The following is a 57,671-nucleotide window of genomic DNA, read 5'->3' as shown; positions in this document are numbered from 1 at the left end:
GCCAGCAGCATTCAGGACTATTGGGGGATCAGCGACATCCGTTGTTACGATCCGGGGCATGAGCCGTTCAAGGATCTTCCCGATAGCCAATATGACGGCGTGATCTGCACCGATGTTCTGGAGCATATCACCACACCGGATGTGCCGTGGATCGTGGACGAGATGTTCAGCTATGCGCGCAAGTTCCTCTATGCCAATGTCGCGTGCTACCCGGCGGTCAAGGTGCTGCCCAACGGACAGAATGTGCATTGCACGGTCAAATCACCGGACTGGTGGGCCGGGTTGTTTCATGCCATTGCGATGCGGCATACGGATGTGTCGTTCCGGCTCATCACCTCGACGGCGACCGGGCGGAAGAAGAAGTTCGGCTTCGCCAAGAACCGCAAGAAAGCGTATCAAACGGTCGAACGGATGGTGTGATCTGGCCGGCTGGCCGGGGAACGCGCAGGGATCATGAGTGGTGTTTCAATGAAATACAGACCCGAAGTTGATGGTCTGCGCGCGGTCGCGATTCTGCCGGTGGTGCTCTATCACGCGGGCAGCCCGTGGTTTCCCGGCGGGTTCGTCGGGGTGGATGTGTTCTTTGTCATCTCCGGCTATCTGATCACCTCGATCATCCTGAGCGAGCGTGCCGCGGGCAGCTTTACGTTGGCCGGGTTCTATGGCCGCCGCATCCGGCGTATCTTTCCGGCGCTCTTTGTGATGATGGGGATCAGCTATCCGATCGCCTGGGCGCTGCTCGACCCATCGGCAATGGCCGAGTTTTCCAGCAGTATCGCCGCCTCGACCGTGTTCTTCGCCAATGTCTATTTCCTTGAGGTCAGCGGTTATTTTGCGACGGCGGCAGAATTCAAGCCGCTTTTGCACAATTGGAGCCTGTCGGTCGAAGAGCAGTTCTACCTGCTTTTCCCTATGGCGGTGCTGCTGTCGTGGCGGGCGGGAGCAAAATGGCAGATGCGCATTTTCCTCGGCCTCGCGCTGATGAGCCTTGGCCTTGCGCAATGGCAGATCGAGCGGGGCAATGAAGCGCGCGCGTTTTTCCTGCTCTATGCGCGTCTGTGGGAGCTGATGGTGGGCGTTCTCATCGCCTATTGGCTGGCCACGCCGCAGGGGGCGGCCCTGCGCGAGAGCGGCCGGTGGCGTCACGGCGCGCTCTTGGGCCTGGCGCTCATTCTCTGGGCGGTGTTCACCTTTGACACCGAGACGAAGTTTCCCGGGCTGGCGGCGCTCTTGCCCTGCGTTGGCGCGGCGCTGGTCATCGCCTGTGCCAAAGGGCAGAGCCTGTCGGGCCGCCTGCTTGGCTGGCGTCCGGTCGTCTTTGTCGGTCTGGTCAGCTATTCGCTCTATCTCTGGCATGTGCCTGCGCTGGTCTTTACCCGTATCGGGACGGGGCGCGAGGAGTTGTGGCTCATGCTCGTCGCCTGCGCGCTCGCCTTTGCCCTTGCCTGCCTGAGTTGGCGCTATGTCGAGCGACCGTTCCGGCGCATGCACGCGCTGCCGCCCCTGCGCCTGTTTGGCACGGCGGCCGTGTGCATGGCCGTGCTGGGCGGTCTGGGCCTTTGGGGACAGGAAACCGACGGGTTTCGCGCGCATTACCTTGCCAACAGGCTCGATCCCGTGACGCGCGCCAATTACGAGCGGTTCAGCCCGACCGCCACCCGGTCGCGCGTGGCCGATGACGGATGTCGTTTTCGCGACGAAGAACTGAAAGAGGATTTCGGCGCGCGGTTGCAGGACTGCGCCGCACGGCATGGGCCGGGAATTTTCATCCTTGGGGATTCTCATGCCGAGAATGTCTATAACGCCCTGCGCAGTACCGAGCGGTTCCCGTTCCTGGTGGGCCTGACGCGCGGTGGCTGCAGGCCCTATCAATACAAGGCCAAATGCTCTTATGAGGCGGCGATTCCGTTTCTGAAGGCGCATCGCGACGCCGTGGCACAGGTGGTTTTTCATGTCTCCGGCTCGCATTACATCCTCGATCACCGCAACGAAGGTGACAGTGACGCGGCCTTTGAGCCGGGCACCGAGGCGCGGATTGCTGACGAGAATATTGCCCTCACCTCGGCCTATCTGGCGCGGTTGCCCAAGGGGCTTGATGTGCTCTGGCTTGGTCCCTTTGCCGAGGCGCGGGTGGACCTGAGCAACCCTGGCAATTACAGCCCCGAGAGGCTGCGTTTCAACCCGGTGGCGCTGGCGCATTTTGAGGCGTTGGAGGTGCGGCTCAGGGCCGAGACCGAGGGGCAGAGCGCCTATCGCTATGTCTCGTTGCTGGAGGCGCTCGAGTTTGATCAAAACACGCTGTTGCAGGGCGATTGCCTTACCTTTTGGGACGTGGATCACTTCAGCCCCTGCGGCGAACGCCTGTTCGGTCCGACCATCGCGGATCTGGTGCAGGGCAAGGCCCTGCTCACGCAGTCACGCTTTTGATATGGCAAATCGGACGTAGAATGAGTAAGCGACCCTCGAAACCGGTCACACTGCGACCGCCCGGCGTTAATCCGGCAGAAAAGGCCCAAGCCCATGCGTGACACTCTCCGCCTGCTGCGCGCCTCCTTTCCCGAGGCCAGCAAGGTCGTCTGGCGCAAGGCCAGTCGGCGCCTTCTCAAGCTCAAGATGGATATAAAAGGCGCGGGCCAAGACGAGCGCATCCGCGCCGAGCGCCAGATGCGCGGACGCGAGCAATTCGCCAGCCTGCAACGCGCCGATGCCGTGGTCGTTTCCTTTGGCAAGAGCGGGCGCACATGGCTCCGGGTGATGATCTCTCGGCTCTATCAACAGGTCTATGATCTGCCCGAGGATATCCTTATCGGCTTTGATAATTTTCACAACATGGACCGACGCGCGCCGCGGCTGTTCTTTACGCATGACAATTACATCGGCGATTTCACTGGCCATACCGACAGCAAGGCGGATTTCTACGACAAGAAAGTTCTCTTGATGATGCGCGACCCGCGTGATGTGGCGGTGTCGCAGTTCTTTCAGTGGCAGTTTCGTATGCCCTCTGAAAAAAAACTGCTCAACGAATATCCGGCCCATGGGGATGACACCTCGATCTATGAATTCGTGCTGCATGAGGGTGGTGGGCTGCCCAAGATCATCGACTTCATGAATATCTGGGCGCGGGAAATGGACAAAATGCGCGCGCTGTGCCTCATCCGCTATGAGGATATGCGCGCCAATCCCCATACGGTGCTGACCGAGGTCGCACAGTTTCTGGAGATTCCCGCCGATGCCGCCGCAATCCAAGAGGCGGTGGATTATGCAGATTTCGAGAATATGAAGAAGAAAGAGGCCGACAGCAGTTTCCGCCTCAGTGGAGCGCGCGTTGCCCCCGGCGACAAGAGCAATCCCGACAGCTACAAGACCCGGCGCGCCAAGGTGGGCGGCTATCGCGACTATTTCGACGACGCGCAGGTGGCGGTCATCGACGCGCTGGTCGAGGCGCGGCTGGACCCGGTTTACCGCTATGGCGCGACGACCAAAGCGGGCAAACCGGCGGGATGAGTCAGTCCGAGACACCACCCCGGATCTGGCGGGTTCTGGGGGACAAGCGTGGTGACAATGCTCAGGTCGAGATTGTCGCCGAGGCGTTGGCGCGGGACCGCAGCTGGGTGTCGGAGCTGCGGCATCTGGAGATGTTGCCGCAATTTGTGGTCGGCAAGCCGCGCGTGGGCCCGACGCTCTATCATATCGACCAGAGCCTGAGTGATCCGATCGAGCCGCCCTGGCCCGATCTGATCCTCACACGTGGCCGACGCCCCGCCAATGTGGCGCTCTGGATCAAGCAGCAATCGGGCGGGCGCACGCGGATCGTGCTGGTGGGCAAGCCTGCGGGCTGGTTCTCGCATCAGATGGCGCAGTTCGATCTGATCGTCACGAGTTCCGAGACCCTGCCTGCGCCGTTCGACAACGTCATGCAGATTGATCTGCCGCTGATGAAGATCAGTGAAGAGCGGCTAGAGGCCGGACGCAAGCTCTGGCAAGCGCGGCTGGACACCCTGCCCCGTCCTCTGGTGGTGTTCCTTATCGGCGGGCCGACCAGCCCCTTTATCTATAATGCCGAGATGGAGGCGCGGTTGCGCGCGCGCATGGCGCAGGTGCTGGCAGAGGGCGGCACGCCCTACATCGTTGGCTCTCGCCGCACGCCGAAGGGGTTTCTGGACCGTGTGACGGCGGGCCTGTCTGACGGGGTGCAGCGCTTTGACTGGAGCCAACCGGACAGTGAAAACCCCTATACCGGCCTGCTTGCCCTTGCCGATCGGTTTGTTGTGACCGGCGACAGCATTTCGATGCTGGTCGAGGTGGCGCGTCTGGGCAAAGCGCTGGAAATCGTGGCCCTGCCCTATGGCCGCTTGGGCAAACTTGATGATGTGCGCAGGCGGGCGGCGGCGTGGATGTTTCAGGCGCGCCGCAATGCGGGGCTTGGCGAACGCCTGCGCCTTGCCTCGGCACGCGGGCTCTATCATGTGCGGATGCTCCAGCAGACCCGGCATTTCCCTCGGTTTCATCAAATCCTGATTGATCGCGGTTTGGCCTCATGGATGGGCGAGCCAAGCGCGGGTATCGGCGACCACCCTGCGCTCTCGGCCACGGATGGCGACGTGGCGCGCATCCTTGCGCGGATTGATCCGCTCTTGTCGGGGCCCTGACATGAGCAAGACCAGCGGCGCGACCCGCATTTGCATGATCAGCAACCCAACGAGCGGCAATAACCGCAAATGGCAGGCGCATATCGAGGCGCGGCTGGCGGCCTATCCGCAGGTCGCGCATCACGTCACCCGCTCGCCACAAGAGGCCGAAGCGCTTGTGCCGGACCTTGCCGCAGCACAGCCCGATGTGGTGGTGATCAACGGTGGCGACGGCACGATTGCCGCTGCCTTGGGCATGATCCTGACGCATTGGCCGCGTGACAGCCTGCCGTTGATCATCATCCTGCCCGGTGGCACCGCGAATATGACGGCGGGGGATATTGGCACCGCCTCGTCGCACCGTCGGGCGTTGAAGCGGTTATTTCGCTGGCTGGATCGCGGCGCGCCGCTAACGGGCGACATTCGCGCGCGCCACATCATGCGGGTGACGGGGGCGGCGGATGGCCATATCCGCCACGGCATGTTTCTGGGCACCGGGGCGATCATGCAGGCCACGCGGTTTGCCCATAAGAAAGTGCATTCGCGCGGGTTGGGCGGTGAGATCAGCCTTGGCATTATCCTCATCCGTTCGGTCTGGGGGTTGATCCGCCAAGACCCGCGGTTCTATCAGCCCACGCATGTCGCGATGACGGTGCAGAGCGGGACAGGTGCGGATGTCACGCGCGAGAAAGCCCCGATGCTGATCCTTGTGGCCAGCACGCTGGGGCGGCTTTTCCTCGGCATCCGGCCTTTTTGGGCCAAGCAACAGGCCCCCATTGGCCTGACCGCGATCCGGGGCGGTGCGCGGCGGTTTGCCCGCGCCTTTCCGTCGGTGTTGCGCGGACATCCCAACCGGCATGTGACGGCAGAAAACGGCTATGAGAGCTTTCGCGGCGAGCGGATCGAATTGCGCTTTGACGGCGAGCTGAACCTTGATGGCGAACTTTTCGCCACTGCCGGGGCCGATGTGCCGCTCGTGATCCGCGCCGAAGGGCCAATCCGGTTCTTGCGGCCTCGGTAGGGCGACGCTTGTTTGCTGCCGCGCGGAGGACGTATAACCAGACATGAGATGTCGCATGCAAATCAAGCCAGCTCCATGACAGGCCAGCAGCCCACCGCCGATTACCCGACGCCGGATGGTCCGACGCTGGAGACCTCTGCGCCGCTGCGCGCCTTGATGGTCGCGCTGGAGACCCGGTTTGGCGATGGCCTTCAGGCGGTGATCCTCTACGGCTCGTGCCTGCGCAGCACGGATCTGCTGGATGGGCTGGTTGATTTCTATGTGCTGGTCGAGACCACACCCAAGTCGGAACCGAACCTCTGGCTAAGACTTGGAGGGCGTCTGTTGCCGCCCAATGTCTATTACCTTGAGACCCCCTTGGGCCCTGAGACCGTGCGCTGCAAATATGCCGTTCTCAGCCTTGAACAGTTTGAGCGCGGCACTGGTCCCGGCTGGTTTCAATCCTACCTCTGGGGACGGTTTGCGCAGCCGGTGAAACCGGTCTGGTGCCGCTCGGCCGCGATAGAGCACCGGCTGCATGCGGCGTTCCTGCGCGCGGGGGAAACCCTCTTGCGGCGGGCGATCCCGGCACTGCCGCCGCAAGGACCGCTGGACACCTTGTGGCAAGGCGCTCTGGCGCTCAGCTACGCCACCGAATTGCGGGCGGAGCGGCAAGGGCGTGCGGCGGAGCTGGCAGGACATGGCCGCGCCTTTTTCGAGGCCATGACGCTGGCGTTGGAGCCGCGATTGGCGGACGTGTTACAGGTCGAGGACCGGGGCGGCCGTCTGATCTATCAGAGCCACGCATCGGTGCGGGCGCGCCGTCTGGCCCCATTCCTCTGGGCGGTGCGCCGGGTGCAGGGCAAGGCGCTGTCGGTCGCGCGGTTGATCAAGGGGCTTTTCACCTTTGAGGGCGGGCTGGATTATCTGGCCTGGAAGCTCTCGCGCCATTCCGGGCAGGTGGTCGAGATCCCCGACAAGGTCCGGCGCAGGCCGTTGATCCATATCTGGGGATTCATGCGCCAGCTCTATCGGCGGGGTGTGTTTCGCTAGACCTGCCAATTATGAGCAAAATCCCGCGTATTGACGCGAGCTATGTTTCAAAGGTGTCGGTCCAGAGGGTCAAACCATGATCCAGATCAATACATGACAATTTTAATTGTGTTTCTGGACATGGCGTCTCTGGAAAAAGTCATGTATAGAGCCGCACAGAACAAAAAACCGAGGTTGCGGATCCCCTATCATGAAACACGCAGTATTCATTCAGACGAACCACAAGCAAATCGTCGGCGCGATTGTCGCAGAACACGCGCTACGCCGCTATTCCACCAACAACGACAAGTTTGACGTGCATATCGTCAACAGCCGTGACTACCCGTTCTTCATGGCCCGCGAAGGTCAGGAGTATATGCGCGACGGCGTCAAGCGTGTCTGGCTGAATGAGGATCTTCAGTCCTTTACGCCGACCCGCTTTATGCCGCCCGAGTTGATGGGCTATGAAGGCCGCGCCGTGGTCATCGACCCCGATGTCTTTGCCTGTGCCGATATCTGGGAGTTGCTGAGCCGCGACATGAACGGCAAGGCCGTGATGGCGCGCATGCGTTCGGGCACCAAGGGTCTCATCGACAAGGCCTATGCCAGCTCGGTGATGCTGCTGGATTGTGCAAAACTGAAGCATTGGAAAGTCGAAGAGCAGTTCAACGCGATGTTTGACGGCGACCACGATTATTCCCGTTGGATCGGTCTGCGCAACGAAGACCCCACGACGCTGGAATTCATCGAGAATGAGTGGAACGATTTCGACAAATTCACCACTGACACCAAGATGCTGCATACCACACGCCGCAAGACGCAGCCGTGGAAGACCGGCCTTCCGGTGGATTGGCGCCCCGCTGAGCGGTTCCGTCTGTTCCCGCCAGCCGCCTGGATTTTGCGCCTGCGTCGCAAGATTTTCGGGGAATACGGCCTGATGGGCAATTACAAAGTGCATCCCGACAAGAACCAGGAGAACTTCTTTTGGGGTCTGGTCAAGGAATGCGTCGAGCAAGGCAAGTTGACGGAAGAGTTCCTGCGCAAGGAAATGGAAGACAACCACGTGCGTCACGACGCTCTCGAGGTCATCGCGCGTGTGCCGAGCCTGCCCGCTGCCCCGGCGCATCCGCTGAGCACCGGTGATCTGGCCAAGGCGGCCTGAGCAAAAGTCTGGCGCGGCTTCGGGCTGCGCCTATTAGAAAAGCGCGCGAATTCTAACCGCCGCATCCTGCGCTCCGTCCGAAAGGTCGGAGCGCATTTTCTTTGTCCATGTCTCGCCCTGAGCGATCAGGTCGGGAGCATCGGCAAGCCACCGCGCCTGCCCGTCCCGGACCAGAGCCGCCTGAATGCGCGAGATGTCGCGGCGCATCCGCAAGGGGGCCAAGCGCATCGCAAGCGCATGGCTGAGGGGTTTGGGGCGGAAATTATGCGGTTGCGACCACCAGTGCCCCTGTGGATCACCGGGATCAAAGAGATAGAGGGGCCGTCCGAGGCTTGCGGCCTCTGCCAGCATCGACATGCTCTCGCCTGTGACGACGAAACGGTCCGCGAGCCCGAGATAGGCGGCATAGGGATTGGGAACCTTGGTGTCACGGTCATGCCACCAATAGGTCTGGGCGGGCACGTCGAGGGTGGCGGCGACCGCCTCGGCCACGGCGCGGGGGGTGCGGGGGCTGCCGCTCACCAACGCTGTGCCGCCGGTCTGACGCAGCAGCCGGTTCACGCCCTTGGCCAGATGTCGCCCTTTGTCCGGGGTAAAGACAAACGGGCCGCTGTCGCCGCCGATCAAAACGGCTGTAAAGGGGCGTGGCAGATGCGCGAACTGCGGGGCCACCTCTGCTGCGGCCCGGTCCACCGTCGCACGGGTGAATTGGTGCATGGGCAGCGGATTGATCAGAACATTGGCGCAAGGATCCAGAAAATATTGCGGCGTGCTGACGATAAGATCGTAACACGCCAACGGTGCCCATGGACGACCAATATGCACCAGCCGCGTTCTGCCGCCCGACTGGTGCTTGATCCAGCGTGCCACCGGCTCGTTGCGGCGCCCGGCGCTGATCACCAGATCCGGCCAAGGCGCAGTGAGCGGGCTAGAAGTGCTTCGGTCGATGCCAAGCAGGGTGGATCCCAGCAGAAGATGTGGCAGGAGTTCCCAATTCCGGGCGAGGATCGTCTTGCGCTCAAACGGCCACCCCAAGGCCTCGGCCAGGGCCAGCACTTGCGTGTTGTCGCCCGCCTTGCGCCCCAAGAGACACCAGACCACAGGCTGTAGAGATGCGGTGTTGCGATCCAAAGACATCTTCCTCTCGTGGGTGATGCGGCCCGATCCATGACACAGAATAGCCTCTGGCGCATCTGCGGACAAAATTACCCATACAAAGACCGAGCGATACCCTCTATGAGCAACGCACGAAACCCTGATCCCTGACTAGATTGCCTGAATATGACCAATACATCCTACCGAGAGATATGGGAGGTGGCATCGCGTCACCTGACGCTCACTGCCCTGTTCTTCTTGCCCAAAGCCAAGAAGATCGCCCTGGAACGCCGCCTGCGTGGCAAACAGGAATTTGCCAAGCTGCAAGCGGCGGATTGGGCGCTGGTGTCTTGGGGCAAGAGCGGGCGGACGTGGTTCCGGGTCATGCTGTCGCGGTTCTACCAACTGCATTTCGGTCTCGAGACCGATTACATGCTGGAGTTCGACAATTTCCATCGGCTCAACCCGAACGCACCCAAGGTTCTGTTCAGTCACAACAATTATATCCGGGATTATGTCGGCCAATGGGATAATCTGGATTACTACAAAGGCAAGAAGCTGGTGCTTTTGGTGCGCGATCCGCGGGATGTGGCGGTGTCGCAATATTTCCAGTGGCGGTATCGCATGCTGCCCCGTAAAAAGGTGCTGAACGCCTATCCGCCGCATGGCACGGACGTAGAGATTTTCGATTTCGTCTGCAATCCTGCCTGTGGCATCCCGCGCATTGTCGAGGCGTTCAACGTCTGGGCCCGCTCGGTGCCAGAGTTAGGGGATAACGTGCTGGTCGTGCGCTATGAGGATTTGCGCAGCGATCCGGCGGAGGTGTTGCGCCAAGTGGTTAGCTTTACAGGGATTGATCCCAGCCCCGATGACCTCGAAGCGGCCAAGGACTATGCCGCCTACGAGAACATGAAAAAGCGCGAAGCGACGAGTGATGGCATGCGTGGCAGTGGTCAGCGGGTCAAGCCGGGTGATGAAAGCAACCCCGACTCCTTCAAGGTGCGGCGCGGCAAGGTGGGTGGCTATCGCGACTATTTCACGCCCGAGCAATTGCTGGTGGTGGATGCGATGGTCGAAGACGTCCTTGATCCGGTGTTCGGGTATAACGCGGGCTGACGGGGACGTTGGTCCCAAGCGATGAGCCATGCGGTGCCCGAACGGCGGGGCGGACGGGCGCCGCGCCTTGACTCCGCGCTTTGGACATTGCGGCAAATGTCAGCAACCGGCCCGTCTCACTCTTTGGTCTCGGTTCTCTCGTCGGAATGTTTCGCCGAGGCTTCCTGACTGTAGCGCTGCACCAGAACGTAGTCGGACACGGAATCGACGTCCACCGAGGCATGGGCATAGGGCAGGATCACGACGCCGATGCGCACCCCGACCCGGCGGGACAGTCCAGCGAGCGCCCGGTCAAGGCTGAGCCAGCCCATTCGGTAGCGCAGCAGCGCCCAGAGACCGAGGAGGCGGATCACCACAAGCGGCTTCTTGCGCTCCTGCTCTACCTGTTTCCAAAAGTCGGCCACGCGGCGCCCGTCTTCGGTCATGAAGGCGAAGAGATTGCAACCGCAATAGCCACCGTCACGAAAGCGCAGAACGGTCTTTTTCAGGTCCGGATAGGTCTCGCGCACCAGATCATAGGGGGCCAGACCGATCACCACATCGCAGCCGCTTGTCGCACTGTCGCGGCAGAAGTGATCGACGATTTCATCGGTTAGCAAGGGATGGTCCGCGGTGGTGATCAAGACCGGTTGATCGCCGGGAAAGCGGCCGAGCATCTGGTGGGCGCTGGTGCTGGGTGAAGCCCCGGAGGCCGTCCAGTCCACCTCGCGTCGTTCAATGAGACCGGCCAGCCCGGCATCACTCTGGACACAGGCCTCGGTCGGGCCGCTGAGATGGATCGAGGCGACGTGGGTTGACGCCTCGAGCGCGTTGATCACGCGCCGGATCATAGGGGTTCCGTCGATGTCGAGCAGCGCCTTGCAGGCCACGCCCGTTTCGTCACGCAGGGCGTCACGGTCTGCTCGTTCGCCCGCAAGGATTACGGAAGCAAAATCTTTCACGGTCTTACTTTCTCAGCGACTTGATGTCTTGTTCGGTTCTCGGACCGTCTACAGCGGTTTCTGGTACACGCGATACCGCTTGTAGATCGTGCTGCCGATCGCCTCGATGATGTGTCGCATGCCATGATTATCCTCGAGTATCCAGCCCATCTCGACCGATGTGACGTTTCGTTGCTGCATTGCCTTGCGCACGGCGTCAATCACCAGAAAGGCCAACGTCGGCCCGAGGCGCGCGTTCTGGTATTCCTTGCGCACGCCCATCAGCGCGACGCGCGCGCTCTTGGGGCCGCGCACCTTGAGCCGCCACAGGAGTTTTGCCCAGCCAAACGGCAGGAGCCTGCCACGCAGATCACCGATCAGCTCGTTGAGATTTGGAAAGGCGGTGATAAAGGCCACCGGGCGCCCGTCGATTTCGGCGAACTGGATGTAATCGTCGGACAGCAGGAAGGAGAGAACCTTGGCTGTCTCGGCGAATTCCTCTTTGGTGAAGGGCACGAATCCCCAATTGTCCGACCATGCATCGTTGAAGATGTCACGCATCGCTTCGTAGTCCGCCGCCTTCGCTTTGCTGTTGAGGGGGCGGATCGTCACGGTGCGGCTGGCGCGCGTGGCCAGTTTTGTCATGACCTCGGGAGCCACGAAATCAGGGCGTACCTTGTACGTCAGAAGATCCTTGATCGCTCTGAACCCCTGATCCTCGATCCGGGCTTTGTAATAGGGCCGCGCATGTCCCATCATCACAAAGGGTGGATCGTCGAAATTTTCGACCAGAAGGCCGAGGTCTTCGTTGATCGACAAATTATAAGGGCCGCGCAGAAAGGAGGCTCCCTGCCCGCGCAGCCAGGTTTGCGCAGTCTCAAAGAGCGCATCAAAGACCGCCGCGTCATCAATCGCCTCGAGCATTCCGAAATAGCCGATCTTGCCGCCACCAACCTCTTCGGGCTGAAGTTGGTCAAGCTGTGCGGTGATCCGTCCAACTGGCGCGCCGTCGCGATACGCCACCCAGCAGGCAACCTTGCAATGGGCAAAGAGGGGTTTGTTTTCAAAAACGCGTTGCTTTTGTTCAAAGATCAGCGGCGCAATCCATGCCGGATCATCTGCGTAGATACGTTCGGGTAGATGCAGAAAGTCCCGTACCGTTTGACCGTTCTTGGCCTCGACCAAGCGGATTTGACCGCGATCGGAGGATGCTACTGACATGAAGTGCCTTTCTCGCCGTGACGGGGCCCCGTCGCTGATGCGCGCGGATGGCTGATACCAGATATCGTGAGGCTGTCCACGCACCACAAGGGACACAACCAGAACCTGCGTTGCACAGTCATCCATGTCCCCAGAGGCAAAGCGACTGGACGATCCTTGGAAACTGCTTGCAATTCCGGCACCTAGCCTCAAATAACATCATAAGTATCCACACTGAATAACAAGAAGTCGAGTCTCATTGGCCAAATTCATTCTTGCAAATGCGTATCGTGACAAGGTGTTCAATAATATTGTCGCTCGGAACACGCTGTGGTTCATCGACCTTGTCGTTGTATCCGCTATCATGGGGCTATTCAGAGCGATTCCAGTGGCTTGGGCATCTGCCATTGGCGCAAGGCTTGGCCTGATCTTTGGCAGGATCCTCAATCGGCGCAATCTGGATGTGCGTGCAAACCTGACTATTGCGTTGCCAGACAAGTCGTCGGCAGAGATCGAAAAGATTGCCAATGAGGTCTGGGCGAATGCGGGTGCCGTGCTGGCGGAGTATCCCAATCTGCACAAGATCAGCGACCCCCGGCGGAATCGCATCGAGGTGGAGGTGCTTGAGCAAATTCCCGCCTATGCGCTGCCTGACCAACCCGCCGTTTTTGTCTCCGCGCATTTGGCCAATTGGGAGGTCATGGCGACTGCGATTGCACGTTTGGATATGCGCCCCTGCGCCATGTATGCGCCGCTCTCCAATCCGTGGCTGGACCGCATGATGCTGAGCTATCGCAAGGCGTTGGGCTGTGAATTGGTATCGCGGGACGAGGGGCTGCGGGCCTTCATTGATGCACTGAAAGAGGGCCGCTCGCCGATAATGCTCACGGATCGGCGCGTTGACGGGGGAAAACCAATACCGTTCTTTGGCGAGGAACGAGATACATCGCTTCTGCCGGCGAAGCTTGCTTTGCGCTTTGGCGTGCCTCTGGTGCCGGTTCAGGCCGAACGGTTGCCGGGCGCGCGGTTTCGCGTGCGGTTTCATCCCCCCCTATACCCCAGTGACCCGACCCTTGACCGCGACAATCAGGCTGTTGACCTCGCTCGTCAGATCAACGAAAAGTTCGAGCAGTGGATAACTGCAAAGCCCGGAGAATGGCTTTGCACGAGCAAAATCTGGCCGTCTTCTGTTCTTCGGACAAAAACCGACATATATAGAGACGTATAAAGTCGGCGCATATCAGGAGTGCCCCCATGTTAAATCACCAACCCAGTCGGACTCATCGTGTCGATGAGTCGGTGCGGCTGTTCGAGAACCCGATTCTTGAAAAGTTGAGCCACGTCCATCCAATCGTTCCCCTGCTTGTCTGGGGACCGCTCGCGGTCTGGCTTTTGGTGCGCGCAGTCAGCGTGCATGGAATTGGGCTCAGCGGCATGGTGGTGATTGGCATTGCCGGGCTCGTGACGTGGACGCTGGCCGAATATCTGCTGCATCGCTATCTGTTCCATTTTGAGGCCAAGACCGATATGGGGCGCCGGTTCCTCTATCTCTTTCACGGCGTGCATCACGATACGCCGCAGGACAAGACGCGCCTTTTGATGCCGCCTGCGGGCGCGCTGCCGATCATCGCGGTTCTCTACCTCATGTTCTACATGATCCTGCCCTACCCTTGGGCCGAGCCGTTCACCGGGTTCTTTATCATCGGCTATCTGGTCTATGACTATATCCACTATGCCACGCATCATTTCCCAATGCGGCACCCGGCGCTGAAATTCCTCAAGCATTACCACATGCGGCACCATTTTTCGGATGATGCCGGGCGCTATGGGGTCAGCTCGCCGCTCTGGGATATGATCTTTCGCACCTATCCGACCAAGCCGGAACGCACCGAACGGAACTAGGCACAAGCGAAATCCGCGCCGATAGTCCGGGATCGGATATTGCCATGGCTAAATTCTTTCTGACACCAAAGGGGCTGATCGCGCGGTTTCCGTGGGTTCAGACCCCGGCTTGGATGCTTGAGGCGGGCGTGTTCTACCTCCTGCTCGGCTTTGCGCGGGTGCTGCCCTATCGGTTTGTCGCGGCCAGCTTTTCGCGGGCGTTGGGCTGGTTCGGCTATCGCAACGCGCAAAAGCGCCGCACCGTGGGGCGCAATCTGGCGCATGTTTTGCCAGATGCCAGCGAGGCAGAGCGCGACGCGGTGATGCGCTCGATCTTTCGCTCGACGGGGCTGGCGGCGGCGGAATTGTTCCTGCTGGAACGGTTGTGGCAGCAGCGCACGGAGAGGCTGGAATATGCAATTCACCCCGACGCGCTGGACATAATCGACCGCAAGGAGGCGATTGTGTTTGCAACCGCGCATGTCGGCGCTTGGCAGCTTTGCAATCTGATCGGGCGCGAAAAAGACCTGACCATCTCAGTCATCTACTCGCCCGAGCCGAACCCCTGGCTGCACCGCTTCTTTCTCTCGCTGCGCCGCGCCTTTGGCGGCCCCTTGGTGCCAAGCGCGGGCGGTGCGCGCGAATTGCTGCATGAGTTGGCATCGGGCCGCTCGGTCGGCGCGGCCTTTGACACCCGCATCGACCAAGGCGAGATGGTGCCCTTTTTTGGCACGCCAACGCCCACCAGCACCCTGCCAGCCATGCTGGCGCTGCGCGGCTATCCGCTCTTGCCGATCCGGGTGGTGCGCCTGCCCGATGCCCGCTTTCGGATCGAGGTGCTGGCCCCCCTGCCCCCCGCCGATCCCGAGTTGCCGCGCAAAGAGCGAATTATCGACATGACCCATCGCCTCAACCTGATTTTTGAGGGTTGGATACGCGACTATCCCGGCGAATGGATCTGCATGAAACGTCGCTGGGCCAAGAACCGCGACACGGTCGAACAGGCCACCGATGCCTGAACCGGACGGGATGCAGCGCGTTTGGGTGCTGGATGCCTACCGCTCTGGCGAGAGAACGCAGGTGCGTGCCTTGGCGCAGGGGCTTGGATGGCCCTATGAAATCAAGAGCCTGACGTATCGCAAGTTTGAGATGCGGACCAATCTGTTGCGCGGCAGCGATCTGCGTGGCGTTGATCTGCCCAACTCAGACGCACTTGCGCCGCCTTGGCCCGATCTTGTGATTTCCATGGGCATGCGCAACGAACCTGTCGCGCGCTGGATCAGGGACCAATCGGGCGGGCGCACGCGTCTGGTGTTTCTGGGGCGGCTCTGGGCCGATCCCGCGCTGTTCGATCTGGTGATCACCACGCCACAATACCGGATTCCAGAGCGGCCCAATGTCCTGCGCAACGCGCTGCCCCTGCATTCGCTTGGCCCGGCCCGGCTCGACGCGGCGCGCGCGCAATGGGCACCAAAACTGGCGCATCTGCCCCGACCGTACCTTACGCTGAATATCGGCGGGCCAAGCGGGCCTTATGCCTTTGGGACGCGCGCCGCTGCGCGGCTTTTACGCGATACATTGGCCTTGGCGCAGGCGCGGGGCGGATCGCTCCTTGTCAGTTCCAGTGCGCGCACCCCGCCCGAAGCCATCACTGCCTTTGCCGCGCAAACCGACGTTCCGATGCAGCTCTATCGCTTTCGGGCCAACGATCCGGACAATCCCTATCTTGGTTTTCTCGCCGTGGCGGATGAGATCATCGTGACCGCCGACAGCATTTCGATGCTGTCCGAGGCCTATGCGACGGGCAAGCCCGTGCATATGTTCGATCTGGGGGCTGGCACGCTCAGCATGCGGCATGATGCGTTGGTGGCGATTGGAGAGCCTGCGCAGGCGCGTGCCTTGGCGCGGCAGGACCATGACCGCCCCGACCTGAGCCTTGGCGCGCTGGCCTATCGCGCACTGATGCGATGGGGCTGGAAACATCTGTCGCGCGATATCAGCCAGATGCACCTGCGGCTGGTGCAATCGGGCCGGATGCGTTGGCTGGGTGAACCGCAGGGCGCGGCACAGACGACGCCACCGTCTAGCGACATGGCGCGCGCGGTGGCGCGGGTTAACGCGCTCTTTGGGCGCGATTAGGCGTTCTCAGTCCCGTCTTGTGCCCCCGTCTTGACCACCGCCACAGGCTCCAGCCGGTGCACGATATCGGCGGCATCCGACAGGCTGCTGTTATGGGTGATGGCGAGGATCGTGAGCTGTTCGCGCAGGCCGCGCAAAGTTTCGATGATGGCGGCCTCACTCTCTGGATCAAGCGCGCTCGTGGCCTCGTCAAGGATCAGAAGTTGCGGTTCGTTGATGAGGGCGCGGGCGATGGCAACCCGTTGACGCTGACCGCCCGATAGCCGCCCACCCCGCTCGCCCACGACTGTGTGAACGCCCTCAGGTAATTCGCTGACGAACTCCCAAGCGCCGGCCTTTTTCAACACCTCGTCCACCCGCGCCTCGGAAATCCTCGGGTCTCCGAGCGACACATTGTGGAGGATGCTGTCATGGAGCAGAACAGTCTCTTGGGGAACATATCCGACCATACGCCGCCACGCTTTGAGGTCGATATCCTCAAAGGCCACACCGTCGATGGTGATCTCGCCCCTTTCAGGCCGCAAGAGACCGATGACAAGATCAATGATCGTGGTCTTGCCCGATCCTGACGGGCCCACCAGCGTTGTCATCTGATGCGCGGGAATATCGACATCGAGACCCGAGAGCACGGTGGTGCCGTCATAGGAAAACGCGATGTCGCGCATCACGATACCTTGTGTCAGCGCGGGCATGGCGTGTCCGCCCAGATGCTCTTGTTCGGCCTCGGCGCGTCGGTTGGTGTCGATCAGCGACCAATAGGCGCTCTCGCTCTGCACCATCTTTTGATATTGCTTCTGAACCTTGCCCAGAAAATTGTACCCGCGCCCCAGCGTCACCGCCAGCATCAGCACGATGGCGAAGTCCATCGACAGAACCCCAAGCGCCAGATAGATGCCAAAGGCAATGACCATGATGAACATCAGGTCCTGACCGGAATTGAGCGCGGCGCTGGCCAGAACCTGACGGCGCAGCGCCTTGTTGAGGCGGTTGGTCTCGCGCTTGAGCAATTCATCCGCCAGATGTTCGCGCGCCATCGCCTTGAGCGGTTTCACCGATTGCAGGGTGTCGGTCAGATGCGACATGAGTGAGACCATAAGCTCGGTCTGTTTCTTGCCCGCCTTGCGGGTCATGCGCACTAGAAAATGCGACAAGCCGATGATCACGATCCCGCCAATCAGGCTGAGCAGAGTCGCTTTCCACGAGATCACCACCGCGACCGAGGTATAGACCAGCGCCTGAATGAAAAAGGTGAGCGCCGTTGCGCCATTCATATAGGCATCCGCCGCGCGCTGCGCCTCGGTGGCCAGCGTGTTGGCCAGCTTGCCCGCCGGCTGATGCAGAAAGAAATGCCAACGGCTGCGCATCATGTTGCGCAGGATTTGCAGGCGCAGATCGGTGGCGACACGGGCAGCCGTATAGCCCACCTGCCGCTGTGCGATCAAAAGCAGCACCGCCTTGAACGTGGCCGCCACCACGATCAGGATCAGCAGCGCCCCCAGCGTGACGGGAATCCCGGCCCAAGCGAGCACATCAAGCACGACCTGTTCCAACTGTCCCGGCGGTTCTGTCATGGTGCCCGAGGGATCGGTGTTGAGCACGATCTTGAGCATCGGAAGCATCGCCGACAGGCCCAAACCTTCGGCCAGCCCCGAAAAGAACAGCGCCAGCACCATGAGAAAACTGGCCATCGGATAGGCGCGAAAGAGGTTCAGCATCAGGCGCATAGGAGGTCTTTCATGGTCTTGCAGGACCGTGTGCACCGCAAGGGCGCGCCGGTCTCTTGTCTTGGCGGCGTGCGAACAGGGCGCTTGCCGCATTGGGTTTAAGTGGTGTCATCACGGCGCGCAAGCAACATGGGCGCGCGCCAGTGTCAACCGCATGCCGCGCCCCTCTGTCATCCTTTGGGCGCTTGTCGCTTGCCGTGCCGTAACGTCAATTTTCCAACCGTCCGACATTGGGGCGATCCGGTAGAGGTGATAGGCCGCCGCCTCGGGATAAAGCGATGAGGCCGAGGGCACGCCGATGACGGCTGCCGCCCCATCGCGTGTCTCAAGCGTCTCGTGATGGGTGCGGTGGCTATGACCATGCAGCACCAGCTCCACGCCCTCTGCCTGAAGCACGCGGCGCAACGCGGCCCCATCCCGCAAAGCCTTGCGCGCAGATACCGTCCCATCGAGCGGCGGGTGATGGATCATCAGCACCCGGCAGAGGCCAGCGTCGCGCGCCGCACGCAGCATGGGGGCCAGCCGCGCCAATTGCGCCGGACCGACCGCACCGCTGGCAAAGGCCGGGGGGGTGGCAACGGCGCTCGAAACCCCGATCAGGGCCAGCATCCCCCGCCGCCGCACATACGGAAAGGCGTCGGACACATGGGCCGTCACGGCTGCGGCATCGCCCTGCCAATAGGGGTGCCACTGGGCCGCGCCCGACTCCCATGCGCACCGGATGAGCGCGTCGTGATTGCCCGGGATGACCATGACGCGTGCCGGATCACCCAAGCTCTCCAGCCAGCGGCGCGCGGCGCGATACTCGCTCTCCAGCCCAAGGTTGGTCAGATCCCCCGTCACCGCGATCAGGTCGGGCGCATGACGCTGCATATCCGCGATCAGCGCCGCCAGGATCTCTGGCCGGTGATGATGGCGGCGCTTGCGGTGCCACGACAAGAGGCTCAGCGCCCGCTTGTTCAGCACGGCGCGCCATGGCACCGGCCCTGGCAGCGGCAAATGCGGGTCCGACAGATGCGCCAGCGTGATACCCGCGCCTGTCTCTGGGTCGGATCGCACCTGCCCTGTCATGTGTCCGATGTCCGTCCGGGGTTGGACGCGCCGGGCAGAACCCGGCCCGCCGATTTACTGCGCCGCCGTGCTCTGGGCGGTGCCGGTTGCCGCCTCGGGCGCGACCGTCTTGAACGCCGCGATGATGGCGTCGATCTGATCAAAGCTATGCGCCGCACTCAGGCTGCACCGCAAGAGCGCTGCCCCTTCGGGTGCGGCAGGCGGCAGCACGAGGTTGACGTAAACGCCATGCTCCATCAGCGCGTTCCAGATCCGCGCGCCTTCTTCGCGTGAGGGCACGCGCACCGCGATGACCGGGCTTACGGGTGCTGCCAACTCATAGCCCGCCGCACTCAGCCCGTCATGCAGGCGCGTGGCATTGGCCCAGAGATTGGCCTTGAGTTCGGGTCGTGTGCGGATCGCCTCAAGCGCCGCCGCAGCAGCCCCGATGCTGGCAGGGCTGGGCGAGGCGGTAAAGATATAGGGACGGCTGCCATAGCGCAGCAATTGCAACTCGGGATGGCGGCTCACGCAGAAGCCGCCCAGCGAGGCAAGGCTCTTGGAGAAGGTGCCGGTGATGAAATCCACCTGATCGAGAATTCCCGCCTCTTCGCAGAGGCCCAAGCCACGGTCCCCGTAGACACCAAAGGAATGCGCCTCATCGACCATGAACCACGCGCCATATTCCTTGGCGATAGCGCAAAGCTCGGCCAGAGGGGCGGTATCGCCCAACATGCTGTAGAGCCCTTCGGCAATGACCAGCGCGCCCTTGGCCTCATCCCCCAGACGCCGCAACCGCTTGCGCAGGTCCTCGGGGTCATTGTGGCGGAAAGCGAGGAAATCGGCACCGCTGATGCGGCACCCGTCATAGATGCAGGCATGGCTATGGCTATCCAGCACGACCTTGTCGCCGGGGCGCAGGATGCCCATCAAGAGGCCAAGATTGGTCTGATAGCCGGTGGAAAACACCATGGCCGACGGCACGCCGTAGAAGTCTGCAAACGACTGCTCGAGCGCGGCATGGCAGGCAAAGCTGCCGTTGGCCATGCGCGACCCGGTGGTGCCGCTGCCCTGCTCATGCAGCGCGGCACTGGCGGCCGCCAGAACCGCCGGATCAAAGGTCAGGCCAAGATAGTTGTTGGTGCCCACAAGGATGGTCGGGCGACCCGCAATCATCGCCTCGGTTGAGGACAGGATGCGCTCCATCACAATCCGGGTTGGATCGGCCTCTTCGGCACCCAATGCGTCACGAAGGTGCGCCAGTTCGGTAAAGCGGTCTGAAATGCTCATGATTTTTTCCCGACAAGTAGTTTGATCTGATCGGCAAGGTTCTGGACCGTATCGACATTGGCCATCATGTTTAGAGGGAAACTGATATCAAAGGTGTCTTCCACCTCCATCAGCAATTCCATCATATTGACGGAATCGAGGCTCATGTCGGCAACGAGACTGGTTTGCGCAGTCAACTCACCGGATTTCACGGGAAACTTCGACAGGCGCTCGAACAACACGTCGAGGATTTCCTGTTCTAGGTCTTGGGTCTCATGTGACATTGCTTATGCCTCTATCAGATTTCAACGGCGTCCCGCGCAGGATCGAGGTTAGCCCATTTTCCAGAGAAATCAGCGGTTGCCACCCGGTGTCGCGGCTGATTTCGGTGTTGTCGCACACCCAATCGGGGTGGCGTAACTCGTTGACCTTGCTCGGCGTCAGCATCGGCATATACCCGAACAGGCGCGAGGCAAGTAAATTGATCCCGGCGACGGATCTCAGAACGCGCTCTGGTATCCTCAGACGCCAGCCGGGTCCACGCCCTGCCACCCGTTCGACAATAGCCGCGATCTCGTCCCAGCCATAGCCCGCCTCATGCCCGTCGTGGAGTTCATAGGTACCCTGTGCCGGGCTGTCCAGAAGTTTGACAATCGCGCGCGCAAGGTCATCCACATGCAAGAGCGAGGCGCGCGCGCCGGGCACGCCCGGGAGTGGCACGATGCCGCGCGCCATCGTCTGAAACAGCGGCACAAGTTCGCGATCCTCGGGACCGTAGATCGCAGGCGGGCGCAGAATGGCAGAGGTAAACCCCGCACCCAGTGCCGCTTGCGCCAGCCGCTCTTCGCCCATGCGCTTGCTCGCGGCATAGTGCGACAGATGCGGCGCGCGCGCCGCGAGCGAGGAGATGAGGATAACCCGGCGCAGCCCCGCCATAGTCGCGGCCTCTGCCACATGGGTCACGCCATCGGCATTCACCCCCAGAAAATCCGCCAGATCACGCCCGCGCACCTGCCCGGCCACATGAACGACCGATTGCGCGCCCGTCATCAGCTTGGCCAGTGCCGCCTTGTCCGACAGGCTCCCCGTCACCGTTTCCAGCAGCGGATGGGTGATCCCCATACCCTGACGATGCACCAGCGCGCGCACCGGGCGTTCGGCATCCAGCAATTGTCCGATCAGGGCGCGCCCGACAAAGCCGGAGGCGCCCGTGACGGCCACCGGGCCGGTCATGCGATGTAACGGACCTGCGGCATCGTCTCTTCAACGGGCATGGTCGCGACAGGGTCTGGCGTGGGCTGGACCTTGGCGGCCTGACGTCGACCGAGGTAATCAAGGCGCGCCCGCGCCCGTGCCAGCTTGCCCGAGGACGTGCGCGGCAAGGTGCGGGTCGGCACCAGTTCGATGACGCAATCAATGCCATATTCAGACCGCACCAACGAGGCGATGGTCTTGATCAGGCGCGCACGCTTGATCTCGTCACGCTCACGGCATTGCAGAACGATCACAGCCGTTTCCTGTTGATCTTTCTCCGAGGGCACCGAGAAGGCAGCCGCATCGGTATAGTTGATGCCCGGCTGCGTCTTGGCCAGATATTCCAGATCCTCGGGCCAGATGTTGCGGCCGTGGATGATGATCATGTCTTTCTGGCGCCCGGTCACGAACAACCTGCCATTCGCCAGATAGCCGATGTCGCCCGTATCGAGCCAGCCATCCTCGCTCAGACATTCGCGGGTGATCGCCTCTTCTTGAAAATAGTGGCTCATCACGCTGGGGCCGCGCAGGTGGATCACACCGGCCTGACGCTCGGGCAGGTCGCGGCCATGCTCATCGCGGATCGCAATTTCAAACGTGGGCAGCAGCGCGCCGCAATCCACGTACCGCGCAACGCGGCGTTTGGATTTCTGCGCCTCTTCCAAGTCGAGCGGCTTGGCGATGCTGTCTTCCTGCATGGTTTCGGCATCGACATAGTCGATCTTGAGCTCCTCATCGAGCCCGGCAAAGCTGATGCCCAACGAACATTCAGCCATGCCATAGCAGGGCAGGAACGCGGTCGGTTTAAAGCCCGACGGTGCCAGCGCCTCGGCAAAGCGGTTGAGCGGCTCGGGATTGATCATCTCGGCGCCGACACAGGCCACGCGCAGCGCGCTGAGATCCCATTGCTCGGCATCGCTCTGGCGCACGCGCATCGCGGCAAGATCATAGCCAAAGGGCGGGCCAGAGGTGATCGTGGTGCGGTTGGCCGACATCATTTCCAGCCATTTGCGCGGCCGCATCGCGAAATCCTGCGTGCCAAGGAAATCGACCGAACGTTGGGTCGCCATCGGCATCATGATAAAGGCGACAAGGCCCATGTCATGATAGAACGGCAACCAAGACCCAAAGCGGTCCTGCTCGGTCATCTTGAGACCGTTGGTGGACATATCGTTGATATTGGCGAGCACCGTTGTGTGGTTGATGACCACGCCGCGCGGAAACCGAGTGCTGCCCGACGTATACTGGATATAGGCGATGCTCTCGGGCGAAACGGTCGGCAGCTCGCTTGTCGAGGACGTCAGGCGGTCAAAGTCATCCGGGGTTCCGACAAAGGTGAGGTCAGCGCCGGCGGTGGCTTCTTCGAGAAAGCTCATCCATTCGGTCGGGGCCATCGCCACGGATGCACCGCAATTCTCGATCAGGCCGCGCAACTGTGCGACATAGCCGGCATGACCGCCGATATGCATGGTGGCCGGCAGCGGCACGGGCACCAGCCCGGCATATTGGCAGGCCCAGAAGAAGCGCACGAAATGCGGCGAGGTTTCGGCCACCAGACCAACCCGCGCCCCCGCCTCAAGCCCAAGGCCAATCAGACGACGCGCGAGCGCGATCACTTCGGCCTGCAAATCGGCATAGGTGGAGCTTGCATAAAGTTCGCCACGCGCATTGTAGAAGTTGACGCCCGTGTCGCCCTTGGCGGCATAGTCGAGCGCCGCGATCAACGTCGTGAAGTCTCCGCGCCGCAACGCGAGCCCATGCGAACTGCCTGTCGCCTGCATCTCAATTTTCCTTATTTCGCTTCCGACTGATGTCGGTTTGTCCTCTTTGATACCAGTTATATGGCATCTGGCGGTCTACTGACACAAGCTGGCGTTTCCGGTCAAGAGAGTGACCGAACGCGTGTCAGGCCGGTTTGACCGCGAAAATGGCCTCTTTGCATCTGTCGCGGATCGTCGGAAATACGCGTCTTATGACCCTCTTCCCCAACGGGTTCCCAAAAGGCGCAGGCGGATAGACCGGCCCTGTGGATCAGCGCTTAAGCCCACCGCCAATATCCGTATGATCAGGGTCAAGTTCGGAGCGGATTGTCATGCGGAGGCAAGCCGGAGCAAACAGATCATCCTATGCTGGAACTCTTTCGGCGCGATGGAAAGAGATGTACTATTAAACCTTTTAAAAATAAGTACTTATATTTTTTTCATGCTGAGGCGTCATCGTCATCCGTCTGAGGGCAACAGCCTTGGGGTGGTTCTTACCGAGCATGGAATGTGGGACACTGAACGGACTCAGAACCACTCAGCCTAGTGCCCGTCGCCCTAATCTCTGTTCACAGCCAGTTCTGGAGAGGACCGGACACCCCCTGCAACGACATGCGCGCGGGCCATGATAGAGCCGCTGAAAATGACGCGGGCAGTGGGTAAAACAACATAGGCAACAACTTGCCCCTGATGTCACATTTGGTTTCCAAGCCGTAACATAAACACAAGATACGCGAGGCCTGCGGCGTGGTGCTTGCAATAACACGCTCTGGACGCCGCGAAAAGCGGTGCGAAAGAATCCCGCTCGTCACCTCGGAACTCGCCCCTGACGGCGGTAGAGGAGGAGCGTGCCGCCCTGATCTTCGCGCGACCTTTTAGCGGACCTTTGCATGTAGCGGACCTTTGCATGAAACCGGGTCTCTCTGCATTCCGACAACGGTGGCTTCATGGCTGGTCCGGTACGGGCATGGAATCGCCCGCCTCACCTCAGAGGTCGCTCCGAAAGTGGCAGCTTTGAAGGATGTCGGATCTGCCGAATGCGGACCGAACATCGCGGGCCGTCATCATCGAGACCAACTTTGAACTGTGACTGCCCATGCAATTTTGATGTGGCCACAAATACCCGAGTATTTGGCCAAATGGCGGAGCGGGAGGGATTCGAACCCTCGAGACGGTTCCCCGCCTACACACTTTCCAGGCGTGCGCCTTCGACCACTCGGCCACCGCTCCATCGGGCAGGTTCTAGCCGCAGGGGGGCGGGGTTTGCAAGGGGGAGTTTGCGCAGGCAGGCGGGAAAAATTGGGGTGTCGCCTTGAGGCTGATTGCTGCAAGGTTCTGTCGGAAATTTGTCAGTGCTGCCGCTTTTTGGCATTTCGGGGGCAGATCGCTTTTGTAACCCTGCCCCTCAAGCATAAGGCAAAGGCAGGACAGGCTGTGACGGGTTATGATTATGTTATTGTCGGCGCAGGCTCGGCTGGCTCTGTGCTGGCGGATCGGCTGAGCGCGAGCGGGACGTATTCCGTCTTGATCCTCGAAGCGGGTGGCCGGGGGCGCAGCCCTTGGATCGCCCTGCCCCTTGGCTATGGCAAAACCTTCTTTAACGAGCGCGTGAACTGGAAATACGAGTCCGAGCCAGAAGAGACGCTGGACGGTCGCAGAGGCTATTGGCCACGCGGCAAGACCGTGGGCGGATCAGGCGCGATCAACGCGCTGGTCTACGCCCGAGGCCTGCCGCATGATTTTGATGATTGGGAGGCTGCGGGCGCCACCGGCTGGGGCTGGGAGCAAGTGCGCCAAACCTATGAGGCACTGGAGACCCAAGTGGCTCCTGATGGAGCGCGGCGTGGCAACGGGCCGATCACGGTGCAGGATGTGTCGGATCAGATCCATCCGGTGAACCGGCACTATTTCGCAGCGCTTGACGAACTGGGCCTGCCCCGCACCGAGAACATCAACGATCCTGCGGGCGAAGGGGGCGCGGTCTACCGGATCAACACGGCAGGCGGTTTGCGCAATTCATCGGCGCGTGCCTGCCTCAAACCGGCGCTGAAACGCAGCAATGTCACGCTGGTGACCGGCGCCTTGGTGGAGCGGATCGCGTTTGACGGGACGCAAGCGGTGGCGGTGCACTATCGGCGCGGCACCCAAGCGCATGTGGTGCGGGCCGGACGTGAAATCATTCTGAGTGCCGGGGCTGTCACCTCGCCGCGCCTTTTGCAGCTCTCGGGAATCGGCCCTGCGGACCTCTTGCGGCAGCATGGCATCACACCGCTGCGCGATTGCGCTGATGTCGGCGGCAATCTACAGGATCACCTGGGGATCAACTATTATTTCCGCGCGACAGAACGCACGCTCAACAACGATCTGGCCCCGTTTATGGGCAAGGTGCGGGCCGCCTTGCGTTTTGCGCTGACGCGGCGCGGGCCTCTGGCCCTGTCGGTCAACCAATGCGGTGGCTTCTTTCGCTCAAGGCCCGGCCAGAACCGGCCCGATCAGCAACTCTATTTCAACCCCGTTACTTATACGACCACACCCGCGGGCACCCGGTCTGTGGTGCGGCCTGATCCCTTTCCGGGCTTTATCATCTGCTTTCAACCTTCGCGCCCGACCAGCCGGGGGCGGATTGACATCAGCGGTCCCGATCCCGAGGCCCCGCCCCTGATCCAGCCCAATTCACTGGCGACCCAAGAGGACTGCGCTCAGGTGATAGCCGGGGGCAGGCTCTGTCAGCGGCTGATGTCCACAAAGGCGCTCGGCGGTCTGGTCGAAAGCGCGATGTACGAGGATCTGCGGACCATGGACGATGCCGCGCTCCTTGCGGATTTCCGCAAGCGCAGTGGCACGGTCTTTCATCCGGTGGGCACCTGCCGGATGGGTGCAGATGCCAATCACTCTGTGGTCGATCCTCGTCTCAGGGTGCATGGCGTGACAGGGTTGCGGGTGGTCGATGCCTCGGTGTTTCCCAATGTCACCTCCGGCAATACGAACGCTCCCACGATGATGTTGGCTTGGCGGGCGGCCGATCTGATCCTCGAGGATGCCTGAGCGCCACTTTAAATGGCAGCGGAGCGGTGAAATAGCTGATTTTACCGCTTAAATGCGTCGTTCGGCGATTGTCACCTGCCTGGAAATTCCCGATACTCAGGCGCAACAGCATGCCAAGGACAGGCCAGACCGTGACCGCAAGAGAGCACGACCATCACCCCGGCCCGAGCACGCCGGAATTTCAACGTATTCGCACTGTGGCACAGATCATCATTGCCTTTGCAGTGGTGCTGTTTCTGTTGGTGCAAGCGCGGTTCCTGCTGATCTCGTTGGCCACGGCGATTATCCTCTTCAGCCTGACGTCGGATGCGATCAATTCCATTGCCCGCCTGCGGCTTGGTCCGGTGCGGGTGCCCAACTGGCTGGCCAGCATTGTGGCCTTGCTCCTGATCTCGGCGGCGCTGCTCAGCCTCTCAGCGGTGATCCTGTCACAGCTCAACACGGTGCTCTCGACGACGCTGGCCTATACCGACCGTGCGCCACAAGCGATGTCCGCGATGGTGGCATGGTTGGGACCGGATGCCGAAAAAGCGGTGTTCAACGCGGTGGCGACGCTGGATGTGGCAGGGTATCTGCGCACTCTGGCCGGGCAGGCTGGCGGCCTCATGCAGGCCACGGTTCTGGTGATCCTCTTCGTCGGCTTCCTCTTTGCCGAACGCATCTGGTTCACAACCAAGCTCGAGAGCCTCTTTGGCGATGCCAAACAGGCCGAACGGGTGGGCCGGATCGTCAGCTCCATCATTCACCGCGTGAACTATTACCTTCTGGTCAAAACCCTCGTCAGCGTCGTGACGGGCCTCATGGTTTACGGTGTCGCGCGCTACTTCGCGCTCGATCTGGCCGGGGCCTTGGGGATTCTCACCTTCGTGCTCAATTACATCCCCTCGATCGGCTCGATCGTGGCGACGGTGCTCGTGGCTCTGGTGGCCTATGTGCAATTGGCCGATGGCACTCTCGCGCTGGTGATCTTTCTGATCGTTGGGATTATCCAGTTCTTGAACGGCAACATCATCGACCCGATGCTAATGGGCCGCGCGCTGCGGGTGTCCTCCTTTGGCATCATCATCAGCCTTGCCTTCTGGGCGGCGGTCTGGGGGATACCGGGTATGTTTCTGGCAGTGCCGATCATGGTGGCACTTATGATCGTGTGCAGCCATGTGCCGGGGCTCCGCGCCATCGCTATCCTGCTGTCCCGCGAAGGGCTGCCGGAAACCGATCAGGATCTAGATGCCCCGACCCGCCGACGTGGGTAACACGTAAAGGGCTGACCTGAGGCGATGTTTCTTTTCGGGAAATCCGAAGCAGCCTTTCAGCGCCTGAAAAAACCGGATCACCGCCCCGGCAAATCTCTTGCTCCACGTCGCTGCACGGCCCATTCCTCATAGGAAAGGAGACCCTGCCATGTCGATCACCCCCTTGAAAACCGCCCCCGGAGAGCCGCCACAGACCGCGCATGACGTGGCCGATACCGTCCAGATCATGCTGGCCCGGCTGCGCACCGGCGGCGCTCAGGTGGCGCTGGAATATGCACGGCAACTGGATGGCTGGCGCGGGGCAATCACGGTCACGCGCGCTGAAGTCGACGGGGCAATCGCCCGCATACCGCAATCGCTCAGGGATGATATCGCATGGGCACATGACAATATTTCGTGCTTTGCCGCTGCACAGCGCGCCACGGCACAGGATATGGAGATCGAATTGCGTCCCGGACTGCGCGCGGGTCAGCGCCAGATCCCGCTGCAGGCTGCAGGCTGCTATGTGCCGGGCGGGCGCTATAGCCACATCGCCTCGGCGCTGATGACCATCGCCACGGCACGCGAGGCTGGTGTCGCCGATATCACCGCCTGTTCGCCCCCCTGCGGCGATCAGGGGATCCCCGATGCGATGCTCTATGCGATGGATCTGGCCGGGGCCACGCGCATCCTGACCATCGGCGGGGTGCAGGGCATCGCCGCCATGGCCCTTGGCCTCTTTGGTGCGCCCGCGGCGGATATTCTCGTCGGTCCCGGCAATGCCTATGTGGCCGAGGCGAAGCGGCAACTCTTTGGTCCCATCGGCATCGACATGTTCGCAGGCCCGACTGACAGCCTGATCCTTGCCGATGACACGGCCTGCGCCGAAACCGTCGCCGCCGATCTGGTCGGACAGGCGGAGCATGGCGCGAATTCACCGGTCTGGCTTGCCACCACTCACGAACCCTTGGCCAGATCGGTGATCTCCCGCGTGCCCAGCCTCATCGCCAGCTTGCCGGAGCCAAATCGCAGCGCGGCTGCCGCCGCGTGGCGCGATCTGGCAGAAGTCGTGCTCTGCGACACCCCCGAGGATATGGCGCAATACGCAGATCAAAAGGCGCCCGAACATCTGCATGTGCAGGCGCGCGACCTGCCGTGGTGGCTGGGTCGCCTGCGCGTCTATGGCTCGCTCTTTCTGGGTGAGACCACCACCGTTGCCTTTGGCGACAAGGCGGCTGGGCCCAACCACGTCTTGCCCACCTCTGGGGCCGCGCGGTATACAGGGGGGCTATCTGTGCATAAGTTCCTCAAAACCGTCACATGGCAAGAGGTGGACGACCGCGCGCTGCCTGATCTCGCGCGTGTCACGGCCAGCCTCAGCCGGGCCGAGCGGATGGAAGGGCACGCGCGCAGCGCCGACATCCGTTTGACCCCCGCACCCGCTGCGGCAACCTCCACAGGGTAAAATCCTATCTATGAAAACTGTTGGCATTCTGGGGGGCATGGGCCCCGAAGCGACCATTCTTCTGATGCAGAAACTGCTGGCCGCCGTGCCCGCACGCGACGACAGCGATCACATCCCGTTGATCGTTCACCAGAACCCGCAGGTTCCCAGCCGCATCAAGGCGCTGATCGAGGGCACTGGAGAAGACCCCGGCCCGATCTTGGCGCGCATGGCGCGGGATCTCGAGGCGGCAGGTGCACAGGCACTGGCGATGCCCTGCAACACCGCGCATCACTATGCGCCAGCCGTGGTGGCGGCCACATCCCTGCCGTTTCTCAATATGTTGGACCTCACAGCCGAGGCGCTCGCCGCCCAAGGCGCGCGCCGGATCGGCATGCTCGCCTCGCCTGCGACGCGGCTTGCGGGCGTCTTTGCCGCGCCCTTTGCCGCGTACGGGCTGACACCCGTCTTCTTGCCTGACGACAGCGGCATCCTGGCGCTCATCCGCGCGGTCAAAGCCGGAGAATCGGCAGATTTTCTCAAACCCCGGCTCACCCATGAGGCAGAGGCGCTCTTGGCTGAGGGGGCGGATCACCTGGTGGTGGCCTGTACGGAACTGTCCTTGATGACAGACGCCTTGCCCCGGACGGCACCGCATACGGACAGCTTGGATTGCTTGACAGGTGCAATTGCGAGTTTTGCGCAGAAGGGAGCGCCGCAAGAGCGCCTCTGACGGCTCTCAGCCGTCCAGATGCAGATAGACCCGGCGGTTCTGGCGGCCCTTCTTTTCGAATTTGCCCAGTCTGAGCCGCCCGATCTCGCCGGTGCGCGCCACATGTGTGCCGCCGCAGGGTTGCAGATCAACCTGATCTGCCCCCTGCCCGATCCGCACCAAGCGCACCCGGCCAGAGCCCATGGGCGGAGCCACCGACATGGTCTTGACCAGTCCGGGATTGGCGCGCAATGCGTCATCGGTGATCCAGTCTTCTGTCACTGGCAGATCCCTGTCTACCAGTTGATTGAGATAATCCTCAAGCGTGTCACGGTCGGTCGGCGCCTCGGGCATATCGAAATCAAGACGGCTGCGTTCCTCGGCGACGGCCCCGCCCGAAACGGGCAATGGGATCACCACCGACAAGAGGTGCAGCGCCGTGTGCATCCGCATCAGGCGGTGCCGCCTTGGCCAGTCGATCGTTTGCCGCAGAGCGGTGCCAACGGGCGGCAAAGGCTGCGGCTCTGCCGCGACAAGGGCAATAGCCGCACCGTCGGCCTTGACCGCCGTGGCAATCGGCAGGCTACGCCCCCGCCACTCAAGCCGCCCACTGTCGCCCGGCTGCCCGCCACCAGTGGGATAGAACAGGCAATGGTCCAGCACAATGCCCCCCTCCGGCGTATGGGCGGTCACGACCGCCTCGGCCTCGGTCTGATAGGCATCCTGCCGAAAGAGCGCTCGGGTCATCGCCCATCCCCCCCACCGTCGCCGTCAACATCGCCTTCGGTCAGGCCGGCCGGCGCGCGGCTGGTTTGGCCTTCGGCCTCAACAGGTGGCTCTTGAGGCGTGCTTGTCGGGGTACGAAACCAGATATCCTGTTGCGGGAATGGAATCTCGATCCCCTCCTCGGCAAAGCGGCGCGCGATTTCGTGGTTCATATCGGATTTCACGCTGGCCACCCAATTCACATCGCGCAGGATGGCGCGGATCTCGAAATCCAGCGAACTTGCCCCGAAACTCTGGAACAGCACCGTCGGCGGCGGCTGCATCAGCACCATCGGATGCGCCTCGGCCACGTCGCGCAGGATACTTTCCACCCGGCGCGTGTCAGTGCCATAGGCCACGCCCACCGGCACAATTACCCGGCCCACGGTATTGCCTCGGGTATAATTCGTCACCGTGCCGCTGACGAAATCGGCATTGGGCACAATCACATCTGTGCGGTCAAAGGTCTCGATCCGGGTCGAGCGCACCGAGATCGAGCGCACATAGCCATGCTGGCCGCCCACCTCGATCCAATCCCCTTCTGAAATCGGCCGCTCGATCAACAAGATGATGCCCGAGACAAAGTTGGACACGATGTTTTGCAGACCGAAACCGATGCCCACCGACAGCGCACCAGCCACGATGGCGAGCGAACTGAGATCAATTCCGGCACTGGTGATCGCGATCAGCGAAGCAAGGAAGATCCCGATATATCCGACGCCTGACACAATGGCATTGCGCCCGCCCATATCGAGTTTGGTTTTGGGCAGGATCGAGTTCTTGAGGGTCCCCTGAACCAACCGCGTGAGCAAATAGCCGATCGTAAACACCGCCGCGAGCGTGAGAAACCCGGTGGGCGAAATGGTGATACCGCCAAAGCTGACGCCTTGGGTAAATCGCAACCACGCCTCATGCAGCTGTGCAGGCCGCGCCCCCCAGATGAGGGCAAAGATCGGCACCGACGCCAGCACAAAGACAAAACCTAGCAGCACCGGAAAGAGCGATTCCTCGGCGTTTTGCGAATTGCCGCGCAGCATGATGTAAACTTCGGTCAGGATGCGCTGCAACAGCAGCAGGGCTGCGATCATCATCAGCGACAGCAGCGCCGGCAGCATCATCGCCTCGGCGGCAGCCACATACCCGATGGCGGCCAACACGGGCGCAAGGATTGCCAAGGCCCAGAGCACGCGGGCCAGAATGCGCGCCAGTTTGCTGCGGAACCCGAGCTCGGATTCCGCCTCATCCGCCGTGGCGCGGTTGTGCTGCATCAAGAGCCGTGCCAGTCGCCACAACAGCAGCGACGCCACAACCATGATCGGGAAAATCAGAACGTTTCTGGCCTCTTCGGACCATCCAAATCCATTGGCAAGATCCTGAACATAGGCAAAACCCGCAACCACAAGGCCAAGCATCGCCCCGCATAGCCGTCCGGTATAGCGCTCTGCGGTCTCGAGGTTGAGCAGGGAAATTTGCAGATCATCACGCGGAAAGACGCGCAACGCCAACCAACGCGCCAAAAGGAAAATGAAAATCGCCGACGGGATGGACCCGATCACCAAGAGCCCCTTGGAGCCGAGCAATCCGGTCAAAGCCGCAGCAGCAACCAAAGCGATGGTGCCCAGATAGGGCAGAAGCCAGTCCCCGAGCGATATGGCAAAGGCAGAAAGACGCCGTCCTGCGGTCGGGGTTGATCCCAGAACCCGCGCGTAAAGACGGGTCGTCCAGATGCGTCCCCGGCTGATCAGAAAAATCCCGATCAGACAGAGAACAAAGACCCCCGGCAGACTGCCTTGGAACCGTTCCCGGCGAAAGGCGCTCTGCCAGTTGGTGGCGGTTTCTGCACGCAACGTCTCTACAGTGCGATAGAGCGTCTTGACCGCCTCGGGCCAGTGCAATGGATTGACGGGCGACGGACCAAGACGCAACAGGGCCTCGGTCTGGCGGTTGCTGATCACCCGGTCGATCGCGCTCACCAGCCCCTCGGCACGGCTTCGGGCCAGTTCGGCCAACTTCACCGGAGCCTCGAGTCGCGCAAGGCGGCGCTTCAATTCCTCGCGCTGAGCGGCGATGTCTTCGGGTTCTTCGCCACTTTCAGGCACCGGCCCAAGCGAGTCAATCTGACTGCGCACCGTGGCTATCGCGGCGGCGTTGCTGCCTTGCATGTCAACGAATTGCTGACGCCAGCCATTGACCTGACTGCGCATGCTTTCGAGATCTTCGGTCGAGGCATCGGCATTTGTGATCATCTCGTCGGCGCTGTCCGCGAGATCTTCCCAGGCGACGTAATCCGGGGCGTCAGGGCTATGTTGGCCCTGCGCCAGACCGGATGGAACGTGAACAACCGCCGCGCTGAATGCCAGACAGAGGATCAGGCCAAGTTGCCGCAGCACCCGTGTCACCCTGCGAACACTCCGGGAATGGAGCGCGGCGCCTGATCGAGCCAATTCGGTGTCGGCAGGTTGTTGGCGCGCAGAAACTCAGGATTGAAGAGCTTGGATTGATAGCGTGTGCCGTAATCGCAGAGGATCGTCACGATAGTATGGCCGGGTCCCATCTCGCGGGCCATGCGGATGGCTCCGGCGATATTGACGCCGGTCGAAGCGCCCATGCACAGCCCCTCGTGTTGAAGGAGATCAAAGACGATGGGCAACGCCTCGGCATCGGGAACCTGACAGGCGAAATCGGGGGCGAACCCCTCAAGATTGGCTGTGATGCGGACCTGCCCGATGCCTTCGGCGATCGACGAGCCTTCGCTCTCCAACTCGCCGTTGGTGTACCAGGAATAGAGCTTGGCCCCCATCGGATCGGCGATTCCCACCTTGACGCCCTTGGGCTGCAACGCCATGCCGACCCCCGCCAATGTGCCGCCCGATCCCACCGCGCAGATGAACCCATCGACCTTTCCACCCGTCTGATCCCATATCTCGGGTCCGGTGGTCTCGATATGCGCCTGACGATTGGCCACATTGTCGAACTGGTTGGCCCAAATCACGCCATTGGGTTCGGTTCTGGCAAGCTCGGATGCCAGCCGCTCGGAATAGCGCACAAAGTTGTTGGGGTTGGAATAGGGCGCTGCGGGCACCTGAACCAGATCGGCCCCAGCGAGGCGGAGCATGTCCTTTTTCTCCTGACTTTGCGTTTCAGGGATCACGATCACTGTCTTGAACCCAAGCGAGGCCCCAACCAGCGCCAGACCGATGCCGGTGTTGCCAGCGGTGCCTTCGACAATCGTGCCACCGGGTTTCAGGTCACCGCGCGAAATGGCGTCACGGATGATGAAGAGGGCAGCCCGGTCCTTGACCGATTGACCGGGGTTCAGAAATTCGCATTTGCCGAGGATTTCACAGCCGGTTTCCTCACTGGCGCGACGCAGACGAATAAGGGGAGTATTTCCCACGGCTGCGGCCAGATCCTGTGCGATGCGCATCTCTCATGCTCCTGTGGTCAAAGTGTTGTCTTGGTTTAGGCGCTCGGATGCTGGAACTCAAGCCGATGCGCGCAGGCGCGCGCGTTCGCGCTCCAGCCAGATCAAACTCAGGATCAACGGACCGTTGTTCGCTTCGCCAGTTCGGAGCAGTGCCATTGCACGTTCAAAATCAATGACATGGGTGCGGATGTCTTCATGTTCCGTGGCCAGACCGCCCTGGCCCGTATCGGTATCGGGCAAGTCGCAAACGCCAAGGAAAATATGGAAGAACTCCGTAGAGTAGCCCGGTGTGCAGTAATGCGCGGAAATCTTCTCGAGATGGCGCAGTGTCAGCCCCGCTTCTTCCAGACATTCGCGCCGTGCCGCATCTTCCGGTGACTCGCCGCCATCTATACGGCCTGCGACGGGTTCCAGCATCCAAGGGTGCGGATCGCCGCGCCCATAGGGGCCCATGCGAAACTGTTCAACAAGCAGCACCCGGTCGCGGACTGGATCATAGGGCAGCACCAATGCAGCGTCTGTGGCAACAAAAACCTCACGGCCCAGGGTGGCGCTCATAGTCCCGTCAAAGCGCGGATGGCGCAGCGTATAGGCACGAGACAGAAAGAAACCGACGTGGGTGATCTCGCACGCCATATCCTGAACCTGATCGGCATGGGTTGAGCTGCGCAGGCTGGCCGGGGCCGATTGGCGCGCGGCAACCCTGCCGCCCGCGCGCGACAGGATCATTGGCAGGCGGTCCGCCAGATCAGCGGCGGTCACGCGGTCTTTGACGATCATGATTTCACGCGCAGCCGCTTGCAGGATGGCCCCTGATTTTGCCACCCACTCTTGGGGATGCCACGCGCAGCGCCCCGGTCGACCGGGAAACACCAGCACATCACGCTCTGTCCCATCCTGCACGACCACAAGTCTCTCAACCGGGCCCAACCCCAGCACCTGTGCGAGATAAGAGAGCCGCGCCACGGCGTCAGCACCTGAGATCAAGAGACCTTCGGCATTGCCCTGCCCCGCGCTCAGGCCAGAAACCGGCACGGGTTCGTCACACAGGGTAATCGCTAGTCCCGGCGCTTGGGCTGGACGGACATGCGCATCGCCGATCACGGTCTGAAGCAACATCGGGGTAGCCAGCGGACCATAGATAAAGAGCGGTTCCGTCAGGACCACCTGTGCGACACCCATTCCGAAACGATCCCGACGACAATCCCGCCCGTGACCAGCAGACCGATCAGTGGTCCGTGGATCATCAGGCTGCCATATTCCACAATCAGTTCAAACATCGACATAACGCCCTCGACGACCCCGTCGTACCGATTGTCGAGCGCGCGCTTGAGCATCTCGTTGAGGCTCTGGAGAAAAAGCGCCCAGAACACCAGCGCGCCGACACCCGTCAATCCGGCGCTGAACCCCTCGGCATAGCCAAAGCCCAACCGCTTGCCGGTCACGCGCCAGCCGCAAATCGCGCCAAGGACAACGTTGACCACATTGAACCAACCGAAATTGGTATCTTCGGGCATGAGAGGGCGAAAGATCTCTGATCCGTACCACCCCAATGCGCCCAGACCGATCGCTGCGACCAGCCTCCCGGCAGTTGGCATGTGATCTGTGACGGGCATCTATCCGGGCCTTGTGATGGTGATCTGTGTCACATCGCAACTACCGCCTTTGAAGGCCCCCGCGCAAGAGGTCAGGTAGAAATTCCACATCCGGCGAAAGCGCTCGTCAAAGCCCATTTCGGCAATCGCGTCCCATTTGTCGTTGAAAGTCTGGTGCCACCGGCGCAGGGTCTGGCTGTAACTCTCGCCAAACTCGATGGAGCGCGCGACGTTGAGACCTGCCCGCTCGATTTCTGCGCGCAGCGCGGTGGGGCTGGGCAACATGCCACCGGGAAAGATGTATTTCTGGATGAAATCCACATCGGTGCGGTAGCTTTCCCACCGCTTGTCTTCGACCGTGATGATCTGCAGCGTGGCCAGAGCACCGGGATTGAGGCGCTCGCGCAGGCTGTCAAAGAACACGGGCCAATACCGTTCGCCCACCGCCTCGAACATCTCGATACTGGCGATGCCATCGTAGGTGCCGCGCTCGTCGCGGTAGTCCTGCAACTTGAGCGTGACCCGGTCCGACAGGCCCGCACGCGCCATCCGGTCGCGCGCATATTTCAACTGCTCCGCGCTGATCGTGAGGCCGGTCACGCGCAGCCCGCGTTCCTTGGCGGCATATTCGGCAAAGCCGCCCCAGCCACAACCGATTTCCAGCACATGATCGCCGGGTTTCACCCCCATCTGATCCACCATGCTGGCATATTTGGCGATCTGCGCCTGTTCGAGACTGTTTTGGCCGGGCTGAAAGATCGCGCTGGAATAGGTCATCGTTTCATCCAGCCAGAGGCTGTAGAACTCATTGCCGAGATCGTAGTGATAGCTGATGTTGCGGCGCGCTTGGGTCTTGGAATTGCGCTTGAACCAGAACCGGATGCGCTCGTAGATCTGCGCCACCCGCTGACCGGGATAGCCGTTGTAAATCCCGTCATTGTCATCGTTGAGCAGATCCATGAACGCCTGCAAATCGGGCGTGGACCAATCCCCATCGAGATAAGCCTCGCAAAACCCAAGATAGCCCTCGCGCACAAGGCGCGCAAAGACCTCGGGATCGTGGATGTCCAGCACGGCCACCGGGCCGGGGCGCTGTCCCTCGGCGCGGAACACACGCCCATCCGGCAAGCGGATATCGAGCCTCCCGGCGTCGATCTGACGGGCCACGCCGAAGCAACGGGAAAAATAGCGCGGCAGGCCTGTCTGGCCGGTGGTGTCGGTCAGGATCATGCGCTCGGTCCTCTTGTTATCTGTCAGTGCAACAGCCGTTGGCCCAGCGGTCAAGTCGGTCATGGCTCAGAACTCCCGTGCTTCATAAGCCGCAAGTGCGCGATTTCGGCCTCTGGCAAGATCGACCAACCGGTTGGGATAGGAGGATGTCGACGACAGACCCCAACGGCGGGGAATGGCCTCGAAATAGTCAAGCGCCGTCGCGGGGGGGTGCCCCTGTCCCTCGGCTATCCATCGACGGGTATAGGCACCGTCACGGTCGAATTTTTCCAACTGCGTTTCGGGGTTGAAAACCCGGAAATAAGGGGCGGCATCCGGGCCGCATCCCGCCGCCCATTGCCAGCCCATCGCGTTCGAGGCCGGGTCCCAATCCGTGAGGCAGTCGGCGAACCAGTCCAGACCAACCTTCCAATGCGTCATCAGGTGCTTGGTCAGATAGGACGCCACGATCATCCGCGCGCGGTTGTGCATCTTGCCTGTCACATACATCTCGCGCAGGGCGGCATCGACAAAAGGCTCTCCGGTGCGGCCCTGTTTCCACGCGATGACGTCGGGATGCTCAGCATCGGTAGACCACGGAAAGGCATCCCAATCCGTCCGCCAATTGTCCGTCAGGATATGTGGCGTGTGATACATGAGATGATAGGCAAACTCGCGCCAGACCAACTCCTTGAGCCAATGTTCCGCTCCCTGTGCCCCAGCATGCAAGGCCCGCTGACCGGCATGCCAACATTGCCGGGGCGAAATTTCCCCGTAGGTCAGGTTTTCAGAGAGGCTGGATGTGGCCTCCACCGCCGGAAAATTGCGCGCGTCCTTGTAGTCCGCGATGGCTCCGTCGGTGAAGGCGTGCAGGCGATCCATTGCCGCCGCTTCGCCCACACGCTGATAGGGCAGGCAAACCTTTGCACCACGCACCATCGCCGCCCCCATATTCCAGTCATCCAGGCCATCACTGACGGGCCAAATGTCCGGGGCCAGGATCGTTGACGGCGCCCGAAGAGGCACCACCACCTCGCGATCCTTCACCGCGCGCCACATCGGACTATAGACGCGGTAGAACCCGCCGGTCTTCGTCTCGACAGTCCAAGGCTCGAACATCACATGACCGGCATGGCTCTGCGCGGCTACGCCATCCTCACGCAACGCGGATTTAACCGCCTTGTCGCGTTCGATTGCCTGCGGATCATAGAGCCGGGACCAATGCACAGCCCCTGCCCCGGTCTCAGCCACCAGTGCCCGCAGGATCTCAAGGGCAGAACCGCGACGCAGGATCAGACGGCTGCCTTTGTCCTCCAGATCGCGCGCCAAAGATGCCAGCGACAGACCCAGCCGCCATTTCGGCGCGGCCCCCAGCCCCGCCACGCTCTCATCATGGATAAACACTGGTATGATCGGCCCACCGCCCTCGACCGCGGCACAGAGCGCCGGGTGGTCCGCCAGACGCAAATCGCGTCTGAACCATACAATTGTTGGTGATTTCACCGTCATCCCCTGCCCCGGTCTTTGGTGGGTATACGGTTCGTCTCAGCGGACGGATCAAAGAATATCATCAAGCGCGGTCAAGAGTTTGTCCACCTCGTCGCGGGTCGTGTAATGCACGAAACTCAGCCGCAAAACGCCACGCTCGGGGTCTACACCCATGGCTGTCAGGGGCCGCACAGCATAGAAATCGCCACCCCCCGCCATGATCCCATGCCCCGCCAATTGCGCCGCCGCCTCGGCCCCCGCCCGGTTGAGGGCGACGGCCACAGTCGGTGCCTTTTGCCCGGCCTCCACCGGGCCGATCAACCGCGCCGAATTGCGATCCTTGAGAAAATCCAAGAGCGGCTGCAAAAGCGCTGTTTCATGCGCCCGCATGAGATCATGCACCCCTGCTGCCCGTGTCACCGCAGCGCCTGTGATCCCGTGATGCGCTGCCAGATCGTCGATATAATCCGCCATGCCCGCACTTGCAGCAACCTGCGCATGGTCCGGGCCCGCCGGCGTGAAACGCTTGTAGAGCGTGGCTGCGTTGAAATAATGCGCCTGATTGGGCAAGAGATTGCCCAATTCCCGCCGGATCACCATGATGCCCTGATGCGGCCCATAGGTCTTGTAGGCCGAAAAGAGGTAGATATCCGGCCCCATCCCGCCCACATCAGGCAGGCCATGCGGCGCGTAGCTGACCCCATCGACACAAACAAAGGCCCCGGCGGCATGCGCCAGCGCCGTAATCTCGACCACCGGGTTGATCGCCCCCACTACGTTCGAGCAATGCGGAAAACACACCAGCCGCACCCGGTCATCGAGCAGGTTCTCGAGGTCCGCAGGATCGAGCAAGCCACTCTCGGGATTGATCTTCCACTCGCGCACCTCAAAGCCCGCATCGGCCAACCGCCGCCACGGCCCGGAATTTGCCTCGTGATCCTGATTGGTGACGATGATCGCATCGCCCGGCTCCATCCACTGCCGGAACGCTTGCGCGAGAACATAGGTGTTCTGCGTGGTCGACGGGCCGAAACTCAGCTCATCCGCGGCCACCCCCATCATCGCCGCCAAGCGCGCCCGCGCCTCGTCCATCTCGGCGCCTGCCAGTTGGCTGGCCGCATAGGGCGCATAGGGCTGCACCTTGCGTTGCCGGTAATACCGCTCCAGCCGCGCGATCACCGGGCCGCAGGTATAAGACCCGCCCGCATTCTCGAAAAATGCCTGCCCCGCAAGGCTCGGTTCCGCAAAGGCCGGAAATTGCGCGCGCACGAAATCGGTGTCGAGTGTCATATTTGTCCCCATTGTCCCTTTTGGCCGCCACAAAACAGCAAAGCCCCCCGGCACGCAAGCGCCGGAGGGCCTCAAGATGACAGTCATGGGAAGGTTAGAGGCTTTTCATTTCGCTCTGCAAGCCACGAAAGATCGCCCAGCACATCACCAACAGCACCAAAGTAAAGGGTAGACCCGTCGAAATCACCGCCGATTGCAGCGCCGCAAGGCCACCGCCGATCAAGAGCACAATGGCAACCGCCCCTTCAAAGATGCACCAGAACACCCGCTGCGCGACAGGCGCATCAACCTTGCCACCCGCCGTGATCGTATCAATGACCAGCGAGCCGGAATCCGAGGAGGTGACAAAGAACACCACCACAAGGATGATCCCGATGGTCGAGGTGATCGTCGCCAAAGGCAACGCATCGAGCATCTGAAAGAGCTTGAGCTCCAGCGGCGCATTCATGGCCGCGTCATATCCATCCGCAACAACCTGATTGAGTGCCGTGCCGCCGAACACGCTCATCCAGAGCACGCACACCAGCGATGGGATCAACAGCACGCAGATCAGGAACTCCCGCACCGTACGGCCCCGGCTCACACGGGCGATGAACATTCCCACAAAGGGCGACCAGCTGATCCACCACGCCCAATAAAACGCGGTCCAACCCTGCATGAAATTGGTGTCCTCACGCCCGAACGGATTGGAAAGCGCCAGGAGGTTCTGCAGATAGGCCCAGAGGCTGTCAAAGAAGAACGTCAGCAGAAAGATCGGCCCGCCCACAAGAAACACAAAGATCAGCAGCAGGCCAGCCAGCCCCATATTGATCTCGGACAGCACCTTGACCCCACCATCAAGACCCCGCACCACCGAAATGAGCGCAATCGACGTGATGCCGGTAATCAGCAGCACCAAGAGCAGGCTGGAATCCGGCACGCCACTGTCTTCAGTATTGCCATAGGTGATGCCAAGGAAACTGCGCGTTCCCTCTGCCGCGTCGCCAGATCCAAACAGGAACGTCAGACCCGACGCGGCCTGTTCCGCGCCAAAACCGAGCGATGTCGCGAGGCCAAAGAGCGTAGCAAAGACCGCCAGCGTGTCGATGGCATGTCCCCACCAACCCCAGACCCTCTCGCCCAGAATGGGATAAAACGCCGAGCGGAGCGTGAGCGGCAAGCCCTTGTTATAGCTAAACAGCGCCAACGCGAGAGCAACAACCGCGTAGATCGCCCAAGGATGCAGACCCCAGTGAAAAATTGTCGCCGCCATGCCCAATCGCGTTGCCGCTTGCGGATCCCCTCCTGCGGCACCGAGAGGCGCCCAATCGCTACGCGCCCCGTCCTCCATCGCCGTGCCGCCCAAGGCACTGGAAAAATGGCTCATCGGCTCTGACACCCCAAAGAACATGAGGCCAATACCCATGCCAGCGGCAAACAACATCGCGAACCAGCCGATATAGCTGTAATCCGGTGTCGCCTCATCGCCCCCCAGCCGCACCTTGCCGAACGGGCTGACAATCAGAAACAGACAAAAGATCACAAAGACATTGGCGGCAGTCAGAAAGAACCAGTCAAAGCCCTTGGTAACGGCCGAAAAGAGCCAGTCAAACACGCTCGCCGCCTGATCCGGCAGGGCCAGAGCATAGAAAACGAAGACCACGATCGACATCCCGGAGATGAAAAAGACCGGGTTGTGAATATCAAGGCCGAAAGGCCCGACATTGTCCTGCCCGATCGTATACTCCGTATCGATCACATCCGACTGCCCCTCTGGCGCAGGTATCCCTTGGTTTGTTGTTTCGTCGGCCATCTGGCCTCCTTTTCCTGTTTTCTTGGCTGCCAGCCCTGTTCCGTCACGGAGGATTGTCACCGCTCTGGCGCGGCGTGCGGCAGCGTTTCGGGTTCGGGCGCACAGCATGACCCCTACGCGAGCCGGGCCGCAGAGGCCGGTGTCTATCTCTGGCTTTTAGCAAAAAACCGCCAAGGGTCGCAACCCAATGACGGGAAACATGTAACTTTTCCGCCATCCCAATGTCGCAAACGTCATGCTCTTGGGGATTCGCACGCGGCATTTCAGGTCAATCCCGATGTCACTTTGGCGGCGCGGGGGCTCTGTTCGGCGAAACCCGGCACCCGACCTGCCCCCGATCCATGCCGCGAGGGTCGTATTCTGACCGCAGAGCGCCGGAATACCCGCTCAATATGCAGGCACCGCCATGAGAAAAAGCTCCGATGGGGAAGAGGCCGACTTCAGAGTCATAAAATATCCCCGCTCACGCAAAATGAACCAGGGATGTCACACATGAGTATTAAACCCCCCTTCACCGATCTCGAGATCAAGACCGCCCCACAGGGATTCTACGAGGGCTACAGCCTGCCCATCGCGCTGATCTCCAAAACCTCGATGGCGCTGTTGGTAATCTGGGCGCTGGTCTGGCCACTCAATGCCAATGCCACGCTCTCCAGCCTCAACTGGTATTTGCTGGAAGGGTTCAACACCTTCTATATCCTCGCCACGGGCATGTTCGCCTTTTTTCTCTTTATCGTGGCGCTCTTGCCTGCGACGGGCAAGCGACTGATGGGGCGCCACGGCGAACAGCCGGAGTTCTCCAATTTCTCATGGTTCTCGATGATGTTCGGCGCAGGGCTCGGCGTGGGTCTCATGGTCTTTGCCACGGCGGAACCACTGGGTCTCTGGGGCTCGAACCCCGAGACCGTGACCGGGGCTGTCACCGGCAACACCGCCGATGGCATCACCCCGGCCTACCGCTATACCTTCGCACATTACGGCTTTCACGCTTGGGCGATCTATGTGGTGACGGGGCTCAGCCTCGCCTATTACGCCTATACCCGTGACATGCCGCTCACGATCCGTTCGGCGCTGACCCCGCTTCTGGGACGCGCGGCCAATGGCCTCTTGGGCGATGTCGTGGATATCCTCGGCGTCGTGGCCACCATTCTCGGGGTCTCCGTCACCATCGGCTTTGGCGTGTCGCAATTCGTCGACGGCGTCTATGCGGTCAGCGGCATGGGCTGGCTGATGGACACCACCGGCGAGGCACCGAAACCCACGACAACAGGCCTTATCGCGGCACTTCTGGCGATCATGGGCCTGTCGATCCTTTCGGCGGTTTCGGGCGTCGGACGCGGCATCAAGTATCTGTCGAACATCAACCTCGTGTTGTCGGTCCTCCTCTTGCTGGTGTTCATCGTCTTTGGCTCCTTCGCCTTTGCGATGACGAAATATGCAACGGCGCTGGCCGATTACATCCTGCATTTTGTTTCGCTGTCTTTCAACGCCTATGGGCCACTCTCGGCCGAGGCCTTTGCTGCCGCCCTGCCCGCAGATGCCGCTCCTCTGGCCGGTGATCTCTTTGGCGGAGCCACCAATGCTTGGGGCAGCTATGAGGGCTTTGCCGGTGGATTGACCGGGGCTGCGGCAGAATTGCCGGACGCGACCAAACTGGCAGCCTATGAGGCGGGCACCCAAGGCCGTCTCTTTGGCTGGCAGGCGGGCTGGACGACCTTTTACTGGGCTTGGTGGATTGCCTTCTCGCCCTTCGTCGGGCTTTTCTTGGCGCGCATCTCCAAGGGCCGCACAGTGCGGGAGTTCATCTTGGGATGTGTCATTGCGCCGGCGCTGGTCTGCTTTGCCTGGATGACCATTCTCGGGGCCACGGCGATTGATCTGGAACTGAGTGGCGTGGCACAAGGCGCGATCATCGGTGCCTCCAATACCAACAAACTGTTTGTCACGCTCGGCTTCATGATTGACGGCGGGTTGCTGACGGGTGTCACCATCATGTGCGTGGTGCTGATCATGACCTTTCTTGTCACCTCTGCGGACTCGGGCATTCTGGTGATGAACACCATCATGTCGGGCGGTCAGGCGGAAACCGGCATCAAGCACCGGATCATCTGGGGCATCATCCTGACGCTGGTGATTGGCGCGCTGATCATCGCGGGCAATTCGGGCGCTGCCGCCGATCCGTTCGAGGCGCTCAAGAACGCCATGATCATCGGCGCGCTCCCGTTTGCCATCGTGATGGTGCTGATGGTCATATCGCTGACCAAGGCGCTTTACCGCGACCACCTGCGCGAAAAGCACGGGGTTATGGCCGAGCAACCGGCGGAGTGATCATAGAGACGTAAAACCAAAAGACGCCGCGCCCCCGCGCGGCGTCATTCTTTTTGACGTGCCCGGTCCCGATAATAGGCCAAGACATAAATCCGGATCGCCGTGGCCAAGCCTACGTCAACCCCGCGCCCTTCATCAATTTCAGCCGCCAAGACATTGAGCGCCATGGATTTTTCCTCGCAAATCTCGCGAAACGCTTGCCAAAACTCATCCTCGAGCGACACGCTGGTGCGATGGCCGCGCAACGTGAGCGAGCGTTTGACCGGGCGCGCGCTCATCGCGGCCAGGGCTTGGGGGCTCTGCCCCCGTCCCGGACAGGGTCACGGCCTCTCCCGAGGTAGTCCAGATCAGATGAAACCGCCATCAATCCTTGTCCAGACGATGGTCATCGAGGGCGGCGCGCGCCTTGTCGGCCTGCGCTTGCTCAATCGCCTTCTGCGCCTTGGTTCGGCCAAAGCGCGCGGCATTCTCCTCCGCGCGGGCCTTTTCAGCGGCCCGCGCCTTTTGCTTGCGCACCCGGTTCAGATTGACCGGGGCGTCGCTCATTTCGGTCCGATCATGTCTTCGGGGCGCACCACGCGATCAAAGGTCTCGCCATCGACAAAACCAAGCGCAATCGCCTCTTCGCGCAGGGTCGTGCCGTTCTTATGCGCGGTCTTGGCGACCTTGGTGGCATTGTCATAACCGATCGTAGGCGCCAGCGCCGTCACCAGCATGAGGCTTTCCTGCATCAGCTTTTCGATGCGTGGGCCATTGGCCTCGATGCCATTGAGCATCCTCTCGGTGAAACTGTCAGCGGCATCACCCAAAAGCTGCATGGATTGCAATAGGTTATAGGCCATCATCGGGTTGTAGACATTCAATTCGAAATGTCCTTGGCTGCCCGCGAACTTGATCGCCGCGTCATTGCCCATGACATGGGCCGCCACCTGCGTCAGCGCCTCGGCCTGCGTCGGGTTGACCTTGCCCGGCATGATCGACGACCCCGGCTCGTTCTCGGGCAGGATCAATTCACCAAGACCCGACCGCGGACCGGACCCGAGAAAGCGAATGTCATTGGCGATCTTGTAGCAAGAGCCTGCGACGGTTGCGAGCGCGCCGGACATGAAGACCATCGCGTCATGAGCGGCCAGCGCCTCGAACTTGTTGGGGGCGGTGACGAACGGCAAGCCGGTGATCTCAGCCATCTGCGCCGCCACGGTCGTATCCCAGCCTTTGGCGGTATTCAGGCCGGTGCCCACGGCGGTGCCGCCCTGCGCCAGCTCGTAAATGCCGGGAAGGCAGAGGTTCACCCGCGCGATCCCCTGCCGGATCTGATGCGCATAGCCCGAAAACTCCTGCCCCAGCGTCAGCGGCGTAGCATCCTGCGTATGGGTGCGGCCGATCTTGATGATGTCCTTGAACTCTTCCGACTTGGCCTCGAGCCCCGCCAAGAGCTTCTCCAGCCCCGGCAAAAGCACATCGCGCGCGGTCATAGCTGCGGCAATATGCATGGCCGTGGGGAAGGTGTCGTTGGACGATTGCCCCATATTCACATGGTCATTGGGATGCACCGGGTCCTTGGAGCCGATGACGCCGCCCAGAATTTCAATCGCCCGGTTGGCGATGACCTCATTGGCGTTCATGTTGGATTGCGTGCCCGATCCCGTCTGCCACACGACCAGCGGGAAATTGTCGTCGAACTTGCCCGAAATCACCTCTTGCGCGGCCTGAATAATCGCGTCGGCCAGACGCGCGTCTAATGTACCACTGGCCTTGTTGGCCTGCGCACAGGCCTGTTTGATCACACCGAGTGCGCGCACAATCGCGATGGGCTGCTTCTCCCAGCCAATCGGGAAATTCTGAATCGAGCGCTGCGTCTGCGCCCCCCAATATTTATCGGTGGGCACCTCAAGAGGGCCAAAGCTGTCGGTTTCGGTGCGGGTGGCGGTCATGGCAAAGCCTTTCGTGACAAGTTTGCCCCGTTCATACCGCAGTTGCACGAAATATCAATGCTGTATACGACGGAATACAGCGGGTCGCACCCGCGCGTTGCGCCTATGACTTGCGGAAACTGTCGAGGCTCACGACCTCGGCCTTGTTCGGACTCGGGTCATCATCCGGTGGCTCGGTATCGTCGAGGTCGTCGTCTTCCTCATCGACCTCTTGCGTCTCGAACCGCAGCCCGAATTCCACGGACGGATCAACAAAAGTCTGGATCGCGTCATAGGGCACATAAAGTCGCTCTGGCGCGTCGCCGAAATTCAAAGTCACGGCAAAGCCGTCATTGGTCACCTTGAGATCGTCATACCAATGCTGCATCACGACCGTCATCTCGGAGGGATAACGCTGTTTCAACCAGTTGGCGAGTTTGGCGTCGGGATGTTTGGTGTCGAAGGTGATGAAAAAATGATGTGCGCCCGGCAACCCCTCGGATTGCACCTTGCTCAACACCTCTTGGATGAGGCCGCGCATGGCACGGTGCATAAGATTTCCATAGTCGATTGATCGAGACATGTCGTACCCCGGGGAATTGCTGCATGTCAGCATAGGGGATTCTAAGCAAAACAAAAGACCTGCAATGCGCGGCTCAGATCAAAACATGAACCACCCCCGCCAGCGCCGCCATCAGCGCCAGTACCGGCACCATCGGCAGGCGCAACCCCAGCAGCAGCACGCCCGCGACCGCGACATAGACCGCATCACGCGGCGAAAAGCTGCTGATCTCGGGGCGGGGTCCAAATGCGCTCATCGTCACCTGACCGAAGAGCACATGCAGCGCGAACCACACCGAAAGGTTGAGGATCACCCCCACAACCGCCGCCGAAATCCCGGCCAATGCCCCCTTGAGACGGGGACGCGCGAGGATACGCTCGATATACGGCGCGCCGGTGAAAATCCATAAAAAGCAAGGAATGAACGTGACCCAGAGCGTAAGACAGGCCGCCAGCACCGCCATCCCGACCCCGCCCTGCGCATAGCCCGCCAAGAGACCCACAAACTCGGTCACAAGGATCAGCGGCCCCGGCGTGGTCTCGGCCAGCCCGAGCGCATCGATCATCTCCGCCGTGGTCAACCAGCCCTTGGTCGCCACCACCGTTTCGGTCATATAGGCCAGCACGGCATAGGCGCCGCCAAAGGTCACGACCGCCAGCTTGCTGAAGAAAAGCGCCAGATCCGTCAGGAACTCGGCCCCCATACCCCAAGCCAACAACACCGGCGCCGCCCAGAGCCCCCCCCAGACCAGCGCGGTCGTGACGGTCTGCGACAGCGGCACAGGGACAGGTGCGTCAAGCCCCGGCTCGGCCCTCACCCCCCGATGAGACCACCCCCCCCAGAGCGCCGCCGCCGCGATGATGAGCGGAAAGGGCACTGAGAGAAAGAACATCGCGACAAAACCCAAGCCCGCCAAGACCCAAGATGCCCGCCCTTTGAGCGCGCGCTGCGCAAGCTTCAAGAGCGCTTGCAACACGATCACCACGACCGCCGCCTTGATGCCCAGAAAGACCGCCTGCACCAGTGGCAGATCGCCGTAAGTGGCATAGCCAAGCCCAAGCACGAGGATCACCGCCGCGCCCGGCAGCACAAAGAGAAGCCCCGCGATCAGCCCGCCCAATACTCCGCGCAGACGCCAGCCCGCATAGGTGCTGAGTTGCATCGCCTCTGGCCCCGGCAAGAGCATGCAAAACGACAGCGCGCCCAAAAATTGCTGCTCGCTCAGCCAGCCGCGCCGTTCGACCAATTCGTCATGCATCATCGAGATTTGCGCCGCAGGCCCGCCAAAGCTCAGGAGGCCGATACGGGCAAAGCTGCGGAAAAGCTGGCTTGTGGATACATCCGTCATCTCTCACCCCCGCGCGGCTGGCCAGTCATGGCCCTCGTCAAATCCATCACGCGCCCAGCGATAAAGCGCATCGTAAAGCGTCATCCCAGCGTCCAACTGCGCAAGATCATCGCGATATTGCCGCGACAGCCCCACCGAAATCGCCAACAACCCTGCCGCTACCGGATGCAGATCATGTCTGTTGGTATCCGCCCCGCGCACGACAGCCGCCAGCCGCTGCAACGCGGGCGAGATCAAACCAAAGCTCTCAAGCATCGTGTCGAATGTGCAGGTCTCGCCACGGTGACTGAAATAAACGCCCTCGATGTCGAAGGGCGTCGCCCCAAAACGCTCGGCCACGCCCAAGACTTCGGAGGGCGAGACAAAGAGAAACCGCGCGGCTGGATCAACAAACCGCCGGATCAGCCAAGGACAGGCGATCCGGTCCACCTTGGGCCTGTGGCGTGTGACCCAGAGGGTTGCCCCCTCGACCGGCGCAGGCACCGCTGCAACAGGCACGCAGAGCGTCTCCTCGGCCGCACGCCAGGCTTGGATACCGCCCTGAAGATACTCGGCCTTCTCCCCCTCGCACGCGAGCAACGCCACCATCCCCTGACTGAGTTTCAGACCCTTCTGACAGACGATGATCGCGCGGCGGCCCTCAAGATGCACGATCAATCCCCTGATATCGCTGTGGGAATGACGGATAGATCCGGGAATGACAGACGGATCTGTCTCAAAATCCTCTGGTAGACGAATATCGACGATGACCGGGCAATCGGGCGTGCCGATCAGCCGATTGAGCTGCGATACGGTGATTTCAGTGGTGGCAGGCATGGCACATCCTCTGGGATTTCAGTGGATGCGACTTTGGGCCTTGGCCTCACGGGGCAGTCGCGTGAGGCCCCATGCCGCTTTTTGCACGCAAGGGGCGAACTCTGTCAAGGCTGAGGTGAAAGTGCAGGCTTCTGTTGCCAGGTGCCTGCGAACCCCGCCTTACGCGGCTAAGCGCAAGGGCTTAAGTTTCGGTTTGCTTACTGCTTACGCAGCAAGGGCCACCGGAGCACGGTTGTCATTTGCAACTGTACGTTTCGGACCGATAACGGTGGTACCTCACCGAGACAAAGCATAACCCCTTTAGACGTTCGTCGATCCTGTTTCGACCCCATGATCCCCAAATGAAGGATGTTTGGTGGAGTCGCCGGGTACCGCCCCCGGGTCCGATCCGCGTATTACGAGCGCGTTTATGTCCATAGTCCGCTTGCGCGAACACACCATACATAGGCGCTCTGATCGCACTTGCAAAGGGGGTGTCGGATCAGCGCGGCAAAAGTTTTAGCCAGATGCCATCGCGCCCGCGCACCGTCAGATGCGCCACCGGCATCGGCGCACGCCCCGCGACCGGGCTCAGGCGATAGGCCCGCACCAGCATCGCCAGCAAGAGCGGCCCCTCGATCATCGCAAACCCCGCCCCGGTGCAGACCCGCTGCCCGGCGGAAAACGGGATGAACGCCTCGCGCAGACAGGTCTTGCCATTCTCGGTGCCATAACGCGCCGGATCGAACCCGTCGGGATTGTCCCAGAGCCGCTCGTGCCGGTGCAGATGCCAAGGGCTGATTACCACCTGCGCGCCGGGCGCAATGTCGCGGTCGCGGAACCGCTCGGGACAGGCCGTCTCGCGCACCATCATCGGCACCGGCGGATAGAGGCGCAGCGTCTCGCGGAACACATCGCGGGTGACACGCAACCGCGCCATATCCCCAAACTCTGGCGCGCGAGGGCCAAAGACCGCCTCTGCCTCGGCTGCAACCTTGTCTTGCCACTCCGGGTAGAGCGCCAGCAGATAGAGCGCCCAAGCCAGCGCCGACGCACTGGTTTCATGCCCCGCCAGAAAGAAGATCGCGACCTGATCGACCATTTCCTCGGTGTCAAACCGCGCCCCGGTTTCCGGGTCGGCGGTGGTCATGATCTTGGTCGCCAGATCGTCGGGCGCTGTTCCCGCGTCGATCTCGGCATGCCTTTTGGTCGTCAACCCAGTGATGAGCGCCCGGATGGAGCGGGCAGTGGCCCGCGTCTGGCGCCGGTGAAACCGGGGAAACCATTGCGGCAACGGGATAAAAGCCGCAAGATTGAGCACCGGCTGCGTGCGTTGATGCGCTTTGAACTGCTCGAACACCTCCGCGGCTGTCGTGTTCTCGATCGGGATGGAAAACAAGGTGCGAAAGATCACATCGGCGGCGGCGTGGCTTGTGTGAAACTCGATTTCAACGGGCGCATCATTGGCCAGAGGGGCGAGGCGCGACACCGCCCCCTGCCCGGCCATAACCATCGCCGCGAACGTATCGCGCAGCCGCCCCCCCTCAAACGCGGGGTCGATGATACGGCGTTGGCGCTTCCATGTCTCGCCATTGGTGACGAACACCGATTGCCCAAGCAGTGGACGCAACCCCTCGGAAACACGGGTGGATTTCGGGAAATCATCAGGGCGTTGCTTCAGCACCAGATCGACCAGTGCCGTATCGTTGCAGAGATAGGATCGAAAGAACGGCGTGCGAAATTCGGCCATCCACGCACGGTAGAGCCGCGCCGGCTGTGCCGAGAGGATATCGGCCCGAAAGAGCCGCAGATACCGCCAGAGCGACACAGCATCGGGGCGCGCGGGCGGCTTGGGCGGGATCATGGCGCGAGGCTCGTATAGCGCGAGGTCGCGCGCTCGATCCGGCTTTTGGACGGTTGACGGTCACGGAACCGATCCGCCAGCGTCAAAGGCCCCGCCGTGATGCGGAAATAGTCGTAGTCGTTGGGCCGGTCAAAGGCGCAGAGGTATTGAAAATGCAGCCGAAAAAACCGCCATCGCAAAGCGCGCCACCGCTCGGGGCTCAGCGTCTGCGTGAACGCCGCCGAAATCACCAGCGGCCAACGTTTGTTGGCCGGGGCCACGCCCGAAACGCTGACGGGATCACAGAGGGCAAAGGCGCAGCCATCGCCGGGGGCGGTGACATCGACCCACGTCAATTCATCCCGCGCACTCAAATAGGCCAGGTCCGCCCGCAGCCGGTGTGCGCGCGGCAGAAAGGATACCATCGGCACCACCTGCCCGAGGCTCAGGAACGACAGCGCCGGACCTGTCTCGGCTAGTTGTCCGCCGCGGATCAGATCGGCCAGAATCGACACCGCCAGATGCGCGCCAGAAGAATGACCAACAATCAGAACCTCGTCGCACTCCCCCCGCAAAGCCTGCGCAATCTCGGCGGTAAACTCCGCCATCCGCGCCTCCAACTCGGGCGGATTTGCCCCAAGATACCGCGCTGAATAGGCGTAATCATGCATCAGGTAATAGGCAAAGAACCGGCCATCCTGCCGCCGGAACCATTCGAGGATGAATGGCACGACAATGACACCGCCCCATGCGGCCCAAGGATGCAAGAGTGCGAGCGCCTGACCCAGTCCCCAGGCTGCCAAGATCGCCAACGCCAATTGCGCCAGAAGAAATCCCACCGGGTAAAGTGCTGCAATCACTGGACCTTTTCGCAATCGCATGAGGCGAAAGAGTGCGCCGCTGCCGATATAGATGGCCGCAGTGCGTATCAAGGTCAGATAGGTGGCCAAAATCCCCTGATCCATGCTGCCCTTGACGATGTCAGACCAGACCAGCACCTCAAAGGTGCTCTCGACCTCCGCATCTTCGATCCGCGCGGCCACATTCCAACCAAACCTAACCTGAGCTTTGGCAGGCAACACACTGATTTCATATCCAGAAATACCAGATTGCGCCGCACCTTCCTTGCGATAGAGTTCGCGGTAGCGGCGCGGTGGAATGGGGTCATAGCCCGGAATATAGAACACGCGCCGACGGCGCACAGTCGCGTTAACAGGGGCCTTGCTGCTCATGTCCAACCTCTTGTTGACCAGAGCCTAGCGCGAAAATCTGGCAAGCGTAAGGTGTTATCCAAGCACCGCAAGGGCCGGGAATGTTTCCAGCAACCAGAAGGAAAAGGCCGAGAAACCGCCAGTCAACATCAAGAGACCGATGGTCCAAAGCAGGAGGCCCATGACCCGCTCAATCTGCTCCATGTGGCGCTTCATCCAGCCCATAAGCCCTTGAAGACGCGGCAGAAAAGCAGCGACCAGCAAGAATGGCACCCCCAACCCGATGGCATAGATCGCCAAGAGCGCCGTGCCACGCGCAACCGATCCTTCGGAGGCTGCCAGTGACAGGATCGCGCCGAGTTGCGGACCGATACAGGGCGTCCAGCCGAACGCGAAAGCAAGGCCAAGGACATAGGCGCCAAAGGACGATCCCCCCTGATCCCCCGCATCAATCCGCGCCTCGCGGTCGAGGAATTTAATGCGGTAGACACCCACAAAATGCGCGCCGAAGGCCATCACAAGAACGCCCGCTATCGTATTGAAATAGCTTTGATATTGCAGGAACACGGTACCGATCGCCGAGGCGGTGAACCCCAGAAAGATAAAGACCGTCGACAGGCCAAGCACGAAAAACAGCGCCGGGACCACCGCTCGGGCGCGACTGCTGCCGCTTTCAGAAAGCTCACTCAGGCTGATGCCGCTCATATAGGCAAGATAAGGCGGGACGATCGGAAGCACACACGGGCTTAAAAATGAAATGATTCCAGCAGCTAAGGCCACGAACATGGCGGGCAACAGGGCTGCGTCTATGATTTCGATTCCGAACATGGGTCAGACATAGCCCGCCCGAGGACCGGCGTCACCACGCAAAAAGTCACATCCTTGTGGACAGGCTGTAACAAGGTCGCTATCTGGATGGCCATGATACCGAATGACACGCTCGATGCCTGTGGGCTCCTGTGCCCCCTACCCGTTCTCAAGCTGCGCAAGCGCTTGAAATCATTGGGCATTGGTGAGGTGATCGCGATGCAGGCCGATGATCCGGCCGCCATTATCGACGTGCCACATTTCTGCGCGGAATCGGGGCATGACTTGCTCTCGGCGACGGATGCAGACGGTGTCCAAACCTATCTGATCCGCAAGGCCCTCTAGTCTCCGCTTGATCAGGCAGACAAACGCCGCGCCCAAGATCTGAGGCGCGGCGTTAGTACAGCCTGTACGCTGCGTACGCGCGTTGCGTACGCAGCGAGAGGGATCAGCCCAGAGACCACCAACCGCGACGTTTCGGTTTGCTGTCTTCCTCGACGGCAGGCGCTTCTGCGGCGGGTGCCGGGGTCGGCGCTGGTGTTGGCTCGGGGTGCGTTTCGGCAACCGGCGCATCCACAACCGGCATCGGATCTGACGCCACGACGTCTGCAACATCCGGGGCCGCTTCGGCCTTGGGCGTTTCCGGCGCGGGTGCCGTCACCTCGACGTCGGCATCCACGACCGCCTCGGGTTCTTTCTTTTTACGCGGGGTCGGCTTGGGCTTGGGTTTGGGCTTGGGCTTGGCTTCTGCCTTTGCCGCAGGCGCATCCTCAGAGGTCGACGCCTCATTGACCGCCGGCTCTTTCTTCTTGCGCGGCGCACGGGTACGCTTGGGCTTGGGCTTCTCCTCAGAGGTGTCGTCACTCTGGGTCTCAGCATCGGTCTGCGCCTCGGCCGGGGCCGCGGTCACGATCTCGGGCGTCTCGGTCTGAGTGTCCGTCGCATCCGAGGAAACGTCCTCGTCCTCGTCCTTGCCGTCATCAGCGCCGTCATCACCGCTGTCCCCATTGCGATCAGAGCCGTTGCCACCCTTGGGCTTGCGACGGCGGCTGCGACGACGGCGGCTTTTCTTGGGCTTGTCCGAGCCATCACCACCCGTCTCAGAGGGTGTCTTGCCCTCATCGCTCTTGTCGGTGTCCGCCTCGTCCTCGTCCTCGATATCCTCTTCGATCTCTGTATCGTCGTCGATGTCATCCATCAGCGCCGAACTCCCGGACACGAACTGCGCCATCGTCACTTCGGGAACATTGCGGGTCGCGGTCTTGAATTTCTCCATCGTGAAATCCGGGCTGACCAGACGGGGGTCACCCTCGATTCGCACCGACAGACCATAGCGGCCTTCGATCTGCGCCACATGATCGCGTTTCTGGTTCATCAGATAGTTGGCGATGCCCACCGGGCATTTCACCAACACCTCGCGCGAGCGGCGGCGGACGCCCTCTTCCTCGATCTGGCGCAGGATCGACAATGCAAGGCTGTCATCCGAGCGGATGAGACCCGTCCCATGGCACGCCGGACAGGGCTGCGTCGTCGCCTCGATCATGCCGGGGCGCAAACGCTGGCGCGACATTTCCAAGAGGCCAAAGCCCGAAATGCGGCCCACCTGAATGCGCGCGCGGTCCGTCTTGAGCTTGTCCTTGAGGCGCTTTTCCACCGAGGCGTTGTTGCGACGCTCGTCCATGTCGATAAAGTCGATCACGATCAGACCGGCCAGATCGCGCAGGCGCAACTGGCGGGCAACCTCTTCGGCGGCCTCGATATTGGTCTTGAGCGCGGTTTCCTCGATCGAGCCTTCTTTGGTGGCACGGCCAGAGTTGACGTCGATGGCGACGAGCGCCTCTGTCACGCCGATCACGATATAGCCACCGGATTTCAACTGCACCGTGGGGTTGAACATGCCCGACAGATAGCTCTCGACCTGAAAGCGGGCAAAGAGCGGCTGTTGATCAACGTAATGCTTCACGTTCTTGGCATGGGACGGCATGATCATTTTCATGAAGTCCTTGGCGATGCGATAGCCACGCTCGCCCTCGACCAGAACCTCGTCGATGTCGCGATTATAGAGATCGCGGATCGAGCGTTTGATCAGATCGCCCTCTTCGTAGATTTTCGCAGGCGCAATCGAGCGCAGCGTCAATTCGCGGATCTGCTCCCAGAGGCGTTGCAGGTATTCATAGTCGCGCTTGATTTCGGCCTTGGTGCGTTTCGCCCCGGCGGTGCGCACGATAAGACCCGCGCCGCGCGGCACGTCAATCTCTGTGGCGATTTCCTTGAGCTTCTTGCGGTCGACGGCATTGGTGATCTTGCGGCTGATGCCACCGCCACGCGCGGTGTTGGGCATGAGCACGCAATAGCGACCGGCGAGGCTGAGGTAGGTGGTCAGCGCCGCGCCCTTGTTGCCGCGTTCTTCCTTGACGACCTGCACCAGCATAATCTGGCGGACCTTGACGACCTCCTGGATCTTGTAACGCCGCGCACGGGGCTTGCGCACCGGGCGGATATCCTCGCTGTCGTCTTCCTCGGCGACGGATTCGATCTCGTCATCCTGGGACGCGTGATCGCGGGTATCGGTTTCCAATTCCTCGTCGCCCGCCTCTTCCGAGGTCGGCGCAGGGCGATCATCGGGCTCTTCGACCGGTGTTTCGGGCACGCGTTCCATCGGCGATGTGCCTTCGGGCACCGCCGCAATCGCCGCCTCATCCTCAAGGTCGATGGTTTCCATCCCCGAGATTTCAGAGGTGGCCACCGCATCGTCTGACTGAGTCTTTTCCGAACGGGAGCGCGAGCGGGACCGCGACCGCGAGCGGCCATTGCCGTTGCGACTATCGTTGCGGTTGTCGCCGCCGCCACTGTTACGGCGCGGGCGATCCTCGTCTTCGTCGTTCTGGGCGTTGGCGAGGGCCTCTTCTTCGGCCATCAGTGCTTCGCGGTCAGCGACCGGGATCTGGTAGTAATCGGGATGAATCTCCGAGAACGCCAGAAAGCCGTGGCGGTTGCCACCGTAATCGACAAACGCCGCCTGAAGCGAGGGTTCAACCCGCGTCACCTTGGCCAGATAGATGTTGCCAGCTAGCTGGCGTTTGTTTTCAGACTCAAAATCGAATTCCTCGACCTTGTTTCCGTCGACCACCACAACCCGAGTTTCCTCGGCGTGGGTGGCATCAATGAGCATTTTCGTAGCCATGTTTTCCGTTTGCATCGCGGCGCGGCGGCCGGCCCCGGAGGGGCGGCGCGTTGCGGCAAATGTCTGATAAGGGCGATAGCGGGCGCGCGTCGATCGGTGCCGGTTGCGGCCCCTGCTCTGACGTGGTGATGTCTCGCGCGCTTCATCGCGGTTCTTCTTCTCCGGCCCCTTGCGGCGCCAATTCAGAGCCTGTCCACCGATTTACAGGGTTCAGGCTTGTATGTGGCCCCGGAATCGGGGCCCAATCGGTCTGCCCAATCATGTCGGAGTGATCCTGACGGAGGATTGAAACAGCGAATCTCACGTGGCGCAGGGCGCATTTGCCCTTTTACCATACTGTCACACTAAAGCGTCACTGGCGCCAATGACAATGGACAAAATGAAAATGCCGCCCCGACTGCCTCAAAGATAATCAGAGCGCTGCAGGCTGTACTTGGCCATCTTTTCGTTCAGCGTGCGGCGCGGCAGGCACAATTCGTCCATCACGGCCGCAATAGAGCCCTTGTGGCGGCGCATGGTGTTGTCGATCAGCATGCGCTCGAACGCCTCGACATATTCCTTGAGCGGTTTGCCTTCGGTGGTCATCACCGGCTGCATGTCCTGATGGTCCGACATGAGCAGCGAGGTGATCGTGCCCGAGCCGCGCCGCGCCTGAAGCACCGCGCGTTCGGCGACGTTGAAGAGTTGGCGCACATTGCCGGGCCAGGGCGCCTGCAAGAGTTGCGTGGCCTCCTGCGCGCTGACCTGCGGCGCATCGCAGCCATAGTCATCGGCGAATTGCTCGGCAAACCGGGTGAAAAGCGTGAGGATATCCTCGCCGCGCTGCCGCAACGGCGGCACGGTGATCCGCAGGCTGGCGAGGCGGTAAAAGAGATCGGGACGCAGGGCGTCTTCGCAGGTGTGGCCCTCGTCCTGCATGTTCGAGATGCCCACAACGCGGGTCTCGGGCGGGCTGCCTTCGGCGTTGATATGGGTCAAGAGCCTTGCCTGAGCCGCGTCGCTCAGCGCCTCGATATCCTCGAGCACGAGCGTGCCGCCGCGCGCCTCCTCAAAGGCTGGCAACTGGGTGTCTTCGGGCTGCATCGGTCCAAAGAGGCGCTTGATCAACCCCTCGTCATCAAAGGCGGCGCAGGCGATGGTGACGAACTTGCGTCCGGCCCGCGCCCCGACGGCGTGCAGCGCATGTGCCACAAGCGTTTTGCCGGTGCCGGTCTCGCCTTCGATCAGGACATGGCCATCGGCCTGTCCGAGATCCAGAATATCCTCGCGCAGCCGATCCATGGCATTGCTGGTGCCGATGAGTTTCTTCATCAGCTGCCCGCCATCCGACAAATCCTTGCGCAGCGCACGCGCATCCAGCGTCATGCGCCGGGCATTGGTGGCCTTTTTGGCCAGTTCGGTCATGCGATCCGGGTTGAACGGCTTTTCCAGAAAATCGAACGCCCCGATGCGCATTGCCTCGACCGCCATCGGCACATCGCCGTGGCCGGTAATCATGATCACCGGCAGCGAACTGTCGGACCCCATCAGTTTCTTGAGGAACTGCATGCCATCCATACCGGGCATGCGCACGTCGGTGACAACAATGCCGGGGTAATCCGGGCCCAGCGATTTCAGCGCCTCTTCTGCCGAGGGAAACGCCTCTGTATCATAGCCCGAGAGGGCCAGCCACTGGCTGATCGACTGGCGCATATCCTTTTCATCATCAACGATGGCGATTTTCATGGCTGCTGGCATTTTACTTTACTCCGCTGCACGAGTCTCTGCTGGCAATATGGGAAGCTGCATCTCGAATACAGCCCCCCCATCGGGCGCATTGCGCGCCACGAGACGTCCGCCAAGGTCGTTGACGATCCCCGAGGAAATGGCAAGCCCCAGCCCGACCCCGTCGCCAGGTTGCTTGGTGGTATAGAACGGCTCGAAGAGGTTCTTGAAATCACCGATCCCTTCGCCGTTGTCGCGCACGGTCAGCACCGCCGTTTCCCCCGCCACCAAGAGGATCTCGATGACGGCATCGGGCACCGTGTTGGTGGCGTCGATCGCGTTGCGCAAGAGGTTGATGATCACCTGTTCCACCCGCACCCGATCGCCCATGATCATCACCGGTTCATCCGGCAGGGTGCGGGTGATGGTGATCTTGCGCTGGCGCAGTTGCGGCTCCATCATCGAGAGCGCAGAGGCCACGGCATCCGCCATGTTTACAGGGGAAAACTGCGTGCCAGACTGACGGGCATAGGACTTGAGCTGCTTGGTGATCGCCCCCATCCGCTCGATCAGATCGTCGATCCGCTGAAAGGCCGAGAGCGCCTCGTCGGGGCGGTTGCGTGACAGCAAGAGGCGCGCCCCCGCGAGATAGGTTTTCATCGCCGCGAGCGGTTGATTGAGCTCATGGCTGACGGCCGCCGACATTTCGCCCAGCACCGCCAATTTCGAGCTTTGCTGGATGGTCTG

General features: G+C 61.3%; 48 protein-coding genes, 1 tRNA gene and 1 other RNA gene (2 of these 50 running past the window's edge). 18 read left to right on the top strand and 32 right to left on the bottom strand.

The window, feature by feature from the left end; translation table 11 throughout:
• The 7 genes from ACSSVY_RS10885 to ACSSVY_RS10855 all read left to right on the top strand — a co-directional run.
• Positions 1 to 420: the 3' portion of a class I SAM-dependent methyltransferase gene (locus ACSSVY_RS10885; protein WP_454269577.1), read on the top strand. The gene continues 258 nt to the left of window position 1, outside the view; only the last 420 of its 678 coding nucleotides appear in the window; the start codon falls outside the window, past its left edge; its stop codon occupies positions 418 to 420.
• A gap of 33 nt (positions 421 to 453) precedes the next feature.
• Positions 454 to 2,427, top strand: coding sequence for an acyltransferase family protein (locus ACSSVY_RS10880; protein ID WP_454269576.1), 1,974 nt, complete (start codon positions 454 to 456; stop codon positions 2,425 to 2,427).
• A 93-nt stretch (positions 2,428 to 2,520) separates the two neighbouring features.
• Entirely contained in the window at positions 2,521 to 3,504 is a 984-nt protein-coding gene (locus ACSSVY_RS10875; protein ID WP_454269575.1) for a sulfotransferase domain-containing protein, read from the top strand.
• Complete coding sequence (locus ACSSVY_RS10870) at positions 3,501 to 4,649, top strand: mitochondrial fission ELM1 family protein (protein WP_454269574.1); 1,149 nt, start codon at positions 3,501 to 3,503, stop codon at positions 4,647 to 4,649. Before ACSSVY_RS10875 ends, ACSSVY_RS10870 begins: the two co-directional genes overlap by 4 nt.
• A 1-nt stretch (position 4,650) precedes the next feature.
• The gene (locus tag ACSSVY_RS10865; protein WP_454269573.1) at positions 4,651 to 5,649 is read left to right on the top strand and encodes a diacylglycerol/lipid kinase family protein; all 999 of its coding nucleotides are present in this window, start codon (positions 4,651 to 4,653) and stop codon (positions 5,647 to 5,649) included.
• Positions 5,650 to 5,724: 75 nt separating this feature from the next.
• On the top strand, positions 5,725 to 6,681 hold the full coding sequence (locus tag ACSSVY_RS10860; RefSeq protein WP_454269572.1) for a hypothetical protein: 957 nt from the start codon (positions 5,725 to 5,727) through the stop codon (positions 6,679 to 6,681).
• A gap of 190 nt (positions 6,682 to 6,871) precedes the next feature.
• Positions 6,872 to 7,822 carry a hypothetical protein gene (locus tag ACSSVY_RS10855; RefSeq protein WP_454269571.1) on the top strand — a complete coding sequence of 317 codons (951 nt, stop codon included), beginning with the start codon at positions 6,872 to 6,874 and terminating at the stop codon, positions 7,820 to 7,822.
• Positions 7,823 to 7,855: 33 nt separating this feature from the next.
• Here ACSSVY_RS10855 and ACSSVY_RS10850 read toward each other — a convergent pair whose 3' ends face one another.
• A complete protein-coding gene (locus ACSSVY_RS10850) occupies positions 7,856 to 8,953 on the bottom strand; it encodes a mitochondrial fission ELM1 family protein (protein WP_454269570.1) in 1,098 nt (365 codons plus the stop codon).
• Positions 8,954 to 9,103: 150 nt separating this feature from the next.
• Here ACSSVY_RS10850 and ACSSVY_RS10845 point away from each other — a divergent pair, with 150 nt between their 5' ends.
• Positions 9,104 to 10,033, top strand: coding sequence for a sulfotransferase domain-containing protein (locus ACSSVY_RS10845; protein WP_454269569.1), 930 nt, complete (start codon positions 9,104 to 9,106; stop codon positions 10,031 to 10,033).
• 116 nt (positions 10,034 to 10,149) lie between these two features.
• Here the strand turns inward: ACSSVY_RS10845 and ACSSVY_RS10840 are convergent, their stop codons facing one another.
• Both ACSSVY_RS10840 and ACSSVY_RS10835 read right to left on the bottom strand, forming a co-directional pair.
• Positions 10,150 to 10,974, bottom strand: coding sequence for a nucleotidyltransferase family protein (locus tag ACSSVY_RS10840; protein ID WP_454269568.1), 825 nt, complete (start codon positions 10,972 to 10,974; stop codon positions 10,150 to 10,152).
• Positions 10,975 to 11,022: 48 nt separating this feature from the next.
• The gene (locus ACSSVY_RS10835; protein ID WP_454269567.1) at positions 11,023 to 12,174 is read right to left on the bottom strand and encodes an N-acetyltransferase family protein; all 1,152 of its coding nucleotides are present in this window, start codon (positions 12,172 to 12,174) and stop codon (positions 11,023 to 11,025) included.
• 277 nt (positions 12,175 to 12,451) lie between these two features.
• Between ACSSVY_RS10835 and ACSSVY_RS10830 the strand changes: the two genes are divergently transcribed.
• From ACSSVY_RS10830 to ACSSVY_RS10815, 4 genes are read left to right on the top strand one after another with little or no spacing between them, the layout of a single operon-like run.
• A complete protein-coding gene (locus ACSSVY_RS10830) occupies positions 12,452 to 13,381 on the top strand; it encodes a lysophospholipid acyltransferase family protein (RefSeq protein WP_454269566.1) in 930 nt (309 codons plus the stop codon).
• Positions 13,382 to 13,407: 26 nt separating this feature from the next.
• Complete coding sequence (locus ACSSVY_RS10825; RefSeq protein ID WP_454269565.1) at positions 13,408 to 14,055, top strand: sterol desaturase family protein; 648 nt, start codon at positions 13,408 to 13,410, stop codon at positions 14,053 to 14,055.
• A 44-nt stretch (positions 14,056 to 14,099) separates the two neighbouring features.
• Positions 14,100 to 15,053 carry a lysophospholipid acyltransferase family protein gene (locus tag ACSSVY_RS10820; RefSeq protein WP_454269564.1) on the top strand — a complete coding sequence of 318 codons (954 nt, stop codon included), beginning with the start codon at positions 14,100 to 14,102 and terminating at the stop codon, positions 15,051 to 15,053.
• Positions 15,046 to 16,173, top strand: a complete 1,128-nt coding sequence (locus tag ACSSVY_RS10815; protein ID WP_454269563.1) for a mitochondrial fission ELM1 family protein — start codon at positions 15,046 to 15,048, stop codon at positions 16,171 to 16,173. Before ACSSVY_RS10820 ends, ACSSVY_RS10815 begins: the two co-directional genes overlap by 8 nt.
• On the opposite strand, the gene ACSSVY_RS10810 is transcribed toward ACSSVY_RS10815, so the two are convergent.
• From ACSSVY_RS10810 to ACSSVY_RS10780, 7 genes are all read right to left on the bottom strand, one after another.
• Positions 16,170 to 17,888, bottom strand: coding sequence for an ABC transporter ATP-binding protein (locus ACSSVY_RS10810; protein ID WP_454269562.1), 1,719 nt, complete (start codon positions 17,886 to 17,888; stop codon positions 16,170 to 16,172). The genes ACSSVY_RS10815 and ACSSVY_RS10810 overlap by 4 nt on opposite strands.
• A gap of 120 nt (positions 17,889 to 18,008) precedes the next feature.
• The gene (locus tag ACSSVY_RS10805; protein ID WP_454269561.1) at positions 18,009 to 18,968 is read right to left on the bottom strand and encodes a metallophosphoesterase family protein; all 960 of its coding nucleotides are present in this window, start codon (positions 18,966 to 18,968) and stop codon (positions 18,009 to 18,011) included.
• Between the two features lie 54 nt (positions 18,969 to 19,022).
• Positions 19,023 to 20,237 carry a serine palmitoyltransferase gene (gene spt / locus ACSSVY_RS10800; protein WP_454269560.1) on the bottom strand — a complete coding sequence of 405 codons (1,215 nt, stop codon included), beginning with the start codon at positions 20,235 to 20,237 and terminating at the stop codon, positions 19,023 to 19,025.
• The gene (locus tag ACSSVY_RS10795) at positions 20,234 to 20,500 is read right to left on the bottom strand and encodes an acyl carrier protein (RefSeq protein ID WP_454269559.1); all 267 of its coding nucleotides are present in this window, start codon (positions 20,498 to 20,500) and stop codon (positions 20,234 to 20,236) included. The genes spt and ACSSVY_RS10795 overlap by 4 nt, the downstream gene beginning before the upstream one ends.
• On the bottom strand, positions 20,490 to 21,449 hold the full coding sequence (locus ACSSVY_RS10790) for an NAD-dependent epimerase/dehydratase family protein (RefSeq protein WP_454269558.1): 960 nt from the start codon (positions 21,447 to 21,449) through the stop codon (positions 20,490 to 20,492). Before ACSSVY_RS10790 ends, ACSSVY_RS10795 begins: the two co-directional genes overlap by 11 nt.
• Positions 21,446 to 23,251 (bottom strand): fatty acyl-AMP ligase, encoded by a 1,806-nt coding sequence (locus ACSSVY_RS10785; protein WP_454269557.1) that lies wholly within the window; start codon positions 23,249 to 23,251, stop codon positions 21,446 to 21,448. Before ACSSVY_RS10785 ends, ACSSVY_RS10790 begins: the two co-directional genes overlap by 4 nt.
• A 1,119-nt stretch (positions 23,252 to 24,370) precedes the next feature.
• Positions 24,371 to 24,460 (bottom strand) — tRNA-Ser (locus ACSSVY_RS10780).
• A 204-nt stretch (positions 24,461 to 24,664) separates the two neighbouring features.
• Between ACSSVY_RS10780 and ACSSVY_RS10775 the strand changes: the two genes are divergently transcribed.
• From ACSSVY_RS10775 to ACSSVY_RS10760, 4 genes are all read left to right on the top strand, one after another.
• Positions 24,665 to 26,275, top strand: coding sequence for a GMC family oxidoreductase (locus ACSSVY_RS10775; RefSeq protein ID WP_454269556.1), 1,611 nt, complete (start codon positions 24,665 to 24,667; stop codon positions 26,273 to 26,275).
• A gap of 197 nt (positions 26,276 to 26,472) precedes the next feature.
• Entirely contained in the window at positions 26,473 to 27,528 is a 1,056-nt protein-coding gene (locus ACSSVY_RS10770) for an AI-2E family transporter (protein WP_009818759.1), read from the top strand.
• A gap of 148 nt (positions 27,529 to 27,676) precedes the next feature.
• A complete protein-coding gene (gene hisD, locus ACSSVY_RS10765) occupies positions 27,677 to 28,972 on the top strand; it encodes a histidinol dehydrogenase (RefSeq protein ID WP_454269555.1) in 1,296 nt (431 codons plus the stop codon).
• Positions 28,973 to 28,982: 10 nt separating this feature from the next.
• Entirely contained in the window at positions 28,983 to 29,684 is a 702-nt protein-coding gene (locus tag ACSSVY_RS10760; RefSeq protein WP_454269554.1) for an aspartate/glutamate racemase family protein, read from the top strand.
• 6 nt (positions 29,685 to 29,690) lie between these two features.
• Here the strand turns inward: ACSSVY_RS10760 and ACSSVY_RS10755 are convergent, their stop codons facing one another.
• The 9 genes from ACSSVY_RS10755 to ACSSVY_RS10715 all read right to left on the bottom strand — a co-directional run bounded on the left by ACSSVY_RS10755 (position 29,691) and on the right by ACSSVY_RS10715 (position 41,229).
• On the bottom strand, positions 29,691 to 30,410 hold the full coding sequence (locus ACSSVY_RS10755; RefSeq protein ID WP_454269553.1) for an alanyl-tRNA editing protein: 720 nt from the start codon (positions 30,408 to 30,410) through the stop codon (positions 29,691 to 29,693).
• Positions 30,407 to 32,827: a DUF3772 domain-containing protein gene (locus tag ACSSVY_RS10750; RefSeq protein ID WP_454269552.1), complete on the bottom strand. Its 2,421-nt coding sequence runs from the start codon at positions 32,825 to 32,827 to the stop codon at positions 30,407 to 30,409. The genes ACSSVY_RS10755 and ACSSVY_RS10750 overlap by 4 nt, the downstream gene beginning before the upstream one ends.
• Positions 32,824 to 33,855 (bottom strand): cysteine synthase A, encoded by a 1,032-nt coding sequence (locus ACSSVY_RS10745; protein WP_454269551.1) that lies wholly within the window; start codon positions 33,853 to 33,855, stop codon positions 32,824 to 32,826. The genes ACSSVY_RS10750 and ACSSVY_RS10745 overlap by 4 nt, the downstream gene beginning before the upstream one ends.
• Positions 33,856 to 33,912: 57 nt before the next feature.
• Positions 33,913 to 35,037: an NUDIX domain-containing protein gene (locus tag ACSSVY_RS10740; RefSeq protein ID WP_454269550.1), complete on the bottom strand. Its 1,125-nt coding sequence runs from the start codon at positions 35,035 to 35,037 to the stop codon at positions 33,913 to 33,915.
• A complete protein-coding gene (locus tag ACSSVY_RS10735) occupies positions 35,013 to 35,471 on the bottom strand; it encodes a TrgA family protein (RefSeq protein ID WP_454269549.1) in 459 nt (152 codons plus the stop codon). Before ACSSVY_RS10735 ends, ACSSVY_RS10740 begins: the two co-directional genes overlap by 25 nt.
• Positions 35,472 to 36,680 (bottom strand): class I SAM-dependent methyltransferase, encoded by a 1,209-nt coding sequence (locus tag ACSSVY_RS10730; protein ID WP_454269647.1) that lies wholly within the window; start codon positions 36,678 to 36,680, stop codon positions 35,472 to 35,474. It abuts the gene before it with no gap.
• Positions 36,681 to 36,746: 66 nt separating this feature from the next.
• Positions 36,747 to 38,168 (bottom strand): cryptochrome/photolyase family protein, encoded by a 1,422-nt coding sequence (locus ACSSVY_RS10725; protein ID WP_454269548.1) that lies wholly within the window; start codon positions 38,166 to 38,168, stop codon positions 36,747 to 36,749.
• 48 nt (positions 38,169 to 38,216) lie between these two features.
• Positions 38,217 to 39,437, bottom strand: a complete 1,221-nt coding sequence (locus ACSSVY_RS10720; RefSeq protein WP_454269547.1) for an aminotransferase class V-fold PLP-dependent enzyme — start codon at positions 39,435 to 39,437, stop codon at positions 38,217 to 38,219.
• 94 nt (positions 39,438 to 39,531) lie between these two features.
• The gene (locus ACSSVY_RS10715; protein ID WP_454269546.1) at positions 39,532 to 41,229 is read right to left on the bottom strand and encodes a BCCT family transporter; all 1,698 of its coding nucleotides are present in this window, start codon (positions 41,227 to 41,229) and stop codon (positions 39,532 to 39,534) included.
• A gap of 492 nt (positions 41,230 to 41,721) precedes the next feature.
• Here ACSSVY_RS10715 and ACSSVY_RS10710 point away from each other — a divergent pair, with 492 nt between their 5' ends.
• Entirely contained in the window at positions 41,722 to 43,557 is a 1,836-nt protein-coding gene (locus ACSSVY_RS10710) for a BCCT family transporter (RefSeq protein WP_454269545.1), read from the top strand.
• 44 nt (positions 43,558 to 43,601) lie between these two features.
• On the opposite strand, the gene ACSSVY_RS10705 is transcribed toward ACSSVY_RS10710, so the two are convergent.
• From ACSSVY_RS10705 to ACSSVY_RS10660, 10 genes are all read right to left on the bottom strand, one after another.
• The gene (locus ACSSVY_RS10705; protein WP_454269544.1) at positions 43,602 to 43,835 is read right to left on the bottom strand and encodes a ribbon-helix-helix domain-containing protein; all 234 of its coding nucleotides are present in this window, start codon (positions 43,833 to 43,835) and stop codon (positions 43,602 to 43,604) included.
• An 85-nt stretch (positions 43,836 to 43,920) separates the two neighbouring features.
• Positions 43,921 to 44,103, bottom strand: coding sequence for a DUF4169 family protein (locus ACSSVY_RS10700; protein WP_454269543.1), 183 nt, complete (start codon positions 44,101 to 44,103; stop codon positions 43,921 to 43,923).
• Positions 44,100 to 45,491, bottom strand: a complete 1,392-nt coding sequence (fumC, locus tag ACSSVY_RS10695) for a class II fumarate hydratase (protein ID WP_454269542.1) — start codon at positions 45,489 to 45,491, stop codon at positions 44,100 to 44,102. Before fumC ends, ACSSVY_RS10700 begins: the two co-directional genes overlap by 4 nt.
• 103 nt (positions 45,492 to 45,594) lie before the next feature.
• On the bottom strand, positions 45,595 to 46,053 hold the full coding sequence (locus ACSSVY_RS10690; protein ID WP_454269541.1) for an SspB family protein: 459 nt from the start codon (positions 46,051 to 46,053) through the stop codon (positions 45,595 to 45,597).
• 73 nt (positions 46,054 to 46,126) lie between these two features.
• Positions 46,127 to 47,380, bottom strand: coding sequence for a chromate efflux transporter (gene chrA, locus ACSSVY_RS10685; protein ID WP_454269540.1), 1,254 nt, complete (start codon positions 47,378 to 47,380; stop codon positions 46,127 to 46,129).
• Between the two features lie 3 nt (positions 47,381 to 47,383).
• Positions 47,384 to 48,196: a chromate resistance protein ChrB domain-containing protein gene (locus tag ACSSVY_RS10680; protein WP_454269539.1), complete on the bottom strand. Its 813-nt coding sequence runs from the start codon at positions 48,194 to 48,196 to the stop codon at positions 47,384 to 47,386.
• 120 nt (positions 48,197 to 48,316) lie between these two features.
• Positions 48,317 to 48,669, bottom strand: a transfer-messenger RNA (tmRNA) gene (gene ssrA, locus ACSSVY_RS10675).
• An 8-nt stretch (positions 48,670 to 48,677) separates the two neighbouring features.
• Positions 48,678 to 50,039, bottom strand: a complete 1,362-nt coding sequence (locus tag ACSSVY_RS10670; protein WP_454269538.1) for a cytochrome P450 — start codon at positions 50,037 to 50,039, stop codon at positions 48,678 to 48,680.
• Positions 50,036 to 51,250: a hypothetical protein gene (locus tag ACSSVY_RS10665; protein ID WP_454269537.1), complete on the bottom strand. Its 1,215-nt coding sequence runs from the start codon at positions 51,248 to 51,250 to the stop codon at positions 50,036 to 50,038. Before ACSSVY_RS10665 ends, ACSSVY_RS10670 begins: the two co-directional genes overlap by 4 nt.
• A 54-nt stretch (positions 51,251 to 51,304) precedes the next feature.
• Positions 51,305 to 52,057 (bottom strand): cytochrome c biogenesis CcdA family protein, encoded by a 753-nt coding sequence (locus ACSSVY_RS10660; protein WP_454269536.1) that lies wholly within the window; start codon positions 52,055 to 52,057, stop codon positions 51,305 to 51,307.
• An 87-nt stretch (positions 52,058 to 52,144) separates the two neighbouring features.
• Here ACSSVY_RS10660 and ACSSVY_RS10655 point away from each other — a divergent pair, with 87 nt between their 5' ends.
• Positions 52,145 to 52,381, top strand: a complete 237-nt coding sequence (locus ACSSVY_RS10655) for a sulfurtransferase TusA family protein (protein WP_454269535.1) — start codon at positions 52,145 to 52,147, stop codon at positions 52,379 to 52,381.
• Between the two features lie 103 nt (positions 52,382 to 52,484).
• On the opposite strand, the gene ACSSVY_RS10650 is transcribed toward ACSSVY_RS10655, so the two are convergent.
• The 3 genes from ACSSVY_RS10650 to ACSSVY_RS10640 form a co-directional block, all read right to left on the bottom strand.
• Positions 52,485 to 55,220, bottom strand: coding sequence for an Rne/Rng family ribonuclease (locus ACSSVY_RS10650; RefSeq protein WP_454269534.1), 2,736 nt, complete (start codon positions 55,218 to 55,220; stop codon positions 52,485 to 52,487).
• Positions 55,221 to 55,622: 402 nt separating this feature from the next.
• A complete protein-coding gene (locus ACSSVY_RS10645; protein ID WP_454269533.1) occupies positions 55,623 to 56,945 on the bottom strand; it encodes a sigma-54-dependent transcriptional regulator in 1,323 nt (440 codons plus the stop codon).
• Positions 56,946 to 56,963: 18 nt separating this feature from the next.
• Positions 56,964 to 57,671: the final stretch of a sensor histidine kinase gene (locus ACSSVY_RS10640; RefSeq protein ID WP_454269532.1), read on the bottom strand. 1,053 nt of this gene lie beyond the right edge of the window; the window shows 708 of its 1,761 coding nt (coding positions 1,054-1,761); the start codon falls outside the window, past its right edge; its stop codon occupies positions 56,964 to 56,966.

This window comes from Roseovarius sp. MBR-51, assembly GCF_053628575.1.
The sequence above is the reverse complement of the archived record's forward strand: the minus strand, read 5'-3'. Positions and strand labels throughout refer to the sequence as shown.

What these genes read in the sequence shown, in the direction of transcription:
- ACSSVY_RS10825 (WP_454269565.1), top strand. Translation starts at nt 13,408, where the DNA reads ATGTTAAATCACCAACCCAGTCGGACTCATCGTGTCGATGAGTCGGTG.
- chrA (WP_454269540.1), bottom strand. Translation starts at nt 47,380, where the DNA reads ATGACGGATGTATCCACAAGCCAGCTTTTCCGCAGCTTTGCCCGTATC.
- ACSSVY_RS10845 (WP_454269569.1), top strand. Translation starts at nt 9,104, where the DNA reads ATGACCAATACATCCTACCGAGAGATATGGGAGGTGGCATCGCGTCAC.
- ACSSVY_RS10860 (WP_454269572.1), top strand. Translation starts at nt 5,725, where the DNA reads ATGACAGGCCAGCAGCCCACCGCCGATTACCCGACGCCGGATGGTCCG.
- spt (WP_454269560.1), bottom strand. Translation starts at nt 20,237, where the DNA reads ATGAGCATTTCAGACCGCTTTACCGAACTGGCGCACCTTCGTGACGCA.
- ACSSVY_RS10855 (WP_454269571.1), top strand. Translation starts at nt 6,872, where the DNA reads ATGAAACACGCAGTATTCATTCAGACGAACCACAAGCAAATCGTCGGC.
- ACSSVY_RS10705 (WP_454269544.1), bottom strand. Translation starts at nt 43,835, where the DNA reads ATGAGCGCGCGCCCGGTCAAACGCTCGCTCACGTTGCGCGGCCATCGC.
- ACSSVY_RS10865 (WP_454269573.1), top strand. Translation starts at nt 4,651, where the DNA reads ATGAGCAAGACCAGCGGCGCGACCCGCATTTGCATGATCAGCAACCCA.
- ACSSVY_RS10710 (WP_454269545.1), top strand. Translation starts at nt 41,722, where the DNA reads ATGAGTATTAAACCCCCCTTCACCGATCTCGAGATCAAGACCGCCCCA.
- ACSSVY_RS10760 (WP_454269554.1), top strand. Translation starts at nt 28,983, where the DNA reads ATGAAAACTGTTGGCATTCTGGGGGGCATGGGCCCCGAAGCGACCATT.
- ACSSVY_RS10790 (WP_454269558.1), bottom strand. Translation starts at nt 21,449, where the DNA reads ATGACCGGCCCGGTGGCCGTCACGGGCGCCTCCGGCTTTGTCGGGCGC.
- ACSSVY_RS10835 (WP_454269567.1), bottom strand. Translation starts at nt 12,174, where the DNA reads ATGTCAGTAGCATCCTCCGATCGCGGTCAAATCCGCTTGGTCGAGGCC.
- ACSSVY_RS10700 (WP_454269543.1), bottom strand. Translation starts at nt 44,103, where the DNA reads ATGAGCGACGCCCCGGTCAATCTGAACCGGGTGCGCAAGCAAAAGGCG.
- ACSSVY_RS10665 (WP_454269537.1), bottom strand. Translation starts at nt 51,250, where the DNA reads ATGAGCAGCAAGGCCCCTGTTAACGCGACTGTGCGCCGTCGGCGCGTG.
- ACSSVY_RS10810 (WP_454269562.1), bottom strand. Translation starts at nt 17,888, where the DNA reads ATGCTGAACCTCTTTCGCGCCTATCCGATGGCCAGTTTTCTCATGGTG.
- hisD (WP_454269555.1), top strand. Translation starts at nt 27,677, where the DNA reads ATGTCGATCACCCCCTTGAAAACCGCCCCCGGAGAGCCGCCACAGACC.
- ACSSVY_RS10715 (WP_454269546.1), bottom strand. Translation starts at nt 41,229, where the DNA reads ATGGCCGACGAAACAACAAACCAAGGGATACCTGCGCCAGAGGGGCAG.
- ACSSVY_RS10670 (WP_454269538.1), bottom strand. Translation starts at nt 50,039, where the DNA reads ATGATCCCGCCCAAGCCGCCCGCGCGCCCCGATGCTGTGTCGCTCTGG.
- ACSSVY_RS10730 (WP_454269647.1), bottom strand. Translation starts at nt 36,680, where the DNA reads ATGATCCTGACCGACACCACCGGCCAGACAGGCCTGCCGCGCTATTTT.
- ACSSVY_RS10795 (WP_454269559.1), bottom strand. Translation starts at nt 20,500, where the DNA reads ATGTCACATGAGACCCAAGACCTAGAACAGGAAATCCTCGACGTGTTG.
- ACSSVY_RS10805 (WP_454269561.1), bottom strand. Translation starts at nt 18,968, where the DNA reads ATGACAGGGCAGGTGCGATCCGACCCAGAGACAGGCGCGGGTATCACG.
- ACSSVY_RS10690 (WP_454269541.1), bottom strand. Translation starts at nt 46,053, where the DNA reads ATGTCTCGATCAATCGACTATGGAAATCTTATGCACCGTGCCATGCGC.
- ACSSVY_RS10655 (WP_454269535.1), top strand. Translation starts at nt 52,145, where the DNA reads ATGGCCATGATACCGAATGACACGCTCGATGCCTGTGGGCTCCTGTGC.
- ACSSVY_RS10650 (WP_454269534.1), bottom strand. Translation starts at nt 55,220, where the DNA reads ATGGCTACGAAAATGCTCATTGATGCCACCCACGCCGAGGAAACTCGG.
- ACSSVY_RS10680 (WP_454269539.1), bottom strand. Translation starts at nt 48,196, where the DNA reads ATGCCTGCCACCACTGAAATCACCGTATCGCAGCTCAATCGGCTGATC.
- ACSSVY_RS10725 (WP_454269548.1), bottom strand. Translation starts at nt 38,168, where the DNA reads ATGACGGTGAAATCACCAACAATTGTATGGTTCAGACGCGATTTGCGT.
- ACSSVY_RS10815 (WP_454269563.1), top strand. Translation starts at nt 15,046, where the DNA reads ATGCCTGAACCGGACGGGATGCAGCGCGTTTGGGTGCTGGATGCCTAC.
- ACSSVY_RS10745 (WP_454269551.1), bottom strand. Translation starts at nt 33,855, where the DNA reads ATGCGCATCGCACAGGATCTGGCCGCAGCCGTGGGAAATACTCCCCTT.
- ACSSVY_RS10660 (WP_454269536.1), bottom strand. Translation starts at nt 52,057, where the DNA reads ATGTTCGGAATCGAAATCATAGACGCAGCCCTGTTGCCCGCCATGTTC.
- ACSSVY_RS10720 (WP_454269547.1), bottom strand. Translation starts at nt 39,437, where the DNA reads ATGACACTCGACACCGATTTCGTGCGCGCGCAATTTCCGGCCTTTGCG.
- ACSSVY_RS10740 (WP_454269550.1), bottom strand. Translation starts at nt 35,037, where the DNA reads ATGGGTGTCGCACAGGTGGTCCTGACGGAACCGCTCTTTATCTATGGT.
- ACSSVY_RS10880 (WP_454269576.1), top strand. Translation starts at nt 454, where the DNA reads ATGAGTGGTGTTTCAATGAAATACAGACCCGAAGTTGATGGTCTGCGC.
- ACSSVY_RS10735 (WP_454269549.1), bottom strand. Translation starts at nt 35,471, where the DNA reads ATGCCCGTCACAGATCACATGCCAACTGCCGGGAGGCTGGTCGCAGCG.
- ACSSVY_RS10755 (WP_454269553.1), bottom strand. Translation starts at nt 30,410, where the DNA reads ATGACCCGAGCGCTCTTTCGGCAGGATGCCTATCAGACCGAGGCCGAG.
- ACSSVY_RS10870 (WP_454269574.1), top strand. Translation starts at nt 3,501, where the DNA reads ATGAGTCAGTCCGAGACACCACCCCGGATCTGGCGGGTTCTGGGGGAC.
- ACSSVY_RS10875 (WP_454269575.1), top strand. Translation starts at nt 2,521, where the DNA reads ATGCGTGACACTCTCCGCCTGCTGCGCGCCTCCTTTCCCGAGGCCAGC.
- ACSSVY_RS10820 (WP_454269564.1), top strand. Translation starts at nt 14,100, where the DNA reads ATGGCTAAATTCTTTCTGACACCAAAGGGGCTGATCGCGCGGTTTCCG.
- ACSSVY_RS10645 (WP_454269533.1), bottom strand. Translation starts at nt 56,945, where the DNA reads ATGAAAATCGCCATCGTTGATGATGAAAAGGATATGCGCCAGTCGATC.
- fumC (WP_454269542.1), bottom strand. Translation starts at nt 45,491, where the DNA reads ATGACCGCCACCCGCACCGAAACCGACAGCTTTGGCCCTCTTGAGGTG.
- ACSSVY_RS10785 (WP_454269557.1), bottom strand. Translation starts at nt 23,251, where the DNA reads ATGCAGGCGACAGGCAGTTCGCATGGGCTCGCGTTGCGGCGCGGAGAC.